51 protein-coding genes (1 of these 51 running past the window's edge) are annotated in these 57,671 nt (G+C 38.0%); 21 read left to right on the top strand and 30 right to left on the bottom strand.

The genetic code is table 11. The features are described from left to right. Positions 1-4,620 (bottom strand): pertactin-like passenger domain-containing protein (locus tag ACFIKD_RS01250; protein ID WP_375647010.1); only part of this gene is annotated, 4,620 nt, incomplete at its 3' end. 562 nt (positions 4,621-5,182) lie between these two features. On the opposite strand from ACFIKD_RS01250, the gene ACFIKD_RS01255 reads away from it, so the two are divergent. After that, a complete protein-coding gene (locus ACFIKD_RS01255; protein WP_375636532.1) occupies positions 5,183-6,472 on the top strand; it encodes an MFS transporter in 1,290 nt (429 codons plus the stop codon). Here the strand turns inward: ACFIKD_RS01255 and ACFIKD_RS01260 are convergent. Further along, positions 6,469-6,732 carry a hypothetical protein gene (locus tag ACFIKD_RS01260; RefSeq protein ID WP_375636533.1) on the bottom strand — a complete coding sequence of 88 codons (264 nt, stop codon included), beginning with the start codon at positions 6,730-6,732 and terminating at the stop codon, positions 6,469-6,471. The genes ACFIKD_RS01255 and ACFIKD_RS01260 overlap by 4 nt on opposite strands. 165 nt (positions 6,733-6,897) lie before the next feature. Further along, a complete protein-coding gene (locus tag ACFIKD_RS01265; RefSeq protein WP_375636534.1) occupies positions 6,898-7,344 on the bottom strand; it encodes a DNA polymerase III subunit chi in 447 nt (148 codons plus the stop codon). A gap of 398 nt (positions 7,345-7,742) precedes the next feature. Here ACFIKD_RS01265 and lptF point away from each other — a divergent pair, with 398 nt between their 5' ends. From lptF to rsmA, 6 genes are all read left to right on the top strand, one after another. Then, complete coding sequence (lptF, locus tag ACFIKD_RS01270; protein WP_375647011.1) at positions 7,743-8,933, top strand: LPS export ABC transporter permease LptF; 1,191 nt, start codon at positions 7,743-7,745, stop codon at positions 8,931-8,933. Continuing rightward, a complete protein-coding gene (gene lptG / locus ACFIKD_RS01275) occupies positions 8,930-10,021 on the top strand; it encodes an LPS export ABC transporter permease LptG (RefSeq protein ID WP_375636537.1) in 1,092 nt (363 codons plus the stop codon). Before lptF ends, lptG begins: the two co-directional genes overlap by 4 nt. Then, positions 10,022-12,382: an LPS-assembly protein LptD gene (locus tag ACFIKD_RS01280; RefSeq protein ID WP_375647012.1), complete on the top strand. Its 2,361-nt coding sequence runs from the start codon at positions 10,022-10,024 to the stop codon at positions 12,380-12,382. It abuts the gene before it with no gap. 109 nt (positions 12,383-12,491) lie between these two features. Further along, positions 12,492-13,448 carry a peptidylprolyl isomerase gene (locus ACFIKD_RS01285; RefSeq protein ID WP_026500356.1) on the top strand — a complete coding sequence of 319 codons (957 nt, stop codon included), beginning with the start codon at positions 12,492-12,494 and terminating at the stop codon, positions 13,446-13,448. Further along, positions 13,448-14,461 carry a 4-hydroxythreonine-4-phosphate dehydrogenase PdxA gene (gene pdxA / locus ACFIKD_RS01290; RefSeq protein ID WP_375647014.1) on the top strand — a complete coding sequence of 338 codons (1,014 nt, stop codon included), beginning with the start codon at positions 13,448-13,450 and terminating at the stop codon, positions 14,459-14,461. The genes ACFIKD_RS01285 and pdxA overlap by 1 nt, the downstream gene beginning before the upstream one ends. Further along, the gene (gene rsmA / locus ACFIKD_RS01295; protein ID WP_273788483.1) at positions 14,452-15,282 is read left to right on the top strand and encodes a 16S rRNA (adenine(1518)-N(6)/adenine(1519)-N(6))-dimethyltransferase RsmA; all 831 of its coding nucleotides are present in this window, start codon (positions 14,452-14,454) and stop codon (positions 15,280-15,282) included. Before pdxA ends, rsmA begins: the two co-directional genes overlap by 10 nt. Before the next feature lie 30 nt (positions 15,283-15,312). Here rsmA and gmk read toward each other — a convergent pair whose 3' ends face one another. The 7 genes from gmk to ACFIKD_RS01330 all read right to left on the bottom strand — a co-directional run bounded on the left by gmk (position 15,313) and on the right by ACFIKD_RS01330 (position 21,724). Next, the gene (gmk, locus tag ACFIKD_RS01300) at positions 15,313-15,990 is read right to left on the bottom strand and encodes a guanylate kinase (RefSeq protein WP_375644911.1); all 678 of its coding nucleotides are present in this window, start codon (positions 15,988-15,990) and stop codon (positions 15,313-15,315) included. Between the two features lie 299 nt (positions 15,991-16,289). Further along, entirely contained in the window at positions 16,290-17,399 is a 1,110-nt protein-coding gene (mltG, locus tag ACFIKD_RS01305; protein ID WP_375647015.1) for an endolytic transglycosylase MltG, read from the bottom strand. 96 nt (positions 17,400-17,495) lie between these two features. Further along, on the bottom strand, positions 17,496-18,758 hold the full coding sequence (gene fabF, locus ACFIKD_RS01310; protein WP_375636547.1) for a beta-ketoacyl-ACP synthase II: 1,263 nt from the start codon (positions 18,756-18,758) through the stop codon (positions 17,496-17,498). 101 nt (positions 18,759-18,859) lie between these two features. After that, entirely contained in the window at positions 18,860-19,096 is a 237-nt protein-coding gene (locus tag ACFIKD_RS01315) for an acyl carrier protein (protein ID WP_004860281.1), read from the bottom strand. A 261-nt stretch (positions 19,097-19,357) separates the two neighbouring features. Then, positions 19,358-20,095, bottom strand: coding sequence for a 3-oxoacyl-[acyl-carrier-protein] reductase (gene fabG, locus ACFIKD_RS01320; RefSeq protein WP_375647016.1), 738 nt, complete (start codon positions 20,093-20,095; stop codon positions 19,358-19,360). A 19-nt stretch (positions 20,096-20,114) separates the two neighbouring features. Next, positions 20,115-21,059, bottom strand: a complete 945-nt coding sequence (fabD, locus tag ACFIKD_RS01325) for an ACP S-malonyltransferase (protein ID WP_375647018.1) — start codon at positions 21,057-21,059, stop codon at positions 20,115-20,117. 77 nt (positions 21,060-21,136) lie between these two features. Continuing rightward, entirely contained in the window at positions 21,137-21,724 is a 588-nt protein-coding gene (locus ACFIKD_RS01330; RefSeq protein WP_375644915.1) for an undecaprenyl-diphosphatase, read from the bottom strand. A 335-nt stretch (positions 21,725-22,059) separates the two neighbouring features. On the opposite strand from ACFIKD_RS01330, the gene rpsF reads away from it, so the two are divergent. The 9 genes from rpsF to ACFIKD_RS01375 all read left to right on the top strand — a co-directional run bounded on the left by rpsF (position 22,060) and on the right by ACFIKD_RS01375 (position 30,965). Then, a complete protein-coding gene (gene rpsF, locus ACFIKD_RS01335; protein ID WP_375647099.1) occupies positions 22,060-22,467 on the top strand; it encodes a 30S ribosomal protein S6 in 408 nt (135 codons plus the stop codon). Beyond that, positions 22,467-22,715 carry a 30S ribosomal protein S18 gene (gene rpsR, locus ACFIKD_RS01340; RefSeq protein WP_012754957.1) on the top strand — a complete coding sequence of 83 codons (249 nt, stop codon included), beginning with the start codon at positions 22,467-22,469 and terminating at the stop codon, positions 22,713-22,715. Before rpsF ends, rpsR begins: the two co-directional genes overlap by 1 nt. 150 nt (positions 22,716-22,865) lie before the next feature. Continuing rightward, on the top strand, positions 22,866-23,846 hold the full coding sequence (locus tag ACFIKD_RS01345) for a hypothetical protein (RefSeq protein WP_375636554.1): 981 nt from the start codon (positions 22,866-22,868) through the stop codon (positions 23,844-23,846). Positions 23,847-23,871: 25 nt separating this feature from the next. Further along, positions 23,872-24,468, top strand: a complete 597-nt coding sequence (gene rplI, locus ACFIKD_RS01350; protein ID WP_375636556.1) for a 50S ribosomal protein L9 — start codon at positions 23,872-23,874, stop codon at positions 24,466-24,468. 593 nt (positions 24,469-25,061) lie between these two features. After that, entirely contained in the window at positions 25,062-26,552 is a 1,491-nt protein-coding gene (locus tag ACFIKD_RS01355) for a replicative DNA helicase (RefSeq protein ID WP_375636558.1), read from the top strand. 6 nt (positions 26,553-26,558) lie between these two features. Next, entirely contained in the window at positions 26,559-27,935 is a 1,377-nt protein-coding gene (gene radA, locus ACFIKD_RS01360; RefSeq protein ID WP_375636559.1) for a DNA repair protein RadA, read from the top strand. Positions 27,936-28,062: 127 nt separating this feature from the next. Beyond that, positions 28,063-28,644: a CvpA family protein gene (locus tag ACFIKD_RS01365; RefSeq protein WP_375636561.1), complete on the top strand. Its 582-nt coding sequence runs from the start codon at positions 28,063-28,065 to the stop codon at positions 28,642-28,644. 75 nt (positions 28,645-28,719) lie between these two features. After that, positions 28,720-30,213: an amidophosphoribosyltransferase gene (purF, locus tag ACFIKD_RS01370; RefSeq protein WP_375628701.1), complete on the top strand. Its 1,494-nt coding sequence runs from the start codon at positions 28,720-28,722 to the stop codon at positions 30,211-30,213. A 2-nt stretch (positions 30,214-30,215) separates the two neighbouring features. After that, complete coding sequence (locus ACFIKD_RS01375) at positions 30,216-30,965, top strand: SDR family NAD(P)-dependent oxidoreductase (RefSeq protein ID WP_375636583.1); 750 nt, start codon at positions 30,216-30,218, stop codon at positions 30,963-30,965. 70 nt (positions 30,966-31,035) lie between these two features. Here the strand turns inward: ACFIKD_RS01375 and pssA are convergent, their stop codons facing one another. The 5 genes from pssA to cysS form a co-directional block, all read right to left on the bottom strand. Beyond that, entirely contained in the window at positions 31,036-31,875 is an 840-nt protein-coding gene (pssA, locus tag ACFIKD_RS01380) for a CDP-diacylglycerol--serine O-phosphatidyltransferase (protein ID WP_375636563.1), read from the bottom strand. Positions 31,876-31,883: 8 nt separating this feature from the next. Continuing rightward, the gene (locus ACFIKD_RS01385; protein WP_375636564.1) at positions 31,884-32,582 is read right to left on the bottom strand and encodes a phosphatidylserine decarboxylase; all 699 of its coding nucleotides are present in this window, start codon (positions 32,580-32,582) and stop codon (positions 31,884-31,886) included. A gap of 142 nt (positions 32,583-32,724) precedes the next feature. Next, positions 32,725-34,608 (bottom strand): ABC transporter ATP-binding protein/permease, encoded by a 1,884-nt coding sequence (locus tag ACFIKD_RS01390; RefSeq protein ID WP_012754947.1) that lies wholly within the window; start codon positions 34,606-34,608, stop codon positions 32,725-32,727. Between the two features lie 116 nt (positions 34,609-34,724). After that, positions 34,725-35,396, bottom strand: coding sequence for a DUF421 domain-containing protein (locus ACFIKD_RS01395; protein ID WP_375636566.1), 672 nt, complete (start codon positions 35,394-35,396; stop codon positions 34,725-34,727). A 45-nt stretch (positions 35,397-35,441) separates the two neighbouring features. After that, entirely contained in the window at positions 35,442-36,950 is a 1,509-nt protein-coding gene (gene cysS / locus ACFIKD_RS01400) for a cysteine--tRNA ligase (protein WP_375644918.1), read from the bottom strand. Between the two features lie 514 nt (positions 36,951-37,464). Here cysS and ACFIKD_RS01405 point away from each other — a divergent pair. Next, positions 37,465-37,833 (top strand): TIGR02301 family protein, encoded by a 369-nt coding sequence (locus ACFIKD_RS01405; protein ID WP_208439587.1) that lies wholly within the window; start codon positions 37,465-37,467, stop codon positions 37,831-37,833. 412 nt (positions 37,834-38,245) lie between these two features. On the opposite strand, the gene ACFIKD_RS01410 is transcribed toward ACFIKD_RS01405, so the two are convergent. After that, positions 38,246-39,574, bottom strand: a complete 1,329-nt coding sequence (locus ACFIKD_RS01410) for a dihydroorotase (RefSeq protein WP_375636570.1) — start codon at positions 39,572-39,574, stop codon at positions 38,246-38,248. Positions 39,575-39,638: 64 nt separating this feature from the next. Here ACFIKD_RS01410 and ACFIKD_RS01415 point away from each other — a divergent pair, with 64 nt between their 5' ends. Then, on the top strand, positions 39,639-40,511 hold the full coding sequence (locus tag ACFIKD_RS01415) for a YgfZ/GcvT domain-containing protein (RefSeq protein WP_375644919.1): 873 nt from the start codon (positions 39,639-39,641) through the stop codon (positions 40,509-40,511). Further along, entirely contained in the window at positions 40,504-41,121 is a 618-nt protein-coding gene (locus ACFIKD_RS01420; protein WP_375647019.1) for a YfbR-like 5'-deoxynucleotidase, read from the top strand. Before ACFIKD_RS01415 ends, ACFIKD_RS01420 begins: the two co-directional genes overlap by 8 nt. Positions 41,122-41,564: 443 nt before the next feature. On the opposite strand, the gene panB is transcribed toward ACFIKD_RS01420, so the two are convergent. The 11 genes from panB to rpoZ form a co-directional block, all read right to left on the bottom strand. Further along, the gene (panB, locus tag ACFIKD_RS01425) at positions 41,565-42,380 is read right to left on the bottom strand and encodes a 3-methyl-2-oxobutanoate hydroxymethyltransferase (protein ID WP_375647020.1); all 816 of its coding nucleotides are present in this window, start codon (positions 42,378-42,380) and stop codon (positions 41,565-41,567) included. Then, positions 42,377-43,237 carry a pantoate--beta-alanine ligase gene (gene panC / locus ACFIKD_RS01430; RefSeq protein WP_375647022.1) on the bottom strand — a complete coding sequence of 287 codons (861 nt, stop codon included), beginning with the start codon at positions 43,235-43,237 and terminating at the stop codon, positions 42,377-42,379. Before panC ends, panB begins: the two co-directional genes overlap by 4 nt. A gap of 23 nt (positions 43,238-43,260) precedes the next feature. Further along, positions 43,261-44,007: a DNA repair protein RecO gene (gene recO, locus ACFIKD_RS01435; RefSeq protein ID WP_012754938.1), complete on the bottom strand. Its 747-nt coding sequence runs from the start codon at positions 44,005-44,007 to the stop codon at positions 43,261-43,263. 25 nt (positions 44,008-44,032) lie between these two features. Beyond that, positions 44,033-44,938, bottom strand: coding sequence for a GTPase Era (gene era / locus ACFIKD_RS01440; RefSeq protein WP_375647023.1), 906 nt, complete (start codon positions 44,936-44,938; stop codon positions 44,033-44,035). Further along, positions 44,931-45,638, bottom strand: a complete 708-nt coding sequence (gene rnc / locus ACFIKD_RS01445; protein WP_375647024.1) for a ribonuclease III — start codon at positions 45,636-45,638, stop codon at positions 44,931-44,933. The genes era and rnc overlap by 8 nt, the downstream gene beginning before the upstream one ends. Then, the gene (gene lepB / locus ACFIKD_RS01450; RefSeq protein WP_375635832.1) at positions 45,619-46,431 is read right to left on the bottom strand and encodes a signal peptidase I; all 813 of its coding nucleotides are present in this window, start codon (positions 46,429-46,431) and stop codon (positions 45,619-45,621) included. Before lepB ends, rnc begins: the two co-directional genes overlap by 20 nt. A 79-nt stretch (positions 46,432-46,510) precedes the next feature. After that, positions 46,511-46,912, bottom strand: coding sequence for a holo-ACP synthase (gene acpS / locus ACFIKD_RS01455; RefSeq protein ID WP_375635690.1), 402 nt, complete (start codon positions 46,910-46,912; stop codon positions 46,511-46,513). A 20-nt stretch (positions 46,913-46,932) separates the two neighbouring features. Beyond that, positions 46,933-47,523, bottom strand: coding sequence for a DUF2062 domain-containing protein (locus ACFIKD_RS01460; protein ID WP_375647025.1), 591 nt, complete (start codon positions 47,521-47,523; stop codon positions 46,933-46,935). A 93-nt stretch (positions 47,524-47,616) separates the two neighbouring features. Beyond that, positions 47,617-48,195 carry an orotate phosphoribosyltransferase gene (pyrE, locus tag ACFIKD_RS01465; protein WP_375647101.1) on the bottom strand — a complete coding sequence of 193 codons (579 nt, stop codon included), beginning with the start codon at positions 48,193-48,195 and terminating at the stop codon, positions 47,617-47,619. 16 nt (positions 48,196-48,211) lie between these two features. Beyond that, a complete protein-coding gene (locus ACFIKD_RS01470; RefSeq protein WP_375635692.1) occupies positions 48,212-50,437 on the bottom strand; it encodes a RelA/SpoT family protein in 2,226 nt (741 codons plus the stop codon). A gap of 127 nt (positions 50,438-50,564) precedes the next feature. Then, positions 50,565-50,963 carry a DNA-directed RNA polymerase subunit omega gene (gene rpoZ / locus ACFIKD_RS01475; RefSeq protein ID WP_273791104.1) on the bottom strand — a complete coding sequence of 133 codons (399 nt, stop codon included), beginning with the start codon at positions 50,961-50,963 and terminating at the stop codon, positions 50,565-50,567. Positions 50,964-51,508: 545 nt separating this feature from the next. Here rpoZ and ACFIKD_RS01480 point away from each other — a divergent pair. Next, positions 51,509-52,189: a uracil-DNA glycosylase gene (locus ACFIKD_RS01480; RefSeq protein WP_375647102.1), complete on the top strand. Its 681-nt coding sequence runs from the start codon at positions 51,509-51,511 to the stop codon at positions 52,187-52,189. A gap of 49 nt (positions 52,190-52,238) precedes the next feature. Here the strand turns inward: ACFIKD_RS01480 and smpB are convergent, their stop codons facing one another. Next, entirely contained in the window at positions 52,239-52,715 is a 477-nt protein-coding gene (gene smpB, locus ACFIKD_RS01485; protein ID WP_012231306.1) for an SsrA-binding protein SmpB, read from the bottom strand. An 18-nt stretch (positions 52,716-52,733) separates the two neighbouring features. After that, positions 52,734-53,618 (bottom strand): 4-hydroxy-tetrahydrodipicolinate synthase, encoded by an 885-nt coding sequence (dapA, locus tag ACFIKD_RS01490; RefSeq protein ID WP_375647027.1) that lies wholly within the window; start codon positions 53,616-53,618, stop codon positions 52,734-52,736. 251 nt (positions 53,619-53,869) lie between these two features. On the opposite strand from dapA, the gene ACFIKD_RS01495 reads away from it, so the two are divergent. Further along, a complete protein-coding gene (locus tag ACFIKD_RS01495) occupies positions 53,870-55,960 on the top strand; it encodes a lytic transglycosylase domain-containing protein (RefSeq protein WP_375647029.1) in 2,091 nt (696 codons plus the stop codon). Positions 55,961-56,999: 1,039 nt separating this feature from the next. Here the strand turns inward: ACFIKD_RS01495 and ACFIKD_RS01500 are convergent. Next, on the bottom strand, positions 57,000-57,671 hold the 3' portion of the coding sequence (locus ACFIKD_RS01500; protein WP_375647104.1) for an energy transducer TonB. The gene runs 99 nt beyond the window's last position; only the last 672 of its 771 coding nucleotides appear in the window; its start codon lies off the right edge, out of view; the stop codon is at positions 57,000-57,002.

Genomic DNA, 57,671 nt, shown 5'->3' on the forward strand with positions numbered 1-57,671 from the left:
TTGTGGAGAAGGCTGTTCTTTATGAACTGGACGCAAAATCATTTGATCGGCTAAAGATTGTGAAGATTCTGAAACAATAGCCTGTTGCTTTCCGTCAGAAAAATGAAGAGAACTTGCTGGATATGCCCCTTCAATAATTTGACTTCCAAGAGTTGAAACAGTTAGAGATACAGAAGCTGGAGATTTTTGCCTTAAGTTTTGGCGGTTTTCTCTTCGATGTAGCAACTTAATAGCATGCTCTTTTGTAACTGTAATAGTTGAAAGAGAAGAAGCTGATTGATTTTGATTTAAATGCCACGTAGATCTACTCCTACTACGTGGCAAACTGTTGAGAAATGAAACATTATCAATAAATACCGCAGATAAATACCAAACTTTTTCACCCCCATCCTCATCAATTCTCTGTTTTAAACCATACATATAGGTTCCGCCATCAATAGTTTTAACATTTGCACCAGAAAAGCTTCTCAGAGTAAAATGTGCTCCTCCACTTTGATCAACAATTAAATCAAGTTCTGTTGAAGAAGGATCAACAATTTCAATACCGGAATCTACAATACTTATTGTGTGAGAACCACGGCCATTCTTGATAAAGAGATAATCACCCTCTCCTTCTGCAAGGCTGACATTAAAATCGAAATGTAGACTCCCAAAAAGATTATCAATATAAAGCTTAGAGTAATGTAAATTGGATTCTGTAGAAGTAAAAATAATATTTCCCACACCGCTTAGCTTCTTAATATAGGTTTCTGTGTTTCCATATCCAGTAGAAATAGAGTATAATTTAGCGTTTTCTCCCTCTAAATTAATATCGTCTACTGTTGTCTGATAATTTTTATATTCAGTATAAAAGCTATTATTTCCAGCATAAAGGTGAACTTGTCCAAAATCATGAATCTTTATTTTTCCTTCCAACATCGCACCAGCAAAAACCCATGAATTGGCTCCTTCTTTAATTGTTAGATTTTTTACAATGCTACCAGCATGAACTTCTTGAGCAGCATGGCGGTGTAAAGTCACAATATCCGCCTCTCCCCCTGCTAATACCCGCTGTACCCCACCCGCGAAAACCTCAGTATTCACGGCTAAGCCACCACTTTTTTGTACAAAATCATCATCATCTGCGAACCATTTAGCAAGAGTTTGTATTCCTCCACTCATCACTTTTGTTCCCACAGCCATCCCATCATCATATACATTCTGCTGTCCCGGCGTGTCACCTTGACCATAAAGTGTCGTGTTATAAGTGCTGCTCCCCACAATTTCACCATTTACATAACCCTCTCCGAAAACAAGCTGCTCCCCACCATAAATTTCAGCTCTCAATGCGGATCCTCCTCCCTCCACTCTTTGTTTTCCACCCTCGTAAATAATCGTAAATTCTGAGATCCCCTGTTCCCCTACAATCTCTGAACCACCATTTTCAATTGTTGTATTCTTACTAAAACCACCAGTCTCAACATAGAGTGTTGCAGTTTCTGGAACTGTATTATTAATGGATAATTTAAAATCATCCGTTTCTCCATCACCAGCAATATAAACTATGCTATTGTCACCAAGTATGGAGTTTTGTAAAATTTTTTCACCTAGACCAGTAATGAAATCCTCTGCATAAAAATTGAAATCACCTGTATAAGAATCGGCTATAGAATCTTCCGAAGGAGAAACAGTATTTTCTTGCTCAAAAGAGTTATCTATAGGCAACTCCGTATGAGATGGAGAAAAGATAGGAGTAGAAATTTTTTCCGATGTAGATGATGTCGATAAAGACCAAATCTTTCCACCGTTATGATCTTTTTTCTTTAGAGCGTACATGTAGACTCCATTATCAACAGTAGCTATCTCTTCACCCCCAAAATCTATCAGAGTAAAATGTGCATTTCCACTTTGATCATGAATTAAATCAAGCTCCAAAACTAAGTTCTGATTTTGTAGAAGAGAATTGGTCATTTCAGCACCAGAATCGATAACGCTGATGGTGTGATGACCTGCTCCTTTTTTTATAAGAAGATAATCACCGCGCTGTTCTGCAAAATTAGTATTAAACCTAAAATGTAAATTACCTGAAAGATTACCGACCTCAAGTTTAGAGTAATGTGGATTAAACACGGTAGAAGTAAAAACAACGCGTCCATCCCCGCTTAGATCCTCAATCAGAGAGCTTTCACCATCCATCTTGGAAGCAATAGAGTATAATGTGGTATCTTTACCATTTAAAACAATTTTTTCTACTTCAGTATGAGATTGCTCAGCACCAGCATAAAGATAAATCCGTCCAGAATCATGAATCATGGTGTTTCCTTCTAATGTTGCACCAGAATGCAACCACGATTGTGCTTGATCCTTAATCGTTAAATCTTTTACATAGCCTCCTAAATCTATTGCTTGAAAAGCATTCCCTTGTAAGAGAACACCAATCGCGATTCCTCCTGCTAAAACGTGTTGTTCTCCACCAGAAAAGATCTTCGTATCAAATGCAAAACTGCTATAATGGTCTAGATCTTTTTCCACAAAAAGATTTTGTACCCCTCCTTCCATGATCTTTGTGCTAAAAACCTCTCCATCATCATACACATTCTGGTATCCTAGCACTCCATTTTTACCAGAAACGACAGTGTTATAGGCGCTACTCCTTACCATCTCACCTTTGATATCAAACTTTCCTGAAACAAACTGCTCACCACCGTAAATTTGAGCCCCTTCAGCTTTCCCCCCATCTTCAACCTTTTGTTTTCCCCCTCTCTTAACTGTACTATCCTGTGAAAGACCCTGTGTTCTAATAAGTTCAGTACCGCCTCTTTGAATTGTCGTATACAGGCTAAAACCACCGTTATAAACCGAAAGCTTTCCAGCATCTTTAACTATATTACTAATTGAAGTCTCTCCATTGCTATCAACTTTCTCACTGTTACTATCAAAGCTAGGATCAGCAATCGTAACAATCATTCCCTTTTCAATTGTGCGTTCTGTGAGATCATTCGATAATGAAGCCATCGCAGATGGTTGCAAGTTAAAATCAGAAAATAAAGAGGTATTTTCCTCATCAAGAGCATAATTCGCATCTAAATACCAAATTTTACCATTGCTCTTATTTTTTCTATGTTTCAAACTGTACATGTAGGTTCCGGCATCAATAGCTCTGATTTTTTCACCAAAAGTATTTGTCAGAGTAAAATGAGCGTTTCCACTATGATCAGAAATTAATTTAAGCTTTTTGTGGGAAGGGGTTGTAACCTCACCTCCAGAATCAGTAACACTTATTGTATGATAACCTGAACCACTTTTTTTAATAACAAGATAATCACTAAGATGCTTGGCAAAGTTGACATTAAACTCAAAATGTAAAGAACCTGATAGATCATCAATATTAAGCTTAGAGTAATGCTTATCAGCCCCAAAAGATGTAAAAATAACTCTGCCACTTCCAGTTAAATTCTGGATATTAACCTGAGAGAGAGTAGCGTTATTTTTAGTTGCAATAGAGTATAACTTGGCATCTTCTCCATTTAAAATAAGATTTTCTACTTCCGTAACAGCTTCACCATTCCCAGCATAAAGATAGAGGTTGCCAAAATCATTAACATTTGTATCCTTATCTAATATTGCACCAGCAAAAACCCATGATTGTGCTTGGTGATTAATTGTTAGATTATCCGCGTATCCAGAATCATATATCTTCTGAGTAGCTCTATCATATAAAGTAACTTCGCTCGCATTCCCTCCTGCTAAGATATTCTGCGCACCATTTTTAAAAAGTTCAGTACTAAGTGCAAAAGCCCCCTCATTGATTGTAAAATCCTCATTTTCTGTATCAGCTGTATCAGTATCTTCTGAGAATCCATTATTAAAATTCTCTTTACCATCAAGATTCTGGACACCTCCTTTCATAACCTTTGTGTCAACAACCATCCCCCCACTATAGACACTTTGTAGTCCTAGGATTCCATCTTCAGCATAAATTTCGGTGTTATAAGCACTACTTTCCTTATCTTTACGCAACAAACCAGTTCCAAGAACCCCCTTACCAAAAATAATCTGCTCACCACCATAGATTTTAGCCCCCTCAGCATTTGCACCACTCTCAACAATTTGTTTACCACCTTTTTTAACAGTGGCATATTCTGAACTGCTCAGATTTTGGACGAATTCAATACCACCACTCTCAATTGTCGTATCCCTGCTAACACTTGCTGCATCAATGTAGAGTTTTCCACCTTCTTGAACCGTATTATTGATGGAATAGCCTGCATCTTCATATTTAAAGCTATTTATTTCAGAATCTTCAGAATCTTGATTAGTAATATAGATAGTAGCACCATCACTTATTATTGAATTTGTGAGTACTTCAAAGAATAGGTTTTCTAATCTCTCCCTTTCCTCTTCTGAAGACTTGCTTCCTTCTACTATCTGTTTATTCTCTATCCTTTTTGATCCCCCTTTTTTTTCTTTTAATCCCCTCACTTCCAATAACAATTTTTTTGTCTCTTCTAGATGTTCACTGATACTTACTGGTGTTAATAACTTTTCTTTTGGTGTCGCTACTCCATCTGCACTCGCAATCTTGGCAAAAAAACCACTGGTCATTAATGCACAAAAACTTAATTTCAATTTGCGTTGCATTATTCACACTCCATAATTTCAAATTTAAATTCCCCCATTTAGAAAAAAGTGCATAGACCAAAACAACTCAATGCAATTGCTCAACCTCATGTTTTTTAAGATAATAAAGCATTCGATGGACTACACTCTGACAGATCAAATATACACCCTGTGTTTTAAAATGCATGCACAACTAAAAGGTTTAATTTCTTTTTGATACGCTTAAAAAGTGTTATAATTACATCTATGGAAAAATATTTTTGAGATACCAAAGGCTGGTCTATAAATAAGATTGATCCCTCAATAGATAAAAATGGCATTAAACATTAAAGGAAACAGTAATGTTATGAGAGCGGCCTTTATATCCACATATTTCTTCCTCTACAGCATTTAAAACAGTGTCTTTATTCTACTTAACTTGGGTAATCTAAAGAACACTTATTCATGCTCATCAAGCCATAATCATTGTTCTAATATATAAGAAACGTCATAATATCGACTCGACAGTGATTTGAAATTTTTATAATTATAGTCAGTTAACTCATCATTTGATTTGTCATATACTGAAAGGGACATTCTATTCATGTCTATAAACTTAGAAATGCAAGGTACAAGAAACAGAAATTCCCCTCGTCGCATTTTGTTTGCAAGCCTTATTGGCCCAACAATTGAATTCTTTGATTTCTATGTCTTTGCCACTGCCGCAGCTCTCATATTTCCTCATGTGTTTTTTCCAACACAAAATGATCAGATTGCCATTTTACAATCTTTCCTGATCTTTGGAGCAGCCTTTTTTGCCCGCCCCTTTGGATCAATTGTTTTTGGACATTTTGGAGATAAAATTGGAAGGAAAGCAACACTTATCGCTTCTCTTCTCACAATGGGTCTTTCAACAGTCATTATTGGTTTTCTTCCTACTTATGAAACCGCTGGGTGGTTTGCCCCTTTCCTCTTAACCTTGTGCCGTATTGGACAGGGAATGGGATTAGGAGGAGAATGGGGAGGTGCTGTTTTGCTCGCAACAGAAAATGCCCCTCCAGAAAAGCGCGGCTGGTATGCGATGTTCCCCCAATTGGGCGTTCCAATCGGTTTATTTTTATCTATTGCTGTTTATTTAGGTCTGTTGCATTTCCTTGATCATGAGGAACTTTTAGCTTGGGGATGGCGCATTCCTTTTATTGCTTCAGTTGTTTTTATGATTATAGGATTATGGGTCCGTCTTTCAATCAATGAAACTGTTCAATTCAAAAAAACTCTTGAAAGTAAAGAACGTGTCAAAGTTCCTATCATCGATGTCTTTTTAAAATGTCCACGAATCCTATTTCTTGGAATATTTTCTGGTATGGCAACATTTGTTTTGTTTTACTTGGTCACTGCATATTTGTTAAGCTACTCAACAAACCATCTGCAATTGCCATTTTATCAAGCTCTTCAAGTCGAAATTGTTGGTGCTATTTTCTGTGGAATTTTTACTGTCATCACTGGAAAACTCGCTGATCGTATTAGACGTAGAACTTTGATGATTTGGGTTACAATCATCACCGGTATCTATTCTTTTGCAATTCCTTATTTCTTAAATTCTGGAGTTATAGGAGTCCTTGCAATGTCTGTTATCGGTTTGTCTATCATGGGGATGATATACAGTCCTCTTGGTGCTGTTTTGGCTTCACCATACCCAACAGCAATTCGATATACTGGTTCTTCTATTACTTTCAACTTATCGGGTATCGTAGGAGCCTCTCTTGCGCCTTATATTGCAGAATATCTGGTACAACATTTTGATACATCTTATATCGGCTATTATTTGCTTCTTGCTTCTTTTATTTCACTGATTTGCTTCGTCGGATTTACAGATGATGAAATATCCAACTAAAATATAATAAAGAAGAATAAAATAAGTACTGGCAGCAAAAATGCTGCCAGTTTCGTTTTTAAAGACATGGGTTGCGGTATTTTCCACCACAATATTCCTGCGAACAAGGCACTCAAAAAGAAAAATAAAAAATCTGCAATATTGCTTATATAAGCAACAGTAAACATTCCTGATAGGATATGTGTTGTTCCCAACCACGAAACGCAAAAAAAAGCCAATATCACAGCCCATAAAACAAGCAAAATTCGATCAATTATCATGATGCCGTTTCATTTTTTTAATTGTAGTCCATATCTTTAATATGCCTAAAAGAAAAATCACAATAAAAACCCAACGCCCTCCCCCTGATCCTTTCGCAATAAAAAGCGCTGGATTTACTATTCCTATCAATCCTATAAAAATCAGAACAACAGAGATGAGACGCATTAAACCTGTTTTTCCCAACAACGATCTTCAGTCTGTTGCCAATACGTTAAATTATGATTTTCCATTTTATATTTTTTCCACTGTGCACGAACAAGACTCAACTGCTCATCATCTCTACCATCAAATATCACAACAAGCCGTTGATAAGTATCAATATTCGAACATACGGCTCCCTCTATGAGAAAACGAATCTTTGAATCATTCGGATTTTCTTGTCCTGTCGTCAAAAATACAGGCTGAAAGTTTGAATATTGATCACACTCAGTTCCATGTCCAATAAATGATTCATCCGCATAAACCCATAAATGCATATCTATAGAATCGCGTTGTTCTTCACTTACACATTGTATTGTTACCTTCCCAAAACGAGCCAATGCACGCTCTACAAGCGTTGGCAAAATATCTTTCAGCGTTGACTGCGTCAAATGATAGAATAGAATATCCAACCTCTTAAGCCCTTATCACCCTTTTATAAAAAGCTAACATCTTTTTTAGAGAAACTTCCATACCCACAGTATAAAAGGAAACGGTTCAAGATATAAACCCTCTTTTTTGATTGAGATGCATTATCTTTTTGCACGTGTCTTTAAAAGACAAAAAATTTTAATTTCAACGTTAATAAAAAATTTTTTTAAGTTATTTTCTAGATTCTTTGTAGACTATAGTTGAAAATAAAATATAATGTACGGAAAATTTAAAGAGGACCTCATAGGCAATTTTATATTATTTATTTGGTTAAAATATCCAATTCATAGAAGGATATTTTTTCGAACTTTATTACATTTTAACCGAAAGCAGTAAAATATTTGCTATCGAATTAAAGACTGAGGATTTTCCCCAATTTATGCGTATTATTGAGTTCTACATCCTGAAACGTGTCCTTGTTTTGTTTAGTTCTGTTATGATTGCAGCAGTGGGCGTTAGTTGGACAGTACAAATTCTCGCACGGATAAACTTTCTCACAACAAGTAAACAAACACTCCTCACAGTCTTACAATTTTCACTCTCATTGGTTCCTTCTGTTGTTTTTCTTGTCATTCCATTTGCATTAGTAATCGCAATTACAACCATCCTTTCAGCAATGCATCAAGACTCAGAACTTGCTGTCATCAATGCCTCTGGTTTTGCTAAAAGTACTGTTTGGAAACCTATTCTTCTTCTTGCTATTGTTGCATCCTGTATCTCCTTTTCTATAGCTAATTTTGTTGTTCCTCAAGCGCGTCTTCATATGCGACAAATGCTAGCAAGCGCTCATTTTGATCTTATTAATCTATTCATTAGTGAAGGAAGCTTCCAAAAACTCGCTAATAACCTTTACATAGAAATTGGCGAACGAAATCCAAATGGAGCACTTAAACGCCTTTTCATTGCCGACCAGCGTGATCCTAAGACTGATCTTTTTTATTATGCAACAGACGCATCCATTGTGAGCAATAAAAACGGCAGTTTTCTGGTTCTCAATAACGGTGAAATAGAAAGAGTTAACCATCAAAATAACAGTGTTTCAATCGTTCAATTTAGCTCATATACTTTTAGCCTAGGGGAGTTTATCCCCAGTGATAAAGCACCTACTCTTTATCCAAAAGATCGGTCTCTTTCTTATTTACAAAATCCTGATCCAAAAGATCCCTACTATCAACGAAAACCACTCCAATATAAAGCTGAGTTTCACCGCAGATTAACCCAATGGCTCTACCCTATTGTTTTTTCACTTATTGCATTAGCAGCGGCAGGGGATGTATGCTCCCATCGACAAGCTCGTCATTCCGCAAATTTCTCGGCAATTACCCTTTCTTTTCTGGTGTATTGGATAGGATATTTTTTTGCAGAAAAAGCAAAGAACGATCTTGCATACGTTCCTCTCCTTTATATTATGCCCATAGGGACAAGTGCATTTGTTTTTTTTATGCTTTTAACGAATCATAAAATTGGGCTCCCCACAAAAGTTAATGAGATTATTCAAATCGCTTTTCAAAAAGTAATGAACAAATTTGAACATCGAAAATCTCAAGATTCCTCGGATGAAATATCATGATTGGGTGGACACTTGGACGATACTTTTTTATACGTTATCTTAAAATAACTTGTTATTTCTGGGGAAGCATTTTTGTCCTTGCTCTTTTAATCGATTTCACAGAGAACTCCGGTAGGCTGTCCTCCATTCCGCATCATACAGCAAAAGATGCATTTTTCCTCTCTGTTTTACGCATCCCTTTTATCATGCAACAACTTATCCCTTTCATTGCACTCTTTTCTGCAATGGCAACGCTTATCTCGCTCAACAAAAAACTTGAACTTGTGGTGACTCGTTCAATCGGTGTTTCTGCATGGCAATTTCTTATGCCAGCTTGTTTGGGAGCTTTTCTTTTGGGATTATTTTCAGTTCTTCTCATTAATCCACTTGCTGCATGGGGATTTTCTCAAGCAGAAAAAAAGATGACTGAATGGCGCAATAACAATATACTAACACCTCTTCATAATACAGGTATCCACTGGTTAACACAACGTACAAATTTAGGCAGAACAACCATTGGTGCTAAATTTATCACCGACCAAGGACTTTCTCTTATCGATGCAACCTTTGTACAATACAATGACAACGCAACCGTCAAAAATTGGATTAACACCCCAAAAGCAACCTTGAGTAATGGATCTTGGCTATTAACAAATGGAACAATCTATAAAATAGGGCATCCTCCTGAAAAAATTACCGTGTTGCAAATAAAAACCAATCTAAAACCTGAATTTTTAACGGAACGTTTAGCGAATCCCGCGACTATTCCATTTTACCAATTGCCAAAAAAAATTATGATTGCACGTTCATTTGGCTATTCTGCTAATAATTTTGATATGTATTTCCAATCTTTAATTGCATTACCGGCATTACTTGTGGCAATGACCCTCATTGCAGCAACTGTATCTTTAAATTTTACGCGTTTTGGGCAATCTAGAACGTTGATTCTTGGTGGAGTAATAGCTGGGTTTACGCTTTATGTTATTTCCGTACTCGTTCAAGCTTTTGGTAATGCTGGATATATTCCACCAATTATTGCAGCTTGGACACCCGTTGTTATTGCGTTATTCTTAGGAATCTCTTTTTTACTTCATAAAGAGGATGGCTAAGTGAAAGCATTAACACTTAAAAAAATTATTTTAACAAAATTAAGTGCTCTCGCTTTTACAAGTGTTATGGGGGTTATTTTAGGAGGCGCTTTGTCTTATTGTGCGCACGCTCAAAGCCTTATGTCTCCTTCCCAAAGTCGCATTCGAAATCCGGAACGTCCTCTTTTGCTCTCTGCGGATGAACTCATCTACAATCGTGATGAAAACACTGTTTCTGCACAAGGTAATGTCCAAATCGAATATGATGGCAATAAAGTTGTCGCTCAAAAAATTATTTACAATCAAAAAACAGGACGGCTTATAGCACAAGGGAACGTTGAAATTACTGAAAAGGATGGTAATAAAATCTATTCCAACCAAATTGATATGACCAAAGATCTTGGCGAGGGTTTTGTAAACGCCTTACGTATTGATACAGCCAACAATGTTCACTTTTCAGCCCAAAATGCTACACGCAAAAACAATCACATAACAGTCTTTGAAAATGCAACCTATACAGCCTGTGAACCTTGCTCTTATAAACCAGATAGAGACGTCCTATGGAAAATTAAAGCAAGAAAGATCATATGGAATAATAGCATCAAAAAAATTCGGTTTGAAAATAGCAGTTTTGAAGTTTTTGGTGTACCGATTATAAAATTTCCAAATTTTGAGATCTATGATCCAACTGTCAGGCGTGCTAGCGGTCTGCTTACTCCTCATTTTTTTTATACTGATTATCTCGGTATGGGGATAAAGAATTCTTATTTTTGGAATCTCGCCCCTCACTATGATTTTACCCTTTCTTCTACTGTTTATACCCAACAAGGGCTTTTAACCGAAGGGGAATGGCGTCAACGTTTTAAAATGGGCAGTTATAATATTCGCTTTGCTCATATATACCAAATGAAACGGCATAGATTTGATAATGATACGATTGATGCACAGCATAAAAACCGTTATATGCTGTCAACAAAAGGGGACTTTCGTATTAATTCACACTGGACTTATGGATGGGATATCCTTGCACAATCAGATCGGCATTTTAGTCGTGCCTATAAACTTGAAAACTATAGCAATCCTACACAACTTTCTCAGATCTATCTGAATGGTCTTGCAGGAAAAAATTATTTTGATATGCGTTTTTATCATTTTAAAGTTCAAGATTCAATATTGAATGATCCTCATTATGAACGTCACTCTCGGCAAGCTTGGGTCCTACCGCGCATCGATTATTTTTTCACACCAGATGAACCCATTTATAATGGAGAGCTTACCTTCCATAGTAATATGCAATCAATTTATCGTCGTCATACTGACTTCAGTTCTACCGACCAGAACGGAACCCCTCTCAACATAGTAAGACTTTCTGGTATGGCTGGAAATAGTTTGCGTTTAACAAACGAGCTTCAGTGGAAAAAGCGCTTCAACACGCACAACGGACTCATCTTAACCCCCCTTCTCTCTCTACGAGCTGATATCATTACAACCAATGCAAGCGAAAATTATACAGCTTCTACAGAAAAAAATTCCTCATCCGCAATTCATGGTTCAACAATTCGTGGCATGGCAACAGCAGGGTTGGAACTACGCTATCCCTTCCTTATTACAGCGGATCATTCTACACATATTATAGAACCAACCGCACAAATTTTTATACGCAATAATGAACAATATATTGGACAAATTCCTAATGAAGATGCTCAAAGCTTTGTCTTTGATGCAACCACTCTCTTTCAACGAGACAAATTTTCTGGTTATGATCGTGTAGAAGGTGGCACAAGAGCCAATATAGGTCTAAGATATTCTGGAAGCTTTAATGACAATTGGTCTCTTTATAGTCTTGTTGGACAATCCTTTCATCTAGCAGGAAAGAATTCTTTTGCAGAAAAGGACTTTGTCAATGTCGGTATTCATTCTAGCTTAGAGGCAAAACGTTCAGACTATGTTGCAATGTTTGGTGCAACCCATAAAAGTGGTTTTTCCTTAGAAACGCGTGGACGCTTTGACAAAAAGACAGGAAAAATCCGCCGTAGTGAAATCGAAGCATCACAAAAATGGCAAAATTTTTGGGCGGCTCTACAATATGCCTATATCGCAAAGCAACCAGATTATGAATATCCTCAAGAGCGCCAAGAAATTTCTTTTCAAACAGGACTTAAACTAGCAGATTATTGGTCTATTAATAGCAACGCCGGTTATGATTTAGTATCTGGTACATTTGTAAAGCGAGGAATTAGCTTGAATTATACAGATGAATGTTTCGGGTTAACATTCGGTTATCAACAGGTAACGAATCCAGGCAGGAAAACACCCTTGCAAAACTTTAATTTCTCTCTTTCATTGCGTACGATTGCAGATATCGGAAAAAAGATAGATTAATTTATAAAGAGAATGTATCAGTCATTTAACTTATCATTGTTTTTATGAAAGAAAGAGTATATTTTAAGTTGTTGATGAGAATTAATAAACAATGCGAAAGCCTATTCACATGAATAAATTGAAAAAGCGTGTTCTTGCTTTATTTTATATTACGTCTTTGAGCGTAAGCAGCCTGCTAATAAATGGATTTTTGATTCCGACAGTCTTTGCGCAGACTTCTATTGTTGTTACAGTTAATGGCAACCCCATCACAAATTATGATATACAAAGGCGCCTTGCTTTTCTCAGATTACAACAAAAGCAAGGCAATTTGGTGGCACAGGCTAAAAAAGAGCTTATCGATGAAAAGCTAAAAAATATTGAAATAAAACGTCGTAATATTGAAGTAAGCAATGATGAAGTTGATAGAGCTTTTGAGAATTTTGCGACACAAAATAATATGACGATTGATCAGCTCAACCAGATTCTGATCCAAACTGAGATCACTGTGCAACACTTTAAAGATTACATCCGTGGACAAATAGGATGGGGGCGTCTTGTTAGCGCACGCTATCAAGCTGAAACAGGTATGATTAGCGAACAAGAAGCTGTACGCAGGATATTAAAAAATGGTGGTGTAAAACCTTCAACCAATGAATATACATTACAGCGAATTGTTTTTGTCATTCCTGCACATCGTCGTTCAGAAATTTTTGAAAGACGTCAAAGAGAAGCAAGCAATTTTCGTGCACATTTCCGTGGATGTGCCAATGCTCACAATCAAGCAAGAGGTATTTTAGACGTTACTATCCGCCACTTAGGAAAGTTTCTGGAGCCCCAACTTCCCAATGCATGGGAACAAGCTATTCTTGCAACGCCTGCTGGAAAAATGACAAAATTACAAGAAACATCTGATGGAATCGAAGCAATTGCTGTCTGCAAAATAAAAAGAGTTTCTGATGATTATGTCGCTCGACTAATATTTTCTCTTCAAGATAGTAAAAAAAGAAGCCCGCAAAAACTTGAAGAATTAAGCGACAAATATTTAGGAGAACTGCGGCGAGTGGCGCGCATTCAAAATTCATAATGGCTGCTCTTATTGTTAGCGGTGGTGATCCTGCCGGAATTGGTCCTGAAATAGTACTAAAAGCGTGGAGTTTGCGTGTTACGCGCCAAATTCCACCTTTTGTGCTTCTTGCTGATCCAGATGTTATTCGTTCGCGCGCTCGTTTTTTACAGATTGATGTTGAGGTGCAATCTGTTTTAATCAATAATTCCGCAAAAAATTTTCAAAACGCTCTTCCTATCATACCGTTAAAAAACAAACAAAGTGATCAATTAGGTATACCTTCATCGAATAATTCCGCTGGAATCATTGAAGCAATTCAACGCTGTGTTCAATTAATTCAAAATGGCCATGCATGTGCACTTATTACTTGTCCTATTGCAAAAAAGAATCTTTATGATGCCGGTTTTCAATTTCCAGGTCATACAGAATTTTTAGCCGATTTAGCCCATAAAGCTTTTCATAAATGTTACCATCCAGTTATGATGTTAGCAGGACCTCGATTAAAAACAGTACCAATAACTGTTCATATTCCATTTAAAAATGTTCCTTCACAACTTACCCGTGATTTAATTGTTCAAACGGTACTTATTACTGAATGTGACTTAAAAACACGGTTTAAAATAACGTCACCCCGACTAGCTGTTGCTGGTCTTAATCCTCATGCTGGAGAAGGAGGTGCAATGGGAAAAGAAGATATTGAAGTTATCACTCCTGCTATTGAATATCTTAAAAAGAAAGGACTCAATATTGCAGGACCGCTGCCTGCCGACACAATGTTCCATGAATGCGCAAGAAAGGCATATGACGTTGCCATTTGTATGTATCATGATCAAGCCCTTATCCCTGTTAAAACATTAGACTTTGATAGCACGGTTAATGTCACGTTAGGTCTCCCTTTTATTCGCACGTCTCCAGATCACGGAACTGCTTTTGACATTGCTGATAAAGGGATAGCCTCTCCCGAAAGCTTTATTGCTGCTCTTAAACTTGCAAATCAACTTGCCGAAAATAGTTTAATACCATGCCAATAGATAATCTCCCTCCTCTACGTGAGGTCATTGATATATATGGATTACAAGCACATAAATCTTTGGGGCAAAATTTTCTTTTTGATCTTAATTTAACATCTAAAATTGCTCATCACGCAGGTAATATAGAAGGAAAACCTGTTCTTGAAATTGGTCCTGGTCCTGGAGGTCTCACACGTGCCTTGCTAGCAAAGGGTGCCATTGTAACAGCAATAGAACGCGATGAACGCTGCATACCAGCTCTCTTAGAAATAGAAAAACACTATCCTAAAAAATTAAAAATTATTTGTAATGATGCACTGAAGCAAGACTTCTCAAAACTCTTTGAAACAAGCCCCGAAAAACCTCGCATTATTGCAAATCTTCCCTATAATATTGGGACACAACTCTTATTAAATTGGCTTTTGACTGAACCATGGCCTCCTTTTTATGAATCAATGACATTGATGTTTCAACGTGAAGTTGCCAAACGGATTACAGCTAAACCCCAATCTACTCATTATGGACGTCTTAGTGTCTTAACTGGCTGGCGTACCACTGCTAAAATTGCTTTTGATGTGCCCCCTCAAGCCTTCATACCAATACCTAAAGTAACTTCTTCCGTTGTTCATATTATTCCGCGAATACAACCTCTTGCCTGCTCTGCACAAAAACTAAGCCTCGTCACAAAAACCGCCTTTGGACAAAGACGAAAAATGCTTCGTCAAAATCTCAAAACACTTGGAGGTGAAGTGCTATTAGAAAAAGCTGGAATTGATGGAACACGCCGTGCTGAAACGCTCTCGGTTTCAGAATTTGTAACTTTAGCGCATCTAGTGCTCTAAAAAATTGCACTTTTTGTTATGCAACCTTTTTTAATCAAGACATTTATCGATCTTTTCAGCAATAAGCCCATCAACAAAAGAGTCAAGATAAGAACAGCGCTCGCGTTTTACGGTTTCAGCTAAATAAATTGATTTAATAAAAGATAAAGACTGATCTAAATCTTCGTTAATCACAACATAATCATAAGAACGCCAATGCTTTAACTCCGTTCGTGCATTTTCCAATCGTAAATTGATGATATCTTGACTATCTTCTGCTCGACGATGTAAACGCGAAACAAGCTCTTTCATTGATGGTGGAAGGATAAAAACAGATACAGTGTCTCCTAGCATCTTTTTTTGCAGCTGCTCGGTACCTTGATAATCAATATCAAATAACATATCACGGCCAGTACTCAATGCGTTCTCAACAGTTTCACGTAAAGTGCCATAATAATTCCCGTGAACTTCTGCCCATTCAATAAATTCATCTCTATCACGCTTATATTCAAACTCTTCCTTTGAAATAAAGTGATAATGCAGTCCATCTACTTCACTAGGACGCCTTTTCCTTGTGGTCATACTTACGGAAAGCTCTAATTTTCCATCTTTTAGAAGTAATCGAGAAATTGTTGATTTACCAGCACCTGAAGGAGAAGAGAGAATAAATAAAAAACCGCGGCGTTGATTTATTTTTATAGCACTCAATTTACTTTCGAAGACTGTCATTACATCACTCTACTTTGTTCATAAATGTTTCTCCAAAATTTGAATTATACATTATCTCAACCTTTCCCCTAATCAATGTGTTTTCTTAGCAGTTATCAATGTTATTCTGCTCTTTTTTGAGATAAGTTATTAGCAGTGTATTCACTGCTTTCTTAAATATTTTTATCCATACGCTAATCCCACTTGTGACAGACAAGAAAATGATTTTTTATCATTCTCATAAAAAGTTTAAAGAGAAAAATTTTACTATATTTTGCATTCTCATTTACGATGCAAAAAGATGTATTATCATTATAAATTCAATGTCTTGCCTTTAATTCTCGCCACTTGCGAACATTCACATTATGTTCCTCTAAAGTTCGAGAAAAAACATGCCCTCCTGAACCATCAGCAACAAAATAAAGTGCATCACTGCTTGGTGGATGTGCCACCGCTTTCAAAGAATCTCGACCTGGATTTGCAATAGCTGTTGGAGGCAAACCATTAATTTTATAAGTATTATATGGTGTTTGCTTCTCAAGATCTGAACGATAAATTGCACGACCTGATGGTTTTCCTTTTCCTCCAAAGAGACCATAAATAACTGTTGGATCCGATTGAAGACGCATATGCTTTGTAAGGCGGTTATAAAATACCGCGGCAACCATTGGTCTTTCTGCTGCAATTCCCGTTTCTTTCTCAACAATTGAGGCTAATATAACAAATTCATCAATTGATTTAATGGGTAAATCAGGTGAACGCGTAGCCCATATAGCATGAATTAATTTTGTCTGCCCTTCACGCAATCTGTTTACAATCTCTTTACGCGTTGTCCCCCGAATAAAACGAACAGTATCCGTCATTAAACAGCCCTCTGGAGGCAAAATTTTTGGAAGATCTCCAATCAAAATTTCATTCGCAGCTAATCGATCGAAAACTTGCTGAACCGTTAAACCTTCAGGTACTGTAAATGTATACTCAATAGATTTTCCTTTCACAAGAATATCCATAATATCCTGCATCGAAGAATGAGCCGGAATTAAATATTCACCAGCCTTCAGATGCGTTGTTTTTTGGTGATAACCAACCCCATAAACAAAAATATCCGATGATCGAATGAAACCGCGTTTTTCTAGCAATGCAGCAATTTCACGAATTCCTGTGCCAGGATGGATAAGAACAATTTGTTCCTCCTCAATTTTTCCCTTTTCTTCAAAAATACTTTTTCCAATATAAAGAGGAATACTTATGGCGAAAAGAATAACCACAATCAGCATAAGAAAAAAATGACCGAGAATAACCAACGGATTACGGACGATAGATGATTTCTTTCGTTTTTTATGTACTAACATGTCATAACTATCTGCTAAATGATTCGAAGAGGAATCACTTACGTCCTTTAATGATTTTCCATTTTTCACATCGGACATAACCCCTCAATAGCGATTAAGGACAATATTATAATTTCTCATTCACCTTATAACAAAGTAGAAAACTCAAAAGCAGAAATTAAATAAAAATACTTATTATCCCCTAAAACGTCGCATCACCAACGATGCATTTGTCCCACCAAATCCAAAAGAATTAGAAAGAATCGTATCAATCTTTCGTTCACGCGGTTTGTGTGGTACAAGATCGATTTTCGTTTCAATCGATGGATTGTCAAGATTAAGTGTCGCTGGGGCTATATTATCCCGTATAGCTAGAACAGAAAAAATAGCCTCAGCAGCACCGGCGGCACCAAGTAAATGCCCGATAGATGATTTCGTTGATGACATGGATACTTGTGGTGCATAATTCCCTAAAACACGCTCAACAGCTGCTAGCTCTATGGAATCAGCCATCGTTGATGTACCATGAGCATTAATATAATCAAGTTCACTCACATTCACTTGTGCACGCTTAAGAGCAGCCATCATACTACGCTGAGCCCCTTCACCACTTTCTGAAGGCGCTGTAATGTGGTAAGCGTCACCAGATAAACCATAGCCAATAACCTCAGCATAAATACGCGCTCCTCGTTTTTTGGCGTGTTCCAGCTCTTCTAAAACAACAACTGCTGCTCCTTCCCCCATCACAAAACCATCACGATCAGCATCATAAGGACGTGACGCCCGTTCAGGATCATCATTGCGACAAGTAGAAAGAGCTCTACAAGCTGCAAAACCTGCAAGAGATATCCGATTTATCGGAGATTCGGTTCCCCCTGCCACCATGACATCTGCATCACCAAACATAATCAAACGTGCTGCATCACCAATCGCATGCGCCCCTGTCGAACAAGCCGTTACAACAGAATGATTAGGCCCCCGTAAACCATATTGAATAGACACATAACCAGAAGCAAGATTAATCAAACGACCTGGAATAAAAAAAGGAGAAACACGACGAGGTCCCTTATCACGAAGCGTATAACCAGCTTCAACAATGCCCTCAACTCCCCCAATTCCCGAACCAATTAACACACCTGTACAAATCTGATCTTCATCACTCTTAGGAAACCATTCGGCATCTGCAAGCGCTTGGTTAGCAGCAGCCATTGCATAAACAATAAATGCATCAACTTTACGTTGCTCTTTAGGTTCCATATACAAATCAGCATTATAGGTCCCCTCTGTTCCATCCCCTAAGGGGATACGCCCAGCAATCTGGCATGGCAAATCTGACACATCAAACTCAGTGATACGTCGGACACCACTTCTTCCTTCAAGAAGTCGTTTCCAACTATATTCAATATTACCAGCTAATGGAGATACCAATCCTAAACCAGTAACAACAACACGTCTCATAACTTCTAACCTTGAACTAAACTTCACCTCTCAAAGCTCTCTTTTCAAAAGAGCTCCGAAGAATATAGGCAAAAGCAATTTATGCCTTTGCCCTTTAGTAATCATGCAGAAGCTTTATCAATGAACTTGACTGCATCACCAACTGTGAAAATCGTTTCAGCAGCTTCATCTGGAATTTCTACCCCAAACTCTTCTTCAAAAGCCATAACGAGTTCAACCGTATCAAGGCTATCAGCCCCTAGATCATCGATAAAGCTTGCATTTTCTACAACTTTATCAGCATTAACCCCAAGATGTTCCACAATAATTTTCTTAACGCGCTCTACTGTATCACTCATGTTGAAATCCTCGAATTTATATTTTCCTATAATTTGGTTAACTATATCGGCTCATCTAATCAAGCAATAGATGCATTACTTTAAAAGATTTTAGCAATGATTTAAAACATCCTGTGGATATCCCCTACAAAATGAACTAATTTGACATTCCGACATCAATTGATCAACGACCATGTTCAAGAAATAGATGCATCTTTCTATTTCAATCGTTACTATCTAAAATAATACAAATCATAAATCAATGTGGAATAAAATAAATACTCAAATCATTGCCATTCCACCATTGATATGGAGTGTTTGACCTGTCGTATAGGCTGCTTCATCGCTTGCTAAATAAACAGCAGCAGCAGCTATTTCTTGCCCACTCCCCATACGCTTCATTGGAATCGCAGCCATAATTGCTTCTTTTTGCTTTTCATTAAGCTTGTTTGTCATTGCAGATTTAATAAATCCTGGAGCAATACAATTGATAGTGATGTTTCGCGAAGCAATTTCTTGTGCCAATGCTTTAGAAAAACCTATCAATCCTGCTTTTGCAGCACAATAATTCGTTTGTCCAGGATTTCCCACAACACCAACAACAGATGTAATGTTAATAATCCTTCCATAACGGCGGCGCATCATAGAATGTATTAATTCACGCGTCAAAAGAGAAGCTGCTGTTAGGTTAACTTCTAAAACATCATCCCAGTCTTTATCTTGCATACGCACAAAAAGACCATCCCTAGTAATTCCCGCATTGTTAACCAAAATATCGACGCCATCCATTTCTCTTTCTGCAACTTCAGCCAATTGTTTAATCGATTGGCGCTCAGAAAGATTAGCGGGAAATACAAAAACATTCTGCCCTAATTCTGTTGCTACTTCTCTAAGCTTTTCTTCACGTGTTCCATGAAGTCCAACAATGGCTCCTTGTGCATGAAAGCAGCGTGCAATTGCCTCACCAATTCCTCCCGAAGCTCCCGTTACAAGAGCTTTACGTCCTGTTAGTCTAAACATTTTTTTAACTCCTTATAGATTAAACGCCAAGCATGCTCAGCGCTGATTCTATTTCATCAACTGTTCCAATTGTTACCCCCTTTATATCTTTGTTAATACGACGCGTTAAACCTGTTAATACTTTTCCAGAACCAACTTCAAAAAGCGTATCAACCCCATTAGCAGCGATCCATTCTATTGTTTCACGCCATCGCACCCTCCCAGTCACTTGTTCAACAAGAAGAGTAGTAATACGCTCTGGATTGCTCTCAGGTGCAACAGAAACATTGGCAATCAAAGGAACAATCGGGGGCATTTTGTTAACAGTCAAAAGTGCTTTCTTCATGGCATCAGCAGCAGGTTGCATTAAAGATGAATGAAAAGGTGCAGAAACTGGAAGAAGAAGTGCACGTTTTGCACCTTTTGTTGATGCAATCTCTACCGCTGTCTCAACTGCTTTTGCTTTACCTGAAATAACAATTTGCCCACCACCATTATCATTAGCAATCTGACATAGTCCTTCTCCAGAAACAGTTTCGCAAATTTCTTCCACAATATGCTCTTCCAAACCAATCAGTGCTGCCATAGAACCTTCACCAACCGCGACAGCAGCCTGCATAGCATTGCCACGAATACGCAAAAGTCTTGCCGTATCTGTGAGAGTAAATGTACCAGCAGCACAAAGAGCCGAATATTCACCTAAAGAATGACCAGCAACAAACCTTACCTTTTCTTCTATACGAAGCCCTAATTGTTTCATCACACGAATGACAGCCATGGATACAGCCATTAATGCCGGTTGTGCATTTGCTGTTAACGTTAAAACATCTGCTGGTCCTTCAAAAATGACCTTGGATAATTTCTCACCCAAAGCATCATCAACTTCCTCGAAAACCATCCGTGCGGCAATAAATTGCTCTGTAAGCGCCTTCCCCATACCAACAAGTTGACTTCCCTGCCCTGGAAAAATAAAAGCTGCACCCATTTATCAACTCCTAAAATTGTACAATTAAATTATTCTCTTTTGACCTTATTCATCCGCACAAATCAAGATAAAGCCCTTTATTTAAAACGAATACCACTCTTAAAATTATATTTTAAAGGCGGAATTTGATATAAAAACTTAGGAAAGTAGGGAGCTATAAACTGAATAACACCCAAACTTATGAGACTTCCTAAAATTGCACCTGCTAAAATATCAAAGGGATAATGTACACCCACAAAGATGCGCGCCCAACAGATCAAGCACAAAAACACCGTGGCAAATTTAAAAGCAACCTTGTATCGGTAAAAATAAAAGTTAGCTGCATAAGATGCAATGGTCAAGGCATGATTACTAGGAAAAGAAGCTGTTGCACGATGTTGAATAAGCGGTGTTGTCAACCCTACCACGAATGGGCGAGGATGAAAATAAAAAAGAGAAATGAGATAACCTATGAAAAGAGCAGCACAAATACTCATGCAAATGCTTAGCACGACACATCGTTCCCTCTCCCCACCACAAAACCACAATGCACAAAGATGGAGAGGAATAATATAAATTAAAAACTTTGCACAAAAAATACTAAACAAAACTACAATCGACCAAGCTTGATGATTACCGACAAACATTTCAAAGAGTGTAACATCAATCTGGTTTAAAAAGTCCATTTTTCTCTCCTTTACCTCTATGTTACAGTATTATCTTTTTGTAAAAGAGGGAAATATATCAAGATTTAACAAATCAATTTTTTTATGTGCATAAACTTGCTATTTTAAAAGATAACCTGTAGATATGAAATATTCGTTGCCGGCACTTTAGCTGGAGGTTGAACGGAGGGCTGTAAAATATCAGTAGGAAATACAATGTTTCCGGCCTCCCGTGTCTCCGCTCTCGGATGTCTCGAATCGTAAACGCGTCCTTTCTTCTTTGGATTTCCAAAAAAGACAAGTCGCAGAGGCTTTGCGCTAAAACCGGTGAGATTTAATTGAAGAAAGGCAAAACAATGGCTCTTTATGAACATATGTTCCTTGCCCGACAAGACATTACACCGCAGCAAGTTGATGAACTTTTGAGTCTCTACAAAGGTGTCATTGAAGCACATGGTGGAAAAGTTGGGCGTATAGAAAATTGGGGACTTCGTCCTCTTGCTTATCGCATTCGTAAAAACCGTAAAGCTTATTATACCTTGGTCAATATTGATGCACCAGCTTCAGCAATTGCTGAAGTGGAGCGTCAGATGCGCATCAATGAGGATATTTTGCGTTATATGACCATTCGCGTAGAAAAACACGAAAAAGAAAAATCTGCTATGCTCTCACACCTTGATCGCAATAGTCACATTGGACACGATGAAGAGCGTCCTCGTTTTCCACGTCGTCAACGTGAAAATACTATAGAAGGGGTAGAATGATGACTGATACTAATCAAAACTCTGCACGTCGCCCCTTTCATCGTCGTCGTAAAACATGTCCTTTTTCAGGGACCAATGCTCCAAAAATTGATTATAAAGACATCAAGTTGTTACAACGTTATATTTCCGAACGTGGAAAAATTGTTCCTTCACGGATTACTGCTGTTAGTCAGAAAAAACAGCGTGAATTAGCTAATGCTATCAAACGTGCTCGCTTTTTAGGCTTACTTCCGTACGTTATAAAGTAAACGATCAATACGTTATGCAACTGGAGAGTTTCTCCAGTTGCTTTCTTATATGGTTTTAAAAAATAGCTTGTTGCATCCTATGTTAAGCTATTACATGTCAAAGTTGGGGTATTGACACGCCCCTAACTGCAAAAAGCAGGACAGCAATAAATGAAAAAAAATCGTACCTATGAGATATTAATCGGTATTTTAGCAGGATTATTTGCTGTTGTAATAGGAATGGCAATCATCAGTGTTGCAAATATCGCGCCCTTTTTTTCTCTTCTTCTTGGCTGCTTTCTTTCATTGCCAATTTTTATTGTTGCGTTCGGTCAAGGAACACTAGCCAGTCTCATCGCCCTCATAAGTGCCACTGTTGTTCTTATCATAACCACTAATACCTATATTGCTCTTGGCTTGATGTTCTTATTTTTCCTTCCTGCTGTCTATGCTTCTTGGCTTCTTGGGCTTGCACGACCAGCGCAAAAAGAAAACGAACTGATATGGTATCCATTATCATCGGTTATTTTTCATTTAACTAATTTTATCGCTCTTATAGCAACTTTCATTGGGCTCTATGTTCAAACCCGTCCTTCCACACCCGTCATTGCAAAAAAAATCACCGAAAACATAGCACAAACTCTGCAACAATCACAGTCAATAAAAGAAGCCGATATACGCGCTTTTAGTGAGCTTTTAATGACGCATCCAGCAACTTTTACTGCTGTTTCTTTGACTCTTTATAGTTTGGTTTTTCTCATTGCTAACCTTTACTTTTCCATGATAGCAGCACAACACATGAAATGGCTGAAAAGACCTCGTGATGATTGGAGCCAAACTCTCCGCCTTCCAATTTCTGGAATTGTTATTTTCATTATTGTTTGCATAGCATCGATGATTGAGTTGAGCGCTTCTCTTAACTTGAGTACCCGTGTCTTTAGTACTGCATACACTGTCATCATATTAATTAGCGGTCTAGCATATCTTCACAATATTACAAAAGGGGTAAACGGTCGGATTATTATACTTTCTCTTGTTTATATTGCTATTTTAACAGTCGTTTTTACTCCACCTATTGTTTTCATGATGCTTTTGATGGGAATTTGGGCTGCTATTCAATATAATTTTCAATCACGCAAAAAACTCCACTAAATTTATTTGTTCGAAAGGAAAAACTATGGATATTATTTTACTTGAGCGCATTCCTCGTCTTGGTCAAATGGGTGATATTGTCTCAGTTAAAGATGGTTATGCGCGTAATTTTCTCTTGCCTCAAGGTAAAGCTTTACGTGCAAATGAAGCCAATAAAAAACATTTTGAGATACAACGTGCACAACTTGAAGCACGTAATCTTGAACGCAAAAGCGAAGCGCAAAAAGTTGCTGAAAAACTTGATGGACAATCATTCATTGTTGTTCGTTCTGCTGGTGAAACAGGACAACTTTATGGTTCTGTGTCAACACGTGATATTGCTGAAATTATAACAGATGAAGGCTTTTCTATTGGGAGAAATCAAGTCGAACTTAACCATCCAATAAAAATGATTGGTCTTCACACTATCACTCTTAGCTTACATCCTGAGGTTCAAATTTCTGTGATTATTAATGTTGCGCGTTCTACCAGTGAAGCACAACGCCAAGCAGAAGGTGAAACTCTCACTTCTGCTAAAGAAATATATAATATTCAAGAAGAATTATTAGAAGAAAGTCAGGAAGAATTATTGGCAGAAGAAATTAATGACAACGATATAAACAGTTCTCATCAAGAAGCTTAATTGCTATTTTTGCTTTCTGTTTTATATTTTTTATTCCATTTTAAATATTGCTCATAAAATACTCACACTTTAAAAGTGAGTATTTTATGGCCATCATACATAAAGAACCTAATTTTTATGAAAGCATTAGCAATATATTATTTAAAGGCATTACATGCCGAGAATGATGATATAACTAAGAGGAAATATCTTTTGTTTTCAGCATATAAAGCAAAAATAATTTAAAGTTCTACCTTTCAGGGTAAGGCTTGTATGAGCGGTAAGTTGATTGTATCCTCACATGATCTGAAATAATTTCAGTTATAAAAGAGTAATTCTGCTTACACAGATATTGGAATCTTAAGGTCATGTAACTTCAAAATACTTAAATTTAGAGTACCAAAACTTCCACTTTAAAATTACGTATTATAAAATAAAATAGATAGACGTAACACAAATAATATACAAATGATAAATGAGCAACGAAAAGAGAGCTTTGAAAAATTATATAATTTTAACTTAAAATGAAGGTTTGTAGCTCTATTCTTTTAATTATACGATTTTCAATTTATCGCCTAAAGTAGCTAGACTTGGAATTTTAGTGGAAAAATATTATGGAAGAAACTAACGTTGTTAATGTAGGCTCTTCAAAAAAAGAAGATTCTCCTTCTTTTCGGCAACTTCCGTATAATATTGAAGCTGAACAGGCATTGCTTGGTGCCATCTTTATCAACAATGATTCTCTTGACCGCGTTTCAGATTTTCTAAAACCAGAACATTTTTTTGAACCATTGCATCAAAAAATTTATCATGTTTTATCTCACCTTATTAAAACAGGAAAACGTGTAGATCCAGTTACAATCAAGCCCTATATCCAAATGGAAGAAAAAATTGGAGATATTACTGTCTACCAGTATGTTGTTCGCTTAGCCACAGAGGCAGTCACTATTATTAACGCTGAAGATTATGGACGCGTTATTTACGATCTTTTTATCCGCCGGTCTTTGATTAACCTTGGAACTCAAGTTGTCAATACAGCCTTTGATGCTCCTGTAGAGCTCACGCCTACCCAACAAATTGAAACTGTTGAAAATCAGTTATTTGAGCTAGCAGAAAAAGGGAAATATGGAGGTGGATTTGAAAATTTTAATGAGGCTATCAAAAAAGCTATCGATATGGCAAGTGCTGCGAAAAAGCGCTCTTCACAATTATCCGGGATAGCCACCCATATTAAAACACTTGATGAAAAAATGGGAGGATTACAAGCATCTGACTTAATTATCCTTGCGGGACGCCCTGGTATGGGTAAAACCTCACTGGCTACCAATATTGCCTTTAATATTGCTAATGCTTATAATCGTAATGCCAATATCCAAGAAAATGAAGGCGGCATTGTAGGATTCTTCTCACTTGAAATGTCCTCCGAACAGCTTGCAACACGTATTATTTCTGAACAAACAGAAGTCTCTTCTTCTGATATTCGGCGTGGTAATATTTCAGATGAACAATTTTCAAAAATTATTCGTGCGGTGAACCAACTACAAAAGGCACCACTTTATATTGATCAAACTGGGGGAATATCAATTACGCAATTAGCTGCTCGTGCGCGACGTCTCAAGCGACAACATGGCTTAGATATCTTGTTTATTGACTATATCCAACTCATGACAAGCAGTTCAAAGCGTTCATCAGAAAACCGTGTTCAAGAGATCACAGAAATTACCACAGGATTAAAAGCATTAGCGAAAGAATTGAACATTCCTATTATCGCTCTCTCTCAACTTTCACGTCAAGTAGAAAATAGAACAGATAAACGTCCACAACTTTCAGATTTACGTGAATCTGGTTCAATTGAGCAAGATGCCGACATTGTTCTGTTTGTCTATCGCGAAGAATATTATCTCAAAAATGAAGAACCAAAGTTAGGTAGCTTGGAACATACAAAATGGCAAGAAATAATGGACAAAGCTTTTGGAAAAGCTGATGTTATTATTGCAAAACAGCGCCATGGGCCGACAGGAATCGTGCCACTTGCCTTTCAATCTGATTTCACACGATTCAGTGATCTGGCCGATAGCAATTATCTTCCAGAGCAAATTGGTTAAATCAACATGGTGCGTAATCGTATTCAATTTATCTGCCAAAATTGTGGAACTGTCCATTCTCGTTGGGCGGGAAAATGTAGTGCTTGTGGAGAATGGAATTCCCTTATCGAAGAAACTATAAATGGCGGCATAGGAAGTGCTCCTAAGCAGAATGCTCGTAAAGGACGCATCGTCACACTCACATCTCTTTCTGGAAATATCGAAGATGCTCCACGTATTCATTCTGGTATTGCTGAACTTGATCGTGTTACCGGTGGAGGCTTTGTCCGTGGATCGGCACTCCTTGTTGGTGGTGACCCGGGTATTGGTAAATCAACATTGCTGACACAAACAGCCGCTGCTTTATCACGTAAAGGATATAATGTCATCTATGTTTCAGGTGAAGAGGCTATTGCGCAAATTTGTCTGCGCGCACAAAGGCTTGAAGCTAACAATACAGAAGTGAAACTTGCTGCTGAAACCAATGTTGAAGATATTCTGGCAACCTTAAGCCAACATAAAAACCTTGATATGGTGATTATCGATTCGATTCAAACCCTATGGTCAGATACAGCAGATTCATCACCCGGCACTGTCACACAAGTACGTATCGGTGCTCAAGCAATGATCCGCTTTGCCAAGAAAACAGGAGCCGCCGTTGTTCTTGTTGGTCATGTTACAAAAGATGGGCAAATTGCTGGTCCTCGAGTTGTTGAACATATGGTTGATGGCGTTCTCTATTTTGAGGGTGAAGGAGGACATCATTATCGCATTCTTAGAACTGTAAAAAATCGCTTCGGACCAACAGATGAAATTGGTGTCTTTGAAATGTCTGATAAAGGATTACGCGAAGTGATAAATCCATCCGAATTGTTTTTAGGAGAACGTAATGAAAAAGCACCAGGTGCTGCTGTTTTTGCGGGAATGGAAGGGACACGCCCGATACTCGTAGAAATTCAAGCGCTTGTTGCTCCTTCTTCCCTTGGGACACCAAGACGTGCGGTTGTCGGATGGGATGGAAATCGCCTTTCTATGATTCTTGCCGTTTTAGAAGCCCATTGCGGCATTCGTTTTGGACAGCATGATGTCTATCTGAACGTAGCAGGTGGATATCGCATATCAGAACCCGCTGCTGATTTAGCTGTAGCCGCTGCTTTGGTATCCTCTCTTGCCAATATCGCATTGCCAACGGATTATGTATATTTTGGTGAAGTCAGTCTTTCAGGAGCTACCCGCGCTGTTTCACATTCAGCACAGCGCATCAATGAAGCAAAAAAACTCGGCTTTCAAGGAGCATTTCATCCCACAACAACAACCGAAATGATAAAGTCGCTCAATTTTCAACAAAAAACTTTCTCCGACCTTCCCGAACTCGTTGCTACTCTTACCGTAAGTAAAAAATGATCTGCACCACAGATATGATAATATAGAAAAAACTCTATAAAATACAAAAGATCCTTGCTATAAGAACAAAAAATATATTTGTACACAGACTTATAAGAACACAACTTTATGTATAAGGAACAAACAAATGATCATAACAATCCTTGATGGAATTGTCGTAGTAATCATCCTGTTGTCCGCTTTTCTTGCTATGCTTCGAGGGTTTTCACGTGAAGTGTTATCGTTGATTTCTTGGGCAGTTGCAGCTATTACGACACTGTTTTTATTCAAGCCTGTCTTACCTTTCTTTGAACACTATCTCTCTAATAAAATGATTGCATTGATCACAACATTGGTCACGATTTTTATTATTGTTCTCATTATTACTTCAATTATTACAATGAAGATCTCTGATTTTATTATTGATAGTCGAATTGGTATCCTTGACCGTGCTATTGGTTTTATTTTTGGAGCACTTCGCGGTTTACTTATCATGGTCATCGGTATGTTGCTGATTAATGCACTGATTAAACCCGAGCTTCAAGCGAATTGGTTAAAAAATGCAAAAACAAGGCCTATTTTAGATTCACTAGGACAAAAAGTTTGGGAAATACTCCCAAAAGATATTGGATCTGTTCTCGAAAAGGCGGAAAATTTGTTTAAAGACAGCAATAAACATACGTATGAGCAACACTCTCATAAAAAGATAATTTTAAAAAATAAAGAATAGTTTTTCATGAGGAAAGAGAACTAAATGATGTAAAATGTGATATTAATGATTCCTCCGTATCACAACTGAAAGAATATGATGATAAAAAGTGATGTTTTCTGTCAAGAATTTTCGTTAGATGATGATACCCTTCATGAAGAATGTGGCGTTTTTGGTATTCTTGGGCATGAAGATGCAGCAACATTAACAGCTCTTGGACTCCACGCACTTCAGCATCGTGGGCAAGAAGCAGCTGGTATTGTTTCCTACCATAATAAAATGTTTCATCAAGAAAAGCATTTAGGTCTTGTTGGTGATCACTATACAAATCCTACAACACTTGCACGCTTACCAGGAAATCGCGCTATTGGACATACCCGTTATTCAACAACTGGAGAAGTAGCATTACGCAATGTTCAACCCCTTTTTGCTGAATTAAAAGCTGGAGGCATTGCTATTGCTCATAATGGTAATCTTACCAATGGTCTTACATTACGCCGTGAACTCATCGCTTCTGGAGCTATCTGTCAATCAACATCAGATTCAGAAGTTTTTCTTCATCTTATTGCCCGCTCACGTTATGAATCGTCCTCTGATCGTTTTGTTGATGCAATTCGGCAAGTAGAAGGTGGGTATGCTATGTTAGCGCTCACACGTACAAAGCTTATTGCTGCACGCGATCCAACAGGGATTAGACCCCTTGTGATGGGGGAACTTGATGGTAAGCCTATTTTTTGTTCTGAAACTTGTGCTCTTGATATTATTGGAGCAAAGTATGTCCGTGATGTTAAAAATGGGGAGATCATCATATGTGAAATACAAAAAAATGGGGAAATTACTAAAAAAATTATAAAACCCAAAAATGAAAAACCAGAAAAACTTTGCTTGTTTGAATATGTTTATTTTGCCCGTCCGGACTCAATCGTTGGAGGGCGTAGTGTCTATGCAACACGCAAAAATATGGGAATCCGTTTAGCACAGGAAGCCCCTTGTGAGGGTGATGTTGTGGTTCCTGTTCCTGATGGAGGAACTCCTGCCGCAATTGGCTATGCACAAGAAATTGGAATTCCCTTCGAGCTTGGTATTATCCGTAATCACTATGTTGGCCGTACTTTTATCGAACCAACACAACAAATTCGTGCTTTTGGTGTCAAGTTAAAACATTCTGCAAACCGTCCTGTGATTGAAAGAAAACGTGTTATTCTTGTTGATGACTCTATTGTACGTGGAACAACATCTCTTAAAATTGTGCGAATGCTCCGTGATGCAGGAGCAAAAGAAGTTCATATGCGCATTTCTAGCCCGATGATTTTCTATCCCGACTTTTATGGTATTGATACACCTAAAGTTGAAAGCCTTTTAGCAAATCAATATCCAGATTTAAAATCTATGTGTGATTTTATTGGAGCAGATTCATTAGAATTTCTTTCAACGGATGGATTATATCTTGCTGTAGCAGGGGAAAAACGGAATAACGCCGATCCACAATTTACTGACCATTATTTTACTGGATATTATCCTACGCAACTGGTTGATCAAGAAAATCTCTCCAAAACTCATCAATCATCTGTTCTTAAAACAAGAGATTAATGATGACAAAATGTGACTTTAGTCTCCATGGGCGTGTTGCACTTGTTACTGGCGCATCAAGAGGAATTGGCTATTATTTGGCACTCGAGCTTGCTGCACGCGGCGCTCATATTATTGCTCTTGCACGAACAGTCAGTGGACTTACTGAATTAGATAATCAAATCCGAGAAAAAGGGGCTCATGCAACCCTTGTTCCCCTTGACTTGCATCATATGGAAAACATCGATACTCTTGCTATCTCAATTGCCAAACGCTGGAAAAAACTTGATATTATCGTTGCAAATGCAGGAATCCTTGGAACACTCTCACCAATAGCGCATATAGAAAACACGGTATTTGAAGATGTTTTTCAAATAAATCTTTTCAGCCAATGGCGCTTAATGAAAGCTGTTGAGCCTTTATTACGTGAATCTGATGCTGGACGAGCCATTCTGTTATCCTCAAGCGTTGCGCATGCTGCGCGCCCTTTCTGGGGAGCTTATGCAGCCTCTAAAGCGGCTTTAGAGATGATTGCCCGCTGTTGGGCAGAAGAACTCAAACAAACCCCTATTAAGATTAATTGTGTCAACCCTGGTGCCACACGCACTGCCATGCGCGCTGAAGCTATGCCCGGTGAAGATCCACAAACTCTCCCTTCACCACAAGAGGTTGCAAAAAAGATAGTACATTTGTTATCACCTGATTTAAAGGAAACTGGAAAACTCTTTAATGTTCATAAAAATCGGTTTGTAGATTATCATGTACCTGATTGATCATCATCGGAGAAGTAAATCGTTTAACTCTCTCTTTTTCCTGTGCTTCTCAACAGAAGAATGAAACACTTTATGATTCTTGGATAGATTTAGCATCAGCCTTTTTCTCTTCTAAAGTAGCACGTTTATTATAAGCGATAAAACTACAGGGGAGAAAAATCATATAGCTAACAGCTGTAATCAATAAAGTTTTCCATGTGTAAGTCGCAAGAAAACCGACATAAATAACAATGACCAACATGCACGGTATAACGATATCGCGCCTTAAATTTTGATCAATTGTTTTTGCATTCCATACTGGTAAACGACTAATCAAAAGAAAAGCAATAATTACAGTATAAAGACTAAAAAATAATGCCCACCCCCAATTGGGGACCAAACCAAGAGCGCCTAAATAGGTAGGCAATAAAAGGAGTAATGCTCCTGCTGGTGCTGGAACACCAACAAAATAACTTTTCTGCCACTTAGGTATATTGGTGTTATCCAACATCACATTAAAACGTGCTAACCGCAAACAACAAGCAACACAATAAACAAGGGCTGCAACCCAACCAATGTGATTTGCTTGATTCAAGATAAAAGAATAAACAATAAGTGCAGGGGTAACACCAAAATTTATAACATCAGCAAGAGAATCCATCTGTGCCCCAAAAGATGAACTACCATCTATTAAACGGGCAATGCGACCATCAGCACCATCTAAAACTGCGGCCAAAAGCACCATTAAAATAGCAGCTTCATAGCGATGTTCAAAAGCCAAACGAATGCTGCTCATCCCTGCACAAATTGCTAAAATAGTAATGATATTGGGAATGACATACCGCATTGATGTAGGTGAACGCCGCCGACTTGCAACATCATCATGCTGCCCCTCAGGATTGAATGAAGAAAATGGCGAAAAATTTTTCATTGTGAGTCCTAATCGTATCTGAAGTCCGTTGTGGCACTCTTATCATCAAAAGAACCCAAAACTGTTTCTCCAGCAATTGCGGTCTGTCCAACTGCAACACGCAATTTCATTTCAGTTGGTATATAAATATCAAGGCGAGAACCAAAACGAATCAATCCAAATCGCTCACCAGTCATAACGGCATCGTTTTCTTTTGACCAACAAACAATCCGGCGTGCAACCATTCCCGCTATTTGTACGATACCGATTTTACCATGTTTGCTATCAATTACCACACCATTACGCTCATTAAACTGGCTAGCTTTATCAAACTCAGCATTGGTAAATCGACCTGGATGATAAACGATAGACTCTACTGTACCACTGATAGGAATACGATTAATATGGCATGAAAAAACATCCATAAAAATGGAAATACGGATCATTTCATCTTTCCCTAATCCTAATTCTTCAGGTGGAACACATGATTCCACAAATGAAATACGCCCATCTGCAGGCGACATAACCCAATTTGAATTTAAAGGGATCACACGATCTGGATTACGAAAAAAGTATATACACCACACCGTGAGAACGAGACCAAACCAAAACAACGGACTCCATATCCAACCAAGAATGAGCGAAATAACAAAAAACGCTACAATAAAAGGATAACCCTCTTTATGAACCGGTACAAAGCTATTATGGAAAGATTGCAGAATACTCATATAATTTCCTATTCATCGTAAACTCAAACAAGCAACAAATCTGTAAACTCAAACAAGCAACAAATCTTTTTGTTCCTCTTGTGTCTTTTTATGTATTTAATCAATCACTCCATATAAAGATATAGATTACATTTTGCCCTATTTATTTTTTACGATTAACAACACTCGTCTCATCTTCTTCACGTATTTTACGTAATTTTTCTTCAGCTTTCGATGCTTCAAGCTGCTTATTCCACATTGAAGCATATAAACCTTTCTTGCGTAAAAGCTCTGTATGCGCCCCATTTTCAATAATACGACCACTTTTAAGAACCAAAATTTCATCAGCATTGATGACAGTAGAAAGACGGTGAGCAATAATCAATGTTGTACGTCCACGGCTTACAATATCCAATGCTTGTTGAATTTCCTGTTCAGTCGCCGTATCAAGAGCCGATGTTGCTTCATCTAAAATAAGAAGTGGGGGGGCTTTTAAGAGTGTCCGTGCAATAGCCACACGTTGTTTTTCACCACCTGATAATTTGAGACCTCGCTCTCCTACCATAGACTGAAAACCTTCCGGTAAAATTTCAATAAATTTTGATATTTGTGCCATTTCAGCAGCTTTGCGCATCTCTTCGTCTGTAGCACTTGGACGCCCATAGCAAATATTATAGGCAATTGTATCATTAAATAACACTGTATCTTGTGGGACCATGCCAATCGCTTCACGCAAACTCTTTTGTGTTACGTCACGAATATCCTGCCCGTCAATTGTGATAGAACCCGCGTCAACATCATAAAACCGAAAAAGCAACCGAGAAATAGTTGATTTACCTGCACCAGATGGACCGACAATGGCGACTGTTTTTCCTCCAGGAACTTCAAAATCAATATCTCTGAGAATCTGACGTGTCGAATCATAGGAAAACTTTACCTGATGAAAACGAATGGTCCCATCCCTTATCTCTAACGGTTTAGCATCCGATTTATCAACGATCTCCTTCTGAACATCTAAAAGATCAAACATTGCTTCAATATCCGTTAAACCTTGTCGAATATCACGATAAATTGAACCAATAAAATTCAGTGGAATGGAAAGTTGCATTAAAAGTGCATTAATAAAAACAAAATCACCCAAAGTTTGTGTTTTATAAAAAACTTCATAAGCTGACATCAGCATCATGATCGTCATTCCAATACCAAAGATAAGAGCCTGACCAAAATTAAGCCAGCTTAACGATGTCCAAATCTTTGTTGCGGCTTTTTCATAACCTACCATAGAAGCATCAAATCGATCGGCTTCTAGAGTTTCATTGCCAAAATATTTCACCGTTTCAAAATTCAAAAGAGAATCAACTGCACGCGTATTGGCCTCAGTATCTGCTGTATTCATTTGTTGCCGAATACGAATGCGCCAATCACTCGCCTTAATGGTAAACAAGATATATAATCCAACCGTTGCAACAACGATGAGAAGATAATGCCACCCATAACTTATGTAAAATACAAGTGCCGTTAATATAAACTCTAGAACTGTCGGTACTGTGTTCAGAATTGAAAATCTTACGATCGCTTCAATTCCTTTTGTACCACGCTCAATCACACGAGAAAGCCCACCAGTTCGGCGTTCCAAATGAAATCGCAAGGATAACTCATGCATATGTACAAAGGTTTTATAAGCCAATTGACGAACAGCATATTGACCAACAGTGGCAAAAAGAGAATCGCGTAATTGATTTAATCCAGCCTGCATAATACGTGCGACATTATATGCCAAAACGAGCATGATGGGAATAATCAAACTGGATGGGAACCATTCAGGTAGCTGAAAGCTTGAATCAAGCACATTCGTAGAATATTTAAAGAAATACGGTACAGATATGAGAACGAGCTTAGCCAAAACAAGATAAAATATTGCCCATAGCACACGTATTTTTAGATCACGTCGCCCTACTGGCCACATATAGGGCCATAAATTGTAAAGTGTGTGCAGAGTTCTGCCTGTATCTGATGATACAGTCTTTGTCATTTCATTGCGTTTCATAAAGTCCTTACTTCTCTATCATCCACACGAAAAAGGCAAAATACCCCCCTGTGGTTGTTTATAGATTTATCTCTTCATTACGCTTCCAATAAGCTATACCCACTCGTTATTTAAAGTTAGACTGTTTTTGAAAAAGGAACAAGAAATAATCCACTATACAATTTATTATTTTTATCTGTATTTTCATACCACTCTGCTGCAAATAAATTTTCAACTTTTACATGGTTTTTTTTCAATTCTGCCTGAAGCCACTTTTTTGTTTTACCAATCTCTTTAAGTCCATCATCAATAACTTCACCATTTTCTATTAAAATCGTCGATTTCTTCCCTTCTTCCTTTTTAATGACAGTGAAATCACCATTGGTTTCCAAACGAACAAAAGCGGCTTCATGTAAGTGACACCCTTTAAGACGTAACATCGTAATGAGATCATTAACATTGATCCCTAAGTTCTTAATCTTATCTATTTGGAAAACCCCATCTAAAACTAATGTAACATTCCGCCCTGCAATAAGACGACGAAAAAAAACTGAATAGCGTGCAAAAAAATTAAAAGATGTAATCAAGGTTTGCCAGATGAGTAAAACAAGCAATAATTGAATGCTACTAATACTCTGATTATAAATAACGCCTCCAATAATACCTCCCATAACAAAATTACTGACCAAATCAACTGGTGTCATCTGACTAAGGCTCCCCCGCCCCGTCGTTCTTAAAATAAATAAGAAGGCAACAAGACCTACAGCCAGCTTAAGCGCGATATACCCATAATGATATAAAAATTCCATCAAATTTTCCTCCCTTTATTTATGTAAGCTGCTGGAATAGGAAAATTAAAATCGTTTTATTTCCCACACAGTTATGCGCTCACCACTCTGCGGATCCTTACTGTCTTTTAAAAGAACCCCCTCCGCTGCAAGCTCATCACGAATTGTATCCGCTGCTTCCCACTCTTTATTATGGATAAGTCGTAGTCTTTCAGCAATACGTTGATCAATAAATTTTGAATCAAGAAAAGTTTTTTTTATAAATAATGGGCAGTCTATTTCTTTAATCCATTCTTGTCGTAACAGTCCTAATAAATTCATCCCATTAGCAAGAGCCAGCGCATTCCCTTCTTTATAAAACTTTCGCAAAAGAGTCAGTGCTTTTGGAGTATTAAGATCATCACTGAGTGCATCTATCAAAGTATCATTAATTGCTTCATTGTTTTCCATCTCACTTTTTTTGCTGCGAAGCAATTCATACCAACGATATAGTTCGCCACTCGATTGTATTAAACGCTGCGCTGTCCAATTTAATGGTTCACGATAATGCGTTTGCAACATCGAAAAACGCGCAGACAAACCAGCCCAATTTTTCTTCATTTCATCGATTAAAATACCATTAAACTCCAAAAAATTATTCTCTAAAACAGAACGAATAGTTATGAAATTGCCAAAGCTTTTCGACATCTTTTTGCCTTCAACTTGTAAAAAACCATTATGCATCCAAAAATTTGCCATTCGCTCCGTCCCAAAAGCTGAACAACTTTGTGCAATCTCGTTTTCATGATGAGGAAAAATTAAATCAAGTCCACCACCATGGATATCAAAAACATTCGCGGTTGGATCATCACAAGTTAAACCACCGCCATAGGGCGCTAATAACTTTGCCATTGACATCGCAGAACATTCAATATGCCAACCTGGACGACCTAAAACAGGAATTCCGGCCGGCGATTCCCAACCTGGCTCCCCTTCCACAGAAGGTTTCCATAAAACAAAATCCATCTCTTCCCTTTTATAAGCAGCAACATCAATACGCGCCCCCGCCCTCATTTCATCTAAAGAACGATTTGCAAATGCCCCATAGTGGGGAGGATTTTTTATGCTACTTACAGAAAATAATATATGATTTTCCGCTTTATAAGCGTGCCCCTTTTCAAGCAATCTTTCAATTAAAGAGCGCATTTCCTCTAAATGCTCGGTTGCGCGCGGCTGACTGGTTGGTAATAGACAACCAAGTGCTATTGTATCTTGTTGAAACTGGCAATATGTACGTTCTGTTAATTGACGAATGGCGTCATTCAATGACAAGTTTGGATATTCAAAAGCTGCTCGTGCATTAATTTTATCATCAACATCTGTAATATTACGCGCATATAGAACATGCTCATTGCCATAAACATGACGCAATAAACGAAATAAAATATCAAAAACAATGACAGGGCGTGCATTTCCTACATGCGCATAATCATAAACTGTCGGTCCACAAACATAAAGACGTACTCTTGTCGGATCTATTGGTGTAAAATTTTCTTTTTTACGTGTCAGCGTATTATAAAATCGCAACTCTTTCATTATTGACTCCATAGACGATATTATGCACCGCTCCTTTTAGATGCATCTTATCTCAAATTATCGTATTACGCGGTTTAGGCTAAAAACTTTTTTCTTATAGTAAATTCTTCTTACCATTTTCCCATTGTATTCACGGCTGTATCCATCATTTATCATAAAAACAATCTATTTTATTTGATTGAACAAAAGCATTCTATCATTAGAGATGCTTTCCCTTCTTAAAGAAAACGAGCTTAGAAAAAATTCTATAGGCAACACAATATAAACCTATGTGAAAATAAACCTATGTGAAAAATAGATAGCTTTCAGGAAGCAAATCTTAAATTTTTAACCACACAAAGCTTCGTCAGTATTTTCAATATTCCACAATGGGTTCCTTACTGCCTCTTACGCCCTATATTTTATAATCAATAATTGAGAATAATGTAGCAATTAACTCTATTTTTTTACACAGTTCTCATGACAAAATTATTTTATCTGTACAGAGTTTTATTCAAAGAAAGCAATAAAAATAATGCGTAATAGATTGATGAACATCATTATTTTAATATTTCTTGTCATTTCAATGCCAACCTTTGCGCAACAATCTCCACCTTATGAAAAAAAATTACTCCGACTAGCAGAAATTTTGGGATCATTGCATTCTCTCCAAAATCTTTGCGAGCCTCCAACAAACCAATGGTATGATTATATGAATGCACTAATTGAAGCAGAACACCCCATTCCACAAAGACGTGCTTATTTTTATGAAGCGTTTAATGAAGCGTATCGTGCTTTCTCAGAAAATTATCACCATTGTACCCAAGCAGCCATTGAAGCCAATCAAAGATACATAGAGGAAGGAAGAATTTTATCTGAAAACCTCCTCATGCATTATAAATAATTAATCTATGCAAAAAGTATCTTTCTCCATTTTAGCGATATCAATGATATTCCTCTCACAAATGCGGGGAGCAATAAACCAGCTCTGAAAATAGAGAAACTTTTAAAGAATAATGTCTCGATACGCTTTTATTCGTATGAGCGCCTTTTTCCCCATACAAAATCGTTCTTTGGCTTCCTCCCCACACCTCAAAGGATGAAGATTGTTAACTAAATTTGCTCTGTAAATAATCTAGGTTCTTGTTGAACAAGATTCCTCTTGGCTTCCCACTCATGTAATTTGCTTCATAGTTTCTACAAATAAGCCTAAGAATATTCACCACGCATAAAAAACACTTATGTGCCAAAGAGGCTGACATACCCTATATCATCACTCTAAAAGATGATATTTTACGGCATACTTTTTAATCTGTTTACACCAAAGTTTCCATAAATTTAACAGGCTCTCCTTGTGAAGGTGTGACAATTTCACCTTCCCACATAACGCGCATACCACGGATAATAGTCCCAACAGGCCAACCTTTAACTTTTTGACCATCATAAGGTGTCCAACCGGCACGCGAACCAATTAAGCCATTCGTAATAATTTCTTCTCTCTTAAGATCAACAATGGTTAAATCAGCATCGTACCCAACAGCAATGCGCCCTTTACAGCTTATACCAAAAATACGACTAGGGCCATGTGAAGTGAGATCAACAAAACGTTCAAGAGATATTTTTCCTTCATTCACATGTGTCAACATAATTGCTGCTGTTGTTTGCACCCCTGTCATTCCTGAAGGTGAAGAGGGATAAGGTTGAAGTTTTTCTTCAAGAGTATGAGGCGCATGATCTGAGCCTAAGACATCAATAATTCCTTGTTGAACACCGTACCAAAGAGCTTCACGGTGGCGCGACTCACGAATAGGCGGATTCATCTGAATTAATGTACCAAACTTCTTATAATCATCAGCCGTGAGAGTCAAATGATGTTGTGTCACTTCAATTGTTGCAACATCCTTATGTTTTTTTAGAAAATCAATTTCTTCTTCTGTCGAAAGATGTAACACATGAATCCGTGCTTTCGTCTCATGGGCAATTTTTACCAAACGCTGCGTACATTTTAATGCCGCAACTTCATCACGCCAAATCGGATGTGACGATGCATCCCCTTCAATACGCAATATTTTACGCTCTTTGAGCCTCGCCTCATCTTCAGAATGAAAAGCTGCACGACGGCGTGTATTCTTCAAAATAAGGCGTACACTTTCATCATCATCAACCAAAAGATCACCGGTAGAGGCCCCCATAAAGACTTTAATTCCAGCCGCACCGGGAAGTCTTTCTAACTCAGAGAGTTCATGGGCATTTTCACGCGTTCCTCCAACCCAAAATGCAAAATCACAATGCATTCGATGAAATCCGCGTTTAACCTTATCGTTTAATGTTTCTTCTGATGTTGTCAACGGATTGGTATTAGGCATTTCAAAAACTGCCGTAACACCCCCTAACACAGCAGAATACGAGCCACTTTCCAAATCCTCCTTATATTCATTTCCTGGCTCACGAAAATGCACTTGGCTATCAATAATTCCTGGTAAAATATGAAGCCCCGTACAATCAATGACCTCACTAGCCGATGCACATGTAAGGTTGCCTATTTCAGCAATACGACCATTTGTAATACCAATATCACGCTTGCTTCTTCCATCATGATTCACAAGTGTTGCACCTTTAAAAATTGTATCAAATGTTTTAAACATAGCCACGCTCCTTACATATTGCTCACTTATCGATTATGTAACTTTGAGCAGAAAGGCAAGAACCATGATTGAAAAACAAAATGCCATTTGCTTAAAAAACCGCGGGCTTATTCAAATTACAGGCGAAGAAGCAACAGATTTTCTACAATCCTTGATCACGACAGATGTAAAAAAAATCAGTCCACAGGAACTTTTCCCTGGAGCCCTTTTATCCCCACAAGGAAAGATTCTTGCTGATTTTCTTATCGGAAAAAAAGAAAATGGTTACCTGATTGATATCAGAATGCCTTTAGCTGATACGCTTCACCAACGTCTGTTGCTCTATAAGCTGCGTAAAAAAGTAGAAATTACACAACCATTACAAGAGCTTGTTACGGTTTCTTTGAATAATGAATCAGATACTTTAAATTTTGATTCAAGTTTTGTTGATAAACGCTTCCCACAACAAGAAAAAATAATACGAATCTATGGCAAAAAACCTTTTTTGACTTCAGAGTATCATGATACATGGAATCAATTGCGTATCCGTTATGCAATTGCGGAAAGTGGTCAAGACTATGAAGTTGGCAAAGTCTTTCCTCATGATATTAATTACGATCAAATCAATGGACTCTCATTCAATAAAGGATGTTATATTGGACAAGAAATTGTTTCACGAATGCACCACCGCCGTGCAGCACGTCGCCGTATTTTTATTGTAAAAGGCCAGTGTGAATTAACCCCTCAATCTAGCATTGAAGCAGGAACAAAAGTGCTTGGCTACTTGGGAACGTGTGTAGAAAATGAGGCTCTCGCTTTAATGCGTATTGATCACGTCAAAGATTCTATGGACCATAACATCCCCTTTACTGTAAAAAACATTCCTGTCACTATAAACATTGCTGAAAATATGAATTTTACCTTTCCTGAAAATACTATAGAAAATATGCATGGCTAAAGCTGAATTATTAAAAAATGGAGAAGCACGCGCTTGGCAAAGAATGCTCTCTGGACGCAGACTTGATCTTCTCAACCCTTCTCCTTTTGATGTTGAAATTGAGGATATTGCCCATGGACTTTCTCGCGTGGCACGTTGGAACGGTCAAACACGAGGGGAGCATGCCTATTCTGTTGCACAACATTCACTTTTGGTTGAACAAATATTTCAAAAACTTTTTCCACAATCGGGAAGCAACGAATGTCTTTATGCTCTTCTTCATGATGCTCCAGAATATGTCATCGGCGATATGATTTCCCCCTTTAAAGCTGTCATAGGAACACAATATGAACGCATTGAAAAGGGCATCCAAGATACTATCCACATGCGCTTTTCTCTTCCCGTTGATCTTTCTCAAAAACTTTTAAAAAAAATCAAACAAGCCGACCGTATCGCTGCATATTATGAAGCGATTACGCTTGCTGGATTTAGTACAGAAGAAGCCCTTCGCTATTTTGGCTCTCCCAATAATATTTTACCCGATGATCTTAATTTATACCCCTATTCTACCCAACAAATTGAAAACGCATTTTTAACTCGCTTCAATGCCTTGGATGCCCAAAGATTATAGACTCTTCGCATTGTTGATTCCCTATCATTAAAGACTCATCACACTGATTTATAATAATAATTCATTATTTTTTCATGTTGAATGAGAGCCCCTAATATCGTGAGATTCACTCATTTCAAATCTGTTTATATTGAATCAATCAAAATCATTCTCTTGCACGTCATAAGTGGGACCGGCATATGGGTAAAAACTTTTAAAAAAAGAATTTAAAATGTCTCTTATGAAGCGTAAAGATGCTAGTGCTCTGTAAATTATACACTTCATAGGAGCTTTACCGTTATACCATTCACAGACGCCGTCGCGAAATAGGAGTTGAGTTCCTTAAGAAAGCTTTCTTAAAAAAAAGCACAGCTCAAATTGCATACAAAATATATGAAATAATGCACTTTCATTATCAAAACAACAAATGTTCCCTTGTCAAACTTTTCATCTTAAACTGAAGTTTATTTTAGTTTATAAACTTCATTATCCGCTGGGAAAGCACGAGATGTGACATCCTCTGCATAATTCTTTATTGCAGTTTCCATGGCTTGTTCAAAGTCTCCATAACGGCGTACAAATTTTGGCACATGAGCACCATAGCCCAACATATCTTCCATAACCAATACTTGTCCATCGCACTGATTGGATGCACCAATACCGATCGTAGGGATAGAAAGCTTTTCTGTCAGTTTTACTGCTAAAGGTTCGACAATCCCTTCTAAAACAATAGCAAAAGCACCGGCCTCCTCAATTGCAGTCCCATCCGCTTCAATTCTTTGCCAATCACTCTGTTTTCGTCCTTGTGTTTTGAAACCACCAAAACGATTCACCGCCTGGGGTGTAAGACCGATGTGCCCCATCACTGGAATGCCACGTTTACACAAAAAATCAATTGTTTCCGCTATATAAACACCACCTTCAAGCTTAACTGCACCACACCCCGTTTGAGCAAGAATACGCGATGCATTTAAAAAAGCTTGCTCTGGACTTTCCTCATAAGAGCCAAAAGGCATATCAATAACCACAAGAGCTTTTTGAGATCCACGCACCACGGCTTGTCCGTGTAAAATCATCATATCTAAATTAACAGGAAGCGTTGTCTCAAATCCATACACAACCATACCAACGCTATCACCAACCAAAAGGATATCGCAATATGGATCAGCAATCCGCGCAGTATAAGCTTGATAAGCTGTTAAAGAAACAATTGGCTGTTGTCCCTTTCTTGTACGTATTTCGGAAGATGTTATACGCTTTACGGTTTTATGTACACTCATTTTCCGCCCTTCTCTTGCAATATATATTGATCAATCAGCCTTACCTCTCCAAAGCGAACAGTAAGAAGTAAAACTGCTGGTTTATTCAATGTTCCTTTAATCACGCATAAAGTTTCCATATCCCGTAAATCTATTGCTTCAATGATTGCACGCGTTTCTTGTTGTAAAATATCATGAACAGTTTTGCATAATTTATCAACCGACCGTTCACCTTCATGGTAAAGCTTTTCAGCAGCTTTCCCACTTTCAGGAATAATTTTGGCAGCTTTACGATCTTCTAATGTTAAAAACTGATTGCGTGAAGAATAAGCGACACCATCTGACTCCCGTAGAATAGGAACTCCAACAATTTCAATAGGAAAAGCCAAATCTTCAACCATACGCCGAATAATTAAAATTTGTTGAAAATCCTTTTCCCCAAAAAAAGCCTTATCTGGTTGGACAATATTAAAAAGTTTAGCAACAACGCTTGTCACACCACAAAAGTGCCCTGGACGTAATTTTCCCATCAAAATACGTGATAATTTTTTCACTTGCACAATTGTATCATTTCCCAGTGGCCACATTTCATCTACAGAAGGGGCAAAAACACATTCAACACCTGCTTCTTCTAACAAAGCACAATCGCCCTTCAAATCTCTTGGATATTGAGCAAAATCTTCATGAGGTCCAAATTGCTTTGGATTGACAAAAATAGAAACCAATACGCGATCACACATTGCTCTTGCATACTGTACTAATGCAAGATGACCATCATGCAATGCCCCCATTGTTGGAACAAAACCAATCGAAAAACCTAAACGTCGTTCCTCTGAAGTATATTGTCGGACTTCAGCAATTGTCTTTAAAACTTTCATTTTCCCATTCAATTATCATCAGATTAATAAATTAATGCTTGTATACCAAATTGGCGCTCAAACAATTGTATCAAATTCATGCGCACTGACGGCTGCTTTATATCTCGTGGCTCCCAGACATGACGCATAAGAAAAAAACCCGTCAGTATAAAACCATTTATTATGTCACTAGAATCAGTAGGACGAGTCGTTCTTTGCACAAGAAACTGTGGTAGAATGAGAAGCTTTTTTTTCCAAGGTTCCCCTGCTTCTTCACAGACAGCCCGTCCAGATTTTGGTGATACGTAATGAAGCCTTTCCTGACGACCTGTTGCTGCACAACAAGATAAATCAAGACCAAAACCAAGTTCTTCAAGAAGCCGCATTTCAAAACGTACAAGCAATTCTGCATTTACAAATGGTTCATCAAAATTCTGCATAAAAAGGTGTAAAATATCATATAAAACGGGGTGAGGATCACGTTCGGGAAGAAGCCGCAAATGAAAAGCTATCAATTGCAAAGCATAAAGTGCTTCTGGTAGACAGATTAATCGTGCCGCATGTAGATCAAGAGCTTCAAGCCGAAAAAGTCCCAAATGTTCTTCTAAACGAGCCCACCATTCAGCCTCCACAAAATTTCCAGGTTGAAGAAGAGCTGCCATACGACGTGATCGCCCCCCTTTTACCACTCCCATATAACGACCATGTTCACGTGTCATAACCTCAAGAATAACACTTGTTTCACCATATTGGCGTGTACCAAGAATAACAGCTTGTTCTTTCCACTTCATTTTACTTTAATTATTTTAAAAAATCTTATTTTAAAAAATCCAATCCCATTTCGCGATAACGTTCTGGATCGGTATCCCAATTATCGCGCACTTTCACAAAGAGAAAAAGATGAACCTTTTGATCCATAATTTCCATGAGTTCTTTACGTGCTGCTTGACCAATCGCTTTAATTGTATCGCCTTTTGCTCCTAAGACAATTTTTTTCTGACTCTCACGCTCGACATAAATAACTTGATTAATTTTAACGGAACCATCTGAACGCTCTTCCCAGTTTTCTGTTTCAACCGTTGAGGAATAAGGAAGTTCATCATGAAGACGAAGAAAAAATTTTTCACGCGTAATTTCAGCAGCAAGATGACGCATGGGCATATCGGAAATTTGATCTTCCGGATAATACCATGGTCCCTCCTGCATCATATTACTCAACGCATGAAGTAAATCCTTGCAACCAGAACCGTTTAGAGCAGAAATCATAAATGTTTGCGCAAACTTTACACGTTCATTTATTTTAGTGGTTAACGCTAGAAGAGATGATTTAACAACTGTATCAACCTTATTAAGAACAAGAACTTTTTCTTGTTTCATGTTGTTTACAATATCTAACATCATATCAACTTCATCCGAAAGACCACTTTGAGCGTCAATTAAAACGAGCAGAACATCGGCGCTCTTAGCCCCTCCCCAAGCAGCAGAGACCATGGCACGTTCTAAGCGCTTATGGGGACGAAAAACACCCGGTGTATCGACCAACACAATTTGCACATCATCATGAATGACAATACCGCGGATTAAAGTTCGTGTTGTTTGTACCTTATGCGTTACAATCGAAACCTTTGTTCCAACCAATTGATTAACCAATGTCGATTTACCGGCATTAGGCATCCCAATAAGTACAACAAACCCAGAACGCGTTTTCATAACGTCACTCATGATCATTTTTTCCCACTGTTTTCCATACACCCTCTCGTCGCAAAACTTTTTCAGCTGCCATTCTTTCGGCATATCTTTTGGAACTTCCCTGCCCAATCTCTGAAGCAAACCCAGAAATACTTACCTCTACCATAAAAACAGGATCGTGATCTGGACCTGAACGTTTTATAACCTGATAATGTGGTTGTGCATTGCCTTGGATATGCGCCCATTCCTGTAATTCGGTCTTGGCATCACGCCGACCAGCATCCATTTTCTTTGCCCGACCGTGCCAATATTTTTGAATAAAAGGGCGAACGCTTTCCAATCCTCCATCGAGATATATCACGGCAATCAAAGCTTCCACGACATCTGCATGCATATTGATGAGTCGACGCCCCTCGAAATTTTTCATCTCAAAACCAACACGGATCATATCAGGCAGCCTCATTTCACGCGCAATATCAGCACATGTCTGCGCATTAACCAGATGATTCAAACGGACTGATAATTCACCTTCACTTGCCTGAGGAAAAAGTTGATACAGCATTTCTGCAATCAAAAGCCCTAAAACCCGATCCCCTAGAAACTCTAGTCGTTCATAATTCCCCTGTTCCGAATCTTGTACACTCGAGTGTGTTAATGCCTTCTTTAACCTCTCTTCATCTTTAAAACGATGCCCCGTCAGCTTGAAAAGCTGATCAATCATTAGACGTTTCATCGTTGTTTCCTTGCTTGATAAGCGGCAAATCATGAACCGTATTTATGAAAGAAAACAAACGCTTCCAACGCACATCAAATGGCCAGCGCCAAACCTGCCAAGCACTTGAACCGTTACTGATAGAAAAGAAAATCACGCTCGCGCGACCAATAAGATTTTCTTCTGGAACATAGCCTACATCTAAACGACTATCATCTGAATTGTCGCGGTTATCTCCCATCATAAAGTAATGTCCTTGAGGAACTTCAAAAACTTTTGTATCATCAACTTTCGGGATGAAAGCTAAATCAAGTGTATCATAACTAACACCGTTAGGCATTGTCTCGCGATAAACCTCAACAGGATAGTTAACCTCTGTTATATCAGAATTATCAATCTCCCCCATAAAGTGACGTGAAACAGCCTCATCATTAATATAAAGAACACTTTGACGGACTTGTATACGATCACCTGGTAGCCCAACAACGCGTTTTATATAATCAATCTTCGGATTACTTGGTAAGCGAAAAACGACCACATCTCCACGTTGAGGTTGAGATGCCCAAATCCGTCCAGAAAAAAGAGGAGGAGAAAAGGGGATGGAAAAACGAGAATACCCATATGCATACTTAGAAACAAACAGATAATCTCCCACCAACAAAGTAGGACGCATTGAACCGGACGGAATACTAAAAGGCTGGAAAAAAAGTGTCCGAATAACCGCTGCTAAAAGCAGAGCCTGTACTAAAACAGAAATAAATTCACGAACCCCGCCTTTTTTTTCTTTTTTATGCACTTTATCTTTTTGGATCATCACCAACTGCCTTCTCATCACAGATATAATTTTTTTCATCATAATATTCAAATAACAAAAGCACAATCTCTCACACCATCTATCCACGTGGAAGTGCTTCGATAATAATAAATGCCTGTGCCCAAGGAAAATCATCTGTTATGCTAAGATGAATAACTGCATCATGATGAGGAGGTAATAACTTTTGAAGTTGCACTTGCGCACGATTTGTTAATTGCATTATTGGTTTACCAGATGGCAAATTAACGACCCCCATGTCTTTCCAATTGATACCACAAGCGATTCCCGTTCCTAAGGCTTTAGCGCATGCTTCTTTAGCAGCAAATCTTTTTGCATAGGAAGAGGAGCTTTTTTTGAGATTTTCGGATCTATTCCTTTCAATATCCGTAAAAATACGTTGGGTAAAACGCTCACCATAGCGAACCAACATTTTCTCAATACGTCGTATATCAACCAGATCATTTCCAAGACCAACAATCATACGGTATTACCCGATCTTTCTTACGATGAACGCTTCTTTAAAAGCCTTTTTTTTATAATCTTTTGATATCGCTTTTGTTTAAAACGAACCGTTGCTCTGTAAACACCTATATAAGATAAACCACCAAAAACAATACCTAAAAGAGTTCCACCTAAAATCATAGGACTCATAATTGTGTCCCATGCGCCTTTAAAGAGGAGAGAGAGATTTGACAATGTCAAACCATTAAATAGAGCACGAATTTGCGAAAGAGAAATCTCTTTGACATCGCTAAAAAGTGATAAACAAAAATACCCTACTTTATAATCAGCCATGACAATCAATAAAAATGTGAGTGGATTAGAAAAAATCGTCCCAATGATTGCGGCAGCAAAGTTTGCACGCAAAAGCCAAGAAAAAAATATTGCCAAAATAATATGCAACCCAAAGAAAGGGGAACAAGCTAAAAAAATACCAACAGCAACCCCTAATGCTACTTCATGCGGTGTTGCTGATATACGCAAAATACGTTTATGTATGTAGCAAAATGAGCGAGAAAATGAACGACGTGGCCATAACCAAAGTCGAATACGCGTTACAAAATCTATTGGTTCTCGACTACGAAAAAGCATATGACTCTCAATATACATCTTTTGATGATGAAATAATCTATATCATCCAAATTAATCTTTTTAAGCTTTTGCACAAAAAAAATAGAACGACAATTAAATATTTCGACTGCCTGGTTTAATCGCTGGAAGAACAGAAAGCTCTGCAGGAAGTGCATCACTAGTATAAGAGGTTATCTCATATTCAGCAAGCGCAATCAATGGAACTCCAACATTGACCTTACCACCAGAACGATCAAGGATACACGCACTGGCCAATACCTCTGCTCCTGCTGCAACAAGCGCCTCAATAGTCTCACGAATGGAAAGACCCGTTGTTACAATATCTTCGACAATAACAACCCGTGCACCCTTCTTGATTTCAAAGCGACGCAATTCAAAGATGCCATTTACACGCTCTACCCAAAGAGAAGGAATACCAAGGTGACGTGAAGTTTCATAGGAAGGAATAAGGCCGCCAATTGCGGGACCAACAACATAATCAATTTTTCCCTCGATAGATTTTTTGATTTTTTCAGCCAATCCACGACATAACTTTTCCGTCAAGTCAGCATGCATGAATACTTTCGCTTTTTGCATATAAGTCGCACTATGGCGCCCCGATGTTAAAATAAAATGCCCTTCTAGAATAGCATCTGCTTGTTTAAAAATATCAATGACATCTTGTGTATTCATTGCAAAATCTTTCTTTTTATCCATGAACCCGCCGTACTGTACTTACTGAACCTGCCTCTTTTAACTGAGAAAAAATACGATTCAAATGTTTTAAATCCCACACTTCCAAATCAATCATAATTTCTGTAAAATCCGGTGCTGTACGGATAAAAGATAAATTTTGGATATTGGCATCGTTAGCAGAAATTATTTGTGTAATTTCAGCCAAAGAACCAGGGCTATTTACAACCAAAATATTTATCCGTGCAGGAAAACGTTCATTCATTTGGGCATCAATATCCCAGCGGACATCAATCCATCGTTCTGGCTGATCATCATATGCCATCAAAGCTGAAGACTGTATTGGATAAATAACGATCCCAGCTCCGGGCTGCATAATACCAACAATCCGATCTCCAGGTACTGCTCCTTCCGGTGAAAAACGTACGGGTATATCTCCACGGGTTCCTCTAATAGGTAATGCTTTAGATTGATGATTCTCGACCATTGCATTTTTTTCATTTTCTGGAACTTTAAAAATCATACCTTGAGCATTCTCAATATTAAACCAACCTTCTTCCCCAGGCTTAAAAGATGACTTTTGTACCACACGGTGATCTTGATAATCAGGATAAACCGCTTTAATCACATCAGCGGAAAACAGCTCTCCACGCCCAACAGCAGCCAATACATCCTCTACATCCTTACGTGCTAAACGTGGCAAAACTTTCTTCAAAACGTCTTTTGAAAATTGTTTTCCCATATATTCAAATGAACGCTCGAGAATACGATATCCTAAACCCGAATATTGTTTACGTACCGCGGCACGACTTGCTCGTCGAATAGCTGAACGTGCTTTACCTGTGACAACAAGAAATTCCCATGCAGCTGGCGGAATTTGAGCGTGTGAACGAATAATATCAACCTCATCACCATTTTTTAATTTGGTCATTAAAGGCATAATACGACCATTGATTTTTACACCCACACAAGAATCACCGATGTCTGTATGGACGGCATAAGCAAAATCAATAGGCGTAGCTCCTTTAGGAAAAGCAATTAATCGACCTTTCGGCGTAAAACAAAAAACTTGGTCTTGAAAAAGCTCAAGCTTTGTGTGTTCCAAAAATTCTTCCGGATTATCTCCATCTGACAAAGATTGAATCGTTTGACGCAACCATGCATACGCATTTGTTTCATTTGATAACCTCGAAGCCGAATAATTAGAACCTTGCTCTTTATAAATGGAATGTGCCGCAACGCCATATTCAGCAATTTCATCCATAGCAGCAGTTCTAATCTGCAATTCAACACGTTGTCGCGATGGTCCCACAATCGTTGTATGAATGGAACGATAATCATTCTGCTTTGGTATAGAAATATAATCTTTAAAACGACCAGGAACCATTGGCCACGTCGTATGAATGACACCAAGAGCGCGATAACAATCATGCACTGTTTCAACAATCACACGAAATCCAAAAATATCGGATAATTGTTCAAAAGAAAGCGCCTTGCTTTCCATTTTGCGAAAGACGGAATACGATTTTTTCTGACGGCTTTTAACATTCGCTTTAATGCCATGCTCGAAAAAAAGTTTTGTCAACTCGTTTTCAATTGTGGAAAGCAAATCACGATTGCGTTTTGATAACTCAGAAAGACGATTGGTAATCGTACGATAACCTTCTGGATTTAAATAAAAGAAAGAAAGATCCTCTAATTCCTCGCGCATATCTTGCATACCCATACGACCAGCAAGCGGCGCATAAATATCCATCGTCTCCTCAGCAATTCGCCGACGTTTATCATCACGCATAACACCAAGGGTGCGCATATTATGAAGACGATCAGCAAGTTTGACTAAAAGAACACGAACATCATCAGAGATGGCAATAAGAAGCTTACGAAGATTTTCTGCCTGTACGGCTTTCTTTGATACAAGATCAAGCTTATTAAGCTTTGTAAGTCCTTCAACCAACTTCCCAATTTCAGAACCAAAAAGCTGATCAATTTCTGCTCGTGTAGCGCTTGTATCTTCAATTGTATCATGCAAAAGAGCAACAGCAATCGTCGCCTCATCCAACCGCATATCTGTCAAAATAGCAGCAACTTCTAAAGGATGAGAAAAATAAAGATCACCTGAAGCACGCTTTTGATGTGCATGCTTTCTCATTGCATAATCATAGGCCCTGTTTAAAAGAGCCTCATCTACGTCAGACTTGTAACGTTGAACACGTCCAACAAGCTCACACTGACGCATCATACGAGCATATCCTTTATCTTTTCACACCCCTAATCCTTATTGAACACGTCTTATCAATAAAAGACAAGAAAAATAACGGCTCCTTACAGACAAGGTATCTTTACTCCTGTAATATAAAATGCCGCAATTAATAATCGTCACTTTTTTCTGGAACAACCAAACCTTCAATACCCGCTAAAAGCTCTTCCTCTGACATATGATCAAATGAAGTACCTTCTTCTTGCGACGACGTATTAAAAACACTTTCAGCTTCACCTGAATGGGTAATAAATTCACTTGCCATTTCTGGCTCATCTACTTCCACATGCTTTTGCAGCGAATGAATAAGGTCTTCCTTTAAATCAGCAGGCGACAATGTTTCTTCTGCTATTTCACGCAAAGCAACAACTGGATTTTTATCATTATCACGATCAACCGTAATCTGCGCTCCTTGTGAAATCTGACGCGCCCGATGACCTGCTAAAAGTACCAATTCAAAGCGGTTGTCAACTTTATCAATACAATCTTCTACCGTTACGCGGGCCATTTATGCCTCTTTCTCAAATAAAAAAATTTAATAGCGGATAGAGGAGTATATACAATAATCAAAATAAAACACAAGAAAAACAACACAAACTTTTATATTTTTTGATTAAAGAACTTATTTAAGAAAATTCTTGGAAAATTTATAAAAATGTATAACCTATCCATGCTCGTTATCAAAGCTGCTCTTAAAAGCATTCCAATAGATTGGCTTCAAACAAGGGGAGGTCTTTCTTGACAAAATACTTGTCTGGAGTCTTCATCCTTTTAAAAGGAACACCAGCTGTTTAAAATCCTTTGCAATAACGACAGCCTTATGCATACTTTTTATGATAATATCTTTATTTAAAGAGAGAACTTTTTTTCTTTGAACATCATGTGTATTGTACTCTTATTCATCAAATAAATTACTGAAAGATTACCTCTCTGTACATCATAATTAGCAATAAGTTTATATTAAACTTTATTTATATTCATTATAGATTGTTTATCAAAACATAACCCGTCATATACGCTATAAAAGACTCAAAAAAATAGAAAAAACGATTGATGCCTAACACCACGAATAGCCAATTAACATCGCTTTGCCCAGAACCACCCCAAAATTGCAATTTATGTCCTAGGCTCCATCAGTTTATCGCTGACTGGCGTATCAAAGAACCAAGTTGGTATAACGCACCGGTGCGCCCCTTCTTTCCTTATAAAGGAGCAGACACAACGCGCCTTCTTATTGTTGGGCTTGCTCCTGGATTACGCGGAGCAAATCGAACTGGACGTCCATTCACTGGTGATTATGCTGGGCACTTACTTTATTCAACTTTAAAAAAATTTGGTTTTGCCCAAGGAACCTTTGAAGAAAGAGCAGACGATACTCTTGAGCTGATTGATGCAGCAATCGTCAACTCTGTTCGTTGTGTTCCCCCAGAAAATAAACCTACCGGTGCAGAAATTAACACGTGCCGCTATTTCTTCTCACCTCTTTTAACAAATCTTCCCAAACTTAAAGCCGTTATTACCTTAGGCACCATTGCGCACCATTCAACGATACGTGCCCTTAATGCAAAAGTTTTAGCTCACCCTTTTGGACACGGCGAAATTAATAACATCGGCAGATTACGCATCTTTTCGAGCTATCACTGTTCTCGTTATAATACAAATACTGGACGCTTGACAGACGCCATGTTTCACCAAATTTTTCAAGCAGCAAAAACATACTTAGATCAATGCTAAAACTGTTTTAAACCAGCGCTATAAATAAAGGATATCTAAATCGCATCCGTCATCCATATCTTTTTAAAAGTCTTGCTTTTTCACGTCCCCAATCGCGTTTTTTTTCCGTTTCGCGCTTATCATGAAGCTTTTTTCCCCGCGCTAGAGCAATCTCCAACTTAACGCGCCCTCGTTCATTAAAATAAAGTTTAAGAGGAACAAGTGTCATTCCTTCACGAGACGTTGCATTAAAAAAACGTGCCATCTCACGTTTTGAAAGTAATAACTTGCGCAAACGTCGCGGTTCATGATTAAAACGATTAGCCTGCGTATATTCAGGAATATAGCTGTTTACTAACCATAATTCCCCATTCTCAAAACTCGCATAGCTTTCAGCAATATTGGCATGATTAGAACGTAAGGACTTTACTTCCGCTCCCTGAAGGACAAGACCGGCCTCGAGATTATTAAGGATTTCAAAATTAAAACGTGCTTTACGATTGTCAGCAATTATTTTCCGTACGGGCGCGTTCTTTTTTTTATTCATGGCTTTGTCAATATCATTTTATGCTTTTAAAATACCAGCATGACTGAGGGCTACATCAATAATCTTCTTTGTTCTTTCTGTTAATGGAACAATCGGAGAACGCACAGTATCACCACAAAATCCTAATTTTGCAGCAGCATATTTAATACCCGCTGGACTAGGCTCAATAAACACAGCACGATTAAGAGGCATCAAGCGATCATTTAATTCTCGTGCTGTTTTATAATCACCACGAAAACAAGCAGCTTGAAGCTCTGCACACAGCTTTGGAGCAACATTGGAGGAAACTGAAATACACCCCATACCTCCATGTGCATTAAAACCTAACGCTGTACAATCATCACCGGAAAGCTGTACAAAATCCTTCCCACACTTTTCACGTTGTTCACTAACGCGTTCAATTCTGCTCGTTGCATCTTTTACACCAATGATATTTTTAAAATCTTGATAAAGGTCTTTCATCGTTTCCACAGCCATATCGATAACAGAACGACCAGGAATATTATAAATTATAATCGGAATAGAAACAGCTTTGGCAATGGAAGAAAAATGTTTGTATAAACCAGATTGATTTGGTCTATTATAATAGGGAGTGACAACCAAAACTGCATCTGCACCAGCTTTTTGCGCGTATTGTGCAAGCTCTACAGCCTCACTTGTGCTATTTGATCCCGCTCCAGCAACAACAGGAACACGCTTTGCGACCTGCTCAACACACAATTTTATAATCCGCTTATGTTCTTCATGACTTAACGTTGCTGATTCACCGGTTGTCCCAACTGGGCTTACACCGTTAATCCCTTGTGTGATCTGCCATTCAATAAAATCACAAAACGCCTTCTCATCAATTTCGCCCTTATTATCAAACGGTGTAATAAGCGCAGTTATAGCTCCCTTGAGCATGATAAACTCCCTATAATATTCGCTTTTATTTTTTTAATAATCGCCTTTTATAAATTTTAAATAGAGCATAATCTTGCTCTATCATTGAAGCAAGATGAATTTCAAAAAAAGCCCTCATAAGATGAAAATGTCCCTCCTTAAATGTTGGACATTTGTTTAAAATAAACCGTCTATATTAACGCGTTTTTCATGCTTGTGTTCTATAAATCCTTAAGTTTTTACAAAAAGCAAGGTCTCAAGGTCTTTTCTCTATGCGTGTATTTTCCACCTCTCTTTTCGTATCAACCTTTACTGCACTTATACTGGCAATAAGAATTTTATTTTCAAGTGCATCCGCGCAAACACCTCTTTTGCACGGGAAAGCGCCAATCCCTTTGGTGCGCCCTAATCTCTTTCCCGAAAAAGGAGCTCAAGAGCCTCTTCCACAGATACACACGACATCACACAATACTGCTACACTTCAGCAACTGAAAGCTGGGCTAGATGCACTAGCAAACAACAATATTGCAAAAACAATAAATCTTCGTAATTCAATGGAAAAACATAGCCTTGATCGTCATATTTTGACATGGGCGCTGGGGATATCAAACAAAGCTAATATACCAAGTTCTGAAATATTTAATGCAATCAACATGCTAAAAGGATGGCCCGGTATAGAAACGATGCAACGCAATGCTGAACGTGCTTTTCTTAACGAAACCAACCTCACACGCGCAATCATCCAAAAATTTTCTCATCACCCGCCCCAAACAGCGCAAGGAATGGCTCTCTTCGCTAAAGCACTTATTGCAACGGGACAAACCACTCGTGCTCGACACGTTATTGCGCCATGGTGGCATAAAACACAGCTTAATGCAAAAGAAGAAATATTTGTTCTTAAAAATGCAAGCGTTGCATTAAAACCTATTGATCATTTGAAACGCATGCAATTTATGCTGTATGCATATCGTTTTGATTCAGCAGCACGCGTTGCAAAATTAGCCCATGCTCAATCTCTTTTTGATGCTTTTGTGGCCGTTGAAAAAAATGACCCTAGAGCTACACAAAAATTAAAAGCTGTAGAGAGATCATGGCAAAAAGATCCTCTTTTTCAGTTTGCTCGAATACGCCATCTTCGACGAACAGAGCAATATAATGCAGCCGCAGCACTCATGATGAAAACATCAAAAGATGCATTCCGCCTTATGAACCCCCATTCATTGTGGAAAGAACAACGCGCCCTTTCTCGTGAAATGCTCGATTTAAATAAACCAAAAATTGCTTACCAACTCGTTGCAATGCACACTGGTATAACATCTGCATTAGCTATCGATGCTGAGTTTCATGCAGGATGGTACGCACTACGGTTTCTTCATAACCCTAAATTGGCAATGCAGCATTTTTCACGTATTCCTCAACTCTCTTCTTCACCTTTTTCTGCATCACGTGGATATTACTGGATGGGACGAACAGCAGAAACGCTAGAAGAACATAAAAATGCCCAGCATTACTTTCATCGCGCAGCTCATTTTGGTGCAACTTACTATGGTCAATTAGCCGCTGCACGACTCAACCAAAAAAAGCTTAAAGTTTTCTTTCCCAAACCAACAACCGCTGAGCGACAACATTTTAGTGCACGAAAAGCGATCAAAGCAATTCAACGTCTTGAAGCAGCCGGCTATGCTGATTTTGCTAAAATTTTTTATAGAGAGCTCGGAAAAAAAATAGAAAGCCCCGGCGAATTAGCCCTTCTGGCTGTTATGGCAGAAAAAAATGGAGACTATTATACCAGCCTCAAAATTGGAAAAATGGCTGTCTTTCAGGGAAAAAATGTCGGTGCACTCTCTCATCCTCTGGGAGCTATACCAGCTTCTACTAATATTTCTGTAGAAGAAAAATCGCTTATCTATGCCATTGCACGCCAAGAAAGCGAATTTAATCCAACAGCCATATCAAAAGCAGGCGCACAAGGTATACTCCAATTGCTTCCTACAACAGCAAAAGCATTGGCAAAAAAATACTCAATCGCATGGTCTCCTAAAAAATTTAGCAGTGATGCTCATTATAATGCAACATTAGGTGCCCATTTTCTCAATGAACAATTGGAACGTTTTAATGGATCCTATATACTAACTCTTATTGGCTATAATGCGGGTCCCCGTCGAGTCAATGAATGGATAAAACGTTATGGCGATCCTCGAGGACAATCTCTCGATAACGTCATTGATTGGATTGAGCGTATTCCTTATACAGAAACACGTAATTACGTGATGCGTGTCATGGAAAATTATGGTGTCTACAAAGCAAGACTCACTGGGAAAATAGATATAAAAACCGACCTGCTTTCTGGTCGACGGAAATAATATGCCTTAACTTCCCAAATAGTATTTGAAAGTGTTCATAAGAAGTGTTTTTATTCCTTTTTAAATAATACCCACATACCAACCTGCTTATGATATATATAAGCAAGTAATTTTAATTGATTCAGTATCAATAAATTCGAAATGAGAAAACCCTACGCTATTCAGATCTTTTATTTCAAACACAAAATGATGAATTATCATTATAAATCAACATGTCGTACAAATAGTTCATTTCTTCTCAACATAAACGACAATATCATAGATGATTACAAATATAAGAGAAGAGTGAAACAAATAGGTCATTCTTTTACTGTTGCTTATTAGTATCAATATTCAAATCTTGTACAATAGCATAAGCATATTTTAAGACTATTTTGTTCTGCTTATAACATATCTATACCAAATAAGAGTACGTTATTATATATATCGTTTGAATTATCTCTGATAAAAGAAAGACAGAATCATTGAGTTAGAAAGCCTTAAAGACAAACAATTCTCTTCTACCCTTTCCCTTTTCATTCGGGTTTACGACTTTTAAATATGTCAATATCTTTTAATGATGAAGATAAAGCTTTGCTTTTTTTTCCCATTTTTACATATAAGCTCACATCCTTCACACAAAACAGAGCATCTCAAAATAGTATGTTTTTCTTATTTATATTCTTGTTTTATTTTAATGTTTCTAAGTCCATTTCACAACGGTGTATCTGAAAAGTATTTACGAAAATCCTCTCACGAATGGTATAAAAATCGATGAGACACGATTAACCTTTACTGAATAAAAGCTATAGCTCTATCATCCCTTAACTCCCAATGTTGCAACAGCCCTTTCATTTAGAACATTCATAAGAAGTATATTCACTGCTTTTTAGAAGTTTTTTACCCATACTCCCCCTTCAACTTGTGTCATAAGTAAGCGGATGGTTTTGATTGATACAACGTCAAAAAAATCGAACGAACTATATTTTAACTTTTATTCAAATTGTAAATAATTATTATAAATCAATATATTATAAGAATAAGCGCCCTATATAAAAAATCAGCTAAATATCAGGGATACTCTGATTATTTTATTCACTTTTGATGGTGGTGGTGGTGGAAAAGAACCAACCCGTTGAAGTGCCGCCATCGCTAATCGATCAAGTTCCGGATTACCAGCAGAGACTGCTACACGACTAGAAAAAATACTCCCCTGCTCACGCACCATAAATTCTAACTTCACCGTTCCTTTTGCACGACTGGTACGCTGTCCCACAATATAATTTTTTTGCCTTTCTAATTGTGACTGTACCTTTGCTAACCACTCCATTAACAACATATCTTCAAGCCCTGCTGTACCGACGCCCTTGTTGGTGGAAGAAGAATGTACCGCCTTTGCATTGGAGCGCTTTACTACAGCCTTTGGCATCGATATTGTTTTTTTGATAAACGCTTTATGCTCCACTTTTTGAGGAAGGGGTTCTTCCAAAGACTTTAAGTCATCTTGTTCTACCATATGCTGAGGCTCTTCCGATCGAACTTCATCCACGGATTCCAATTCCTCTGACTCCTTCTCTAAAAGATCAGACTGTAATACTTTTGGCTCTGTATTAATATCCGACTCTGTATGAATATCTGACAAGTCTGTATCAACATCCGGATAGATAGTTTCTTGCACAAAAGTCAGCATAATCTCCGAAGAGAGCAAGCCATTACTTACACCCGTACTTTG

It is taken from the genome of Bartonella sp. CR84HXZ, assembly GCF_042194535.1.
GTDB lineage: Bacteria > Pseudomonadota > Alphaproteobacteria > Rhizobiales > Rhizobiaceae > Bartonella > Bartonella grahamii.

What these genes read in the sequence shown, in the direction of transcription:
- ACFIKD_RS01255 (WP_375636532.1), top strand. Translation starts at nt 5,183, where the DNA reads ATGTCTATAAACTTAGAAATGCAAGGTACAAGAAACAGAAATTCCCCT.
- ACFIKD_RS01260 (WP_375636533.1), bottom strand. Translation starts at nt 6,732, where the DNA reads ATGATAATTGATCGAATTTTGCTTGTTTTATGGGCTGTGATATTGGCT.
- lptF (WP_375647011.1), top strand. Translation starts at nt 7,743, where the DNA reads ATGCGTATTATTGAGTTCTACATCCTGAAACGTGTCCTTGTTTTGTTT.
- lptG (WP_375636537.1), top strand. Translation starts at nt 8,930, where the DNA reads ATGATTGGGTGGACACTTGGACGATACTTTTTTATACGTTATCTTAAA.
- ACFIKD_RS01285 (WP_026500356.1), top strand. Translation starts at nt 12,492, where the DNA reads ATGAATAAATTGAAAAAGCGTGTTCTTGCTTTATTTTATATTACGTCT.
- pdxA (WP_375647014.1), top strand. Translation starts at nt 13,448, where the DNA reads ATGGCTGCTCTTATTGTTAGCGGTGGTGATCCTGCCGGAATTGGTCCT.
- rsmA (WP_273788483.1), top strand. Translation starts at nt 14,452, where the DNA reads ATGCCAATAGATAATCTCCCTCCTCTACGTGAGGTCATTGATATATAT.
- gmk (WP_375644911.1), bottom strand. Translation starts at nt 15,990, where the DNA reads ATGACAGTCTTCGAAAGTAAATTGAGTGCTATAAAAATAAATCAACGC.
- mltG (WP_375647015.1), bottom strand. Translation starts at nt 17,399, where the DNA reads ATGTCCGATGTGAAAAATGGAAAATCATTAAAGGACGTAAGTGATTCC.
- fabF (WP_375636547.1), bottom strand. Translation starts at nt 18,758, where the DNA reads ATGAGACGTGTTGTTGTTACTGGTTTAGGATTGGTATCTCCATTAGCT.
- ACFIKD_RS01315 (WP_004860281.1), bottom strand. Translation starts at nt 19,096, where the DNA reads ATGAGTGATACAGTAGAGCGCGTTAAGAAAATTATTGTGGAACATCTT.
- fabG (WP_375647016.1), bottom strand. Translation starts at nt 20,095, where the DNA reads ATGTTTAGACTAACAGGACGTAAAGCTCTTGTAACGGGAGCTTCGGGA.
- fabD (WP_375647018.1), bottom strand. Translation starts at nt 21,059, where the DNA reads ATGGGTGCAGCTTTTATTTTTCCAGGGCAGGGAAGTCAACTTGTTGGT.
- ACFIKD_RS01330 (WP_375644915.1), bottom strand. Translation starts at nt 21,724, where the DNA reads ATGGACTTTTTAAACCAGATTGATGTTACACTCTTTGAAATGTTTGTC.
- rpsF (WP_375647099.1), top strand. Translation starts at nt 22,060, where the DNA reads ATGGCTCTTTATGAACATATGTTCCTTGCCCGACAAGACATTACACCG.
- rpsR (WP_012754957.1), top strand. Translation starts at nt 22,467, where the DNA reads ATGACTGATACTAATCAAAACTCTGCACGTCGCCCCTTTCATCGTCGT.
- ACFIKD_RS01345 (WP_375636554.1), top strand. Translation starts at nt 22,866, where the DNA reads ATGAAAAAAAATCGTACCTATGAGATATTAATCGGTATTTTAGCAGGA.
- rplI (WP_375636556.1), top strand. Translation starts at nt 23,872, where the DNA reads ATGGATATTATTTTACTTGAGCGCATTCCTCGTCTTGGTCAAATGGGT.
- ACFIKD_RS01355 (WP_375636558.1), top strand. Translation starts at nt 25,062, where the DNA reads ATGGAAGAAACTAACGTTGTTAATGTAGGCTCTTCAAAAAAAGAAGAT.
- radA (WP_375636559.1), top strand. Translation starts at nt 26,559, where the DNA reads ATGGTGCGTAATCGTATTCAATTTATCTGCCAAAATTGTGGAACTGTC.
- ACFIKD_RS01365 (WP_375636561.1), top strand. Translation starts at nt 28,063, where the DNA reads ATGATCATAACAATCCTTGATGGAATTGTCGTAGTAATCATCCTGTTG.
- purF (WP_375628701.1), top strand. Translation starts at nt 28,720, where the DNA reads ATGATGATAAAAAGTGATGTTTTCTGTCAAGAATTTTCGTTAGATGAT.
- ACFIKD_RS01375 (WP_375636583.1), top strand. Translation starts at nt 30,216, where the DNA reads ATGACAAAATGTGACTTTAGTCTCCATGGGCGTGTTGCACTTGTTACT.
- pssA (WP_375636563.1), bottom strand. Translation starts at nt 31,875, where the DNA reads ATGAAAAATTTTTCGCCATTTTCTTCATTCAATCCTGAGGGGCAGCAT.
- ACFIKD_RS01385 (WP_375636564.1), bottom strand. Translation starts at nt 32,582, where the DNA reads ATGAGTATTCTGCAATCTTTCCATAATAGCTTTGTACCGGTTCATAAA.
- ACFIKD_RS01390 (WP_012754947.1), bottom strand. Translation starts at nt 34,608, where the DNA reads ATGAAACGCAATGAAATGACAAAGACTGTATCATCAGATACAGGCAGA.
- ACFIKD_RS01395 (WP_375636566.1), bottom strand. Translation starts at nt 35,396, where the DNA reads ATGGAATTTTTATATCATTATGGGTATATCGCGCTTAAGCTGGCTGTA.
- cysS (WP_375644918.1), bottom strand. Translation starts at nt 36,950, where the DNA reads ATGAAAGAGTTGCGATTTTATAATACGCTGACACGTAAAAAAGAAAAT.
- ACFIKD_RS01405 (WP_208439587.1), top strand. Translation starts at nt 37,465, where the DNA reads ATGCGTAATAGATTGATGAACATCATTATTTTAATATTTCTTGTCATT.
- ACFIKD_RS01410 (WP_375636570.1), bottom strand. Translation starts at nt 39,574, where the DNA reads ATGTTTAAAACATTTGATACAATTTTTAAAGGTGCAACACTTGTGAAT.
- ACFIKD_RS01415 (WP_375644919.1), top strand. Translation starts at nt 39,639, where the DNA reads ATGATTGAAAAACAAAATGCCATTTGCTTAAAAAACCGCGGGCTTATT.
- ACFIKD_RS01420 (WP_375647019.1), top strand. Translation starts at nt 40,504, where the DNA reads ATGGCTAAAGCTGAATTATTAAAAAATGGAGAAGCACGCGCTTGGCAA.
- panB (WP_375647020.1), bottom strand. Translation starts at nt 42,380, where the DNA reads ATGAGTGTACATAAAACCGTAAAGCGTATAACATCTTCCGAAATACGT.
- panC (WP_375647022.1), bottom strand. Translation starts at nt 43,237, where the DNA reads ATGAAAGTTTTAAAGACAATTGCTGAAGTCCGACAATATACTTCAGAG.
- recO (WP_012754938.1), bottom strand. Translation starts at nt 44,007, where the DNA reads ATGAAGTGGAAAGAACAAGCTGTTATTCTTGGTACACGCCAATATGGT.
- era (WP_375647023.1), bottom strand. Translation starts at nt 44,938, where the DNA reads ATGAGTGACGTTATGAAAACGCGTTCTGGGTTTGTTGTACTTATTGGG.
- rnc (WP_375647024.1), bottom strand. Translation starts at nt 45,638, where the DNA reads ATGAAACGTCTAATGATTGATCAGCTTTTCAAGCTGACGGGGCATCGT.
- lepB (WP_375635832.1), bottom strand. Translation starts at nt 46,431, where the DNA reads ATGATCCAAAAAGATAAAGTGCATAAAAAAGAAAAAAAAGGCGGGGTT.
- acpS (WP_375635690.1), bottom strand. Translation starts at nt 46,912, where the DNA reads ATGATTGTTGGTCTTGGAAATGATCTGGTTGATATACGACGTATTGAG.
- ACFIKD_RS01460 (WP_375647025.1), bottom strand. Translation starts at nt 47,523, where the DNA reads ATGCTTTTTCGTAGTCGAGAACCAATAGATTTTGTAACGCGTATTCGA.
- pyrE (WP_375647101.1), bottom strand. Translation starts at nt 48,195, where the DNA reads ATGAATACACAAGATGTCATTGATATTTTTAAACAAGCAGATGCTATT.
- ACFIKD_RS01470 (WP_375635692.1), bottom strand. Translation starts at nt 50,437, where the DNA reads ATGATGCGTCAGTGTGAGCTTGTTGGACGTGTTCAACGTTACAAGTCT.
- rpoZ (WP_273791104.1), bottom strand. Translation starts at nt 50,963, where the DNA reads ATGGCCCGCGTAACGGTAGAAGATTGTATTGATAAAGTTGACAACCGC.
- ACFIKD_RS01480 (WP_375647102.1), top strand. Translation starts at nt 51,509, where the DNA reads ATGCCTAACACCACGAATAGCCAATTAACATCGCTTTGCCCAGAACCA.
- smpB (WP_012231306.1), bottom strand. Translation starts at nt 52,715, where the DNA reads ATGAATAAAAAAAAGAACGCGCCCGTACGGAAAATAATTGCTGACAAT.
- dapA (WP_375647027.1), bottom strand. Translation starts at nt 53,618, where the DNA reads ATGCTCAAGGGAGCTATAACTGCGCTTATTACACCGTTTGATAATAAG.
- ACFIKD_RS01495 (WP_375647029.1), top strand. Translation starts at nt 53,870, where the DNA reads ATGCGTGTATTTTCCACCTCTCTTTTCGTATCAACCTTTACTGCACTT.